The organism is Rhizobium indigoferae (assembly GCF_034554815.1).
GTDB lineage: Bacteria > Pseudomonadota > Alphaproteobacteria > Rhizobiales > Rhizobiaceae > Rhizobium > Rhizobium leguminosarum.
This window is the reverse complement of the sequence record NZ_CP140635.1, coordinates 1,626,583-1,681,733: the sequence shown is the minus strand read 5'-3', so window position 1 is coordinate 1,681,733 and position 55,151 is coordinate 1,626,583. Positions and strand designations below refer to the sequence as shown.

General features: G+C 60.5%; 56 protein-coding genes and 5 tRNA genes (2 of these 61 only partly in view). 27 read left to right on the top strand and 34 right to left on the bottom strand.

All coding sequences use genetic code 11. The annotated features are described in order from the left end of the window. A protein-coding gene (locus U5G49_RS08610) for a cold-shock protein (RefSeq protein WP_193444953.1) crosses the window boundary here: on the bottom strand, window positions 1–370 show its 5' portion. The gene continues 209 nt to the left of window position 1, outside the view; the window shows 370 of its 579 coding nt (coding positions 1–370); the start codon lies at window positions 368–370; its stop codon lies off the left edge, out of view. Window positions 371–565: 195 nt separating this feature from the next. On the opposite strand from U5G49_RS08610, the gene gloA reads away from it, so the two are divergent. The 4 genes from gloA to U5G49_RS08590 all read left to right on the top strand — a co-directional run bounded on the left by gloA (window position 566) and on the right by U5G49_RS08590 (window position 2,661). Next, window positions 566–1,006, top strand: a complete 441-nt coding sequence (gloA, locus tag U5G49_RS08605; RefSeq protein WP_018073425.1) for a lactoylglutathione lyase — start codon at window positions 566–568, stop codon at window positions 1,004–1,006. Between the two features lie 166 nt (window positions 1,007–1,172). After that, window positions 1,173–2,240, top strand: a complete 1,068-nt coding sequence (locus tag U5G49_RS08600; RefSeq protein ID WP_193444952.1) for a YcbK family protein — start codon at window positions 1,173–1,175, stop codon at window positions 2,238–2,240. A gap of 198 nt (window positions 2,241–2,438) precedes the next feature. Then, a tRNA-Glu gene (locus U5G49_RS08595) sits at window positions 2,439–2,513 on the top strand. A 73-nt stretch (window positions 2,514–2,586) separates the two neighbouring features. Further along, window positions 2,587–2,661, top strand: a tRNA-Glu gene (locus U5G49_RS08590). 210 nt (window positions 2,662–2,871) lie between these two features. Here U5G49_RS08590 and U5G49_RS08585 read toward each other — a convergent pair. Beyond that, window positions 2,872–3,627 carry an FkbM family methyltransferase gene (locus U5G49_RS08585; protein WP_246289111.1) on the bottom strand — a complete coding sequence of 252 codons (756 nt, stop codon included), beginning with the start codon at window positions 3,625–3,627 and terminating at the stop codon, window positions 2,872–2,874. Window positions 3,628–3,987: 360 nt separating this feature from the next. On the opposite strand from U5G49_RS08585, the gene U5G49_RS08580 reads away from it, so the two are divergent. Beyond that, window positions 3,988–4,063, top strand: a tRNA-Ile gene (locus tag U5G49_RS08580). A 44-nt stretch (window positions 4,064–4,107) separates the two neighbouring features. Here U5G49_RS08580 and U5G49_RS08575 read toward each other — a convergent pair. Then, complete coding sequence (locus tag U5G49_RS08575) at window positions 4,108–5,295, bottom strand: IS481 family transposase (RefSeq protein WP_322790933.1); 1,188 nt, start codon at window positions 5,293–5,295, stop codon at window positions 4,108–4,110. Window positions 5,296–5,536: 241 nt separating this feature from the next. Between U5G49_RS08575 and U5G49_RS08570 the strand changes: the two genes are divergently transcribed. Continuing rightward, window positions 5,537–5,611 (top strand) — tRNA-Glu (locus U5G49_RS08570). A 362-nt stretch (window positions 5,612–5,973) separates the two neighbouring features. Here U5G49_RS08570 and U5G49_RS08565 read toward each other — a convergent pair. Next, window positions 5,974–7,083: a DegT/DnrJ/EryC1/StrS family aminotransferase gene (locus U5G49_RS08565; RefSeq protein ID WP_130716317.1), complete on the bottom strand. Its 1,110-nt coding sequence runs from the start codon at window positions 7,081–7,083 to the stop codon at window positions 5,974–5,976. Between the two features lie 248 nt (window positions 7,084–7,331). On the opposite strand from U5G49_RS08565, the gene U5G49_RS08560 reads away from it, so the two are divergent. Beyond that, the gene (locus tag U5G49_RS08560) at window positions 7,332–9,311 is read left to right on the top strand and encodes a CgeB family protein (RefSeq protein ID WP_193443347.1); all 1,980 of its coding nucleotides are present in this window, start codon (window positions 7,332–7,334) and stop codon (window positions 9,309–9,311) included. Between the two features lie 24 nt (window positions 9,312–9,335). On the opposite strand, the gene recJ is transcribed toward U5G49_RS08560, so the two are convergent. From recJ to U5G49_RS08535, 5 genes are all read right to left on the bottom strand, one after another. Further along, window positions 9,336–11,138, bottom strand: a complete 1,803-nt coding sequence (gene recJ, locus U5G49_RS08555; protein ID WP_193443345.1) for a single-stranded-DNA-specific exonuclease RecJ — start codon at window positions 11,136–11,138, stop codon at window positions 9,336–9,338. Window positions 11,139–11,322: 184 nt separating this feature from the next. Then, on the bottom strand, window positions 11,323–11,565 hold the full coding sequence (locus U5G49_RS08550; RefSeq protein ID WP_193443343.1) for a hypothetical protein: 243 nt from the start codon (window positions 11,563–11,565) through the stop codon (window positions 11,323–11,325). 160 nt (window positions 11,566–11,725) lie between these two features. Continuing rightward, entirely contained in the window at window positions 11,726–13,051 is a 1,326-nt protein-coding gene (locus U5G49_RS08545) for a homoserine dehydrogenase (protein WP_193443341.1), read from the bottom strand. Between the two features lie 61 nt (window positions 13,052–13,112). Then, window positions 13,113–14,330, bottom strand: coding sequence for an LL-diaminopimelate aminotransferase (locus U5G49_RS08540; protein ID WP_018445590.1), 1,218 nt, complete (start codon window positions 14,328–14,330; stop codon window positions 13,113–13,115). 221 nt (window positions 14,331–14,551) lie between these two features. Continuing rightward, window positions 14,552–14,965, bottom strand: coding sequence for a hypothetical protein (locus U5G49_RS08535; RefSeq protein WP_193443338.1), 414 nt, complete (start codon window positions 14,963–14,965; stop codon window positions 14,552–14,554). Window positions 14,966–15,114: 149 nt separating this feature from the next. Here U5G49_RS08535 and U5G49_RS08530 point away from each other — a divergent pair, with 149 nt between their 5' ends. Both U5G49_RS08530 and U5G49_RS08525 read left to right on the top strand, forming a co-directional pair. Further along, window positions 15,115–16,950 carry a PHA/PHB synthase family protein gene (locus U5G49_RS08530; protein ID WP_246288810.1) on the top strand — a complete coding sequence of 612 codons (1,836 nt, stop codon included), beginning with the start codon at window positions 15,115–15,117 and terminating at the stop codon, window positions 16,948–16,950. Between the two features lie 206 nt (window positions 16,951–17,156). Beyond that, the gene (locus U5G49_RS08525; RefSeq protein ID WP_193443336.1) at window positions 17,157–18,497 is read left to right on the top strand and encodes a DUF2778 domain-containing protein; all 1,341 of its coding nucleotides are present in this window, start codon (window positions 17,157–17,159) and stop codon (window positions 18,495–18,497) included. A gap of 37 nt (window positions 18,498–18,534) precedes the next feature. Here the strand turns inward: U5G49_RS08525 and U5G49_RS08520 are convergent, their stop codons facing one another. Beyond that, window positions 18,535–19,692, bottom strand: coding sequence for a pyridoxal phosphate-dependent aminotransferase (locus tag U5G49_RS08520; protein ID WP_193443333.1), 1,158 nt, complete (start codon window positions 19,690–19,692; stop codon window positions 18,535–18,537). A 207-nt stretch (window positions 19,693–19,899) separates the two neighbouring features. Here U5G49_RS08520 and U5G49_RS08515 point away from each other — a divergent pair, with 207 nt between their 5' ends. The 6 genes from U5G49_RS08515 (at window position 19,900) to U5G49_RS08490 (ending at window position 24,549) form a co-directional block, all read left to right on the top strand. Further along, window positions 19,900–20,658 carry a DsbA family protein gene (locus tag U5G49_RS08515; protein WP_028732029.1) on the top strand — a complete coding sequence of 253 codons (759 nt, stop codon included), beginning with the start codon at window positions 19,900–19,902 and terminating at the stop codon, window positions 20,656–20,658. Between the two features lie 262 nt (window positions 20,659–20,920). Next, complete coding sequence (gene aroQ / locus U5G49_RS08510) at window positions 20,921–21,358, top strand: type II 3-dehydroquinate dehydratase (RefSeq protein WP_018241837.1); 438 nt, start codon at window positions 20,921–20,923, stop codon at window positions 21,356–21,358. 20 nt (window positions 21,359–21,378) lie between these two features. Continuing rightward, on the top strand, window positions 21,379–21,849 hold the full coding sequence (gene accB / locus U5G49_RS08505) for an acetyl-CoA carboxylase biotin carboxyl carrier protein (protein WP_018241836.1): 471 nt from the start codon (window positions 21,379–21,381) through the stop codon (window positions 21,847–21,849). Window positions 21,850–21,853: 4 nt separating this feature from the next. After that, window positions 21,854–23,209, top strand: a complete 1,356-nt coding sequence (gene accC / locus U5G49_RS08500; RefSeq protein ID WP_018241835.1) for an acetyl-CoA carboxylase biotin carboxylase subunit — start codon at window positions 21,854–21,856, stop codon at window positions 23,207–23,209. 7 nt (window positions 23,210–23,216) lie between these two features. Further along, window positions 23,217–23,831 (top strand): leucyl/phenylalanyl-tRNA--protein transferase, encoded by a 615-nt coding sequence (aat, locus tag U5G49_RS08495; protein ID WP_193443331.1) that lies wholly within the window; start codon window positions 23,217–23,219, stop codon window positions 23,829–23,831. A gap of 76 nt (window positions 23,832–23,907) precedes the next feature. After that, window positions 23,908–24,549, top strand: coding sequence for a DUF2167 domain-containing protein (locus U5G49_RS08490; protein ID WP_193443329.1), 642 nt, complete (start codon window positions 23,908–23,910; stop codon window positions 24,547–24,549). Window positions 24,550–24,636: 87 nt separating this feature from the next. Here U5G49_RS08490 and U5G49_RS08485 read toward each other — a convergent pair whose 3' ends face one another. The 5 genes from U5G49_RS08485 to gatB form a co-directional block, all read right to left on the bottom strand. Beyond that, the gene (locus U5G49_RS08485) at window positions 24,637–25,077 is read right to left on the bottom strand and encodes a DUF2155 domain-containing protein (protein ID WP_028732032.1); all 441 of its coding nucleotides are present in this window, start codon (window positions 25,075–25,077) and stop codon (window positions 24,637–24,639) included. 116 nt (window positions 25,078–25,193) lie between these two features. Then, window positions 25,194–25,592 (bottom strand): NADH:ubiquinone oxidoreductase subunit NDUFA12, encoded by a 399-nt coding sequence (locus U5G49_RS08480; protein WP_018241831.1) that lies wholly within the window; start codon window positions 25,590–25,592, stop codon window positions 25,194–25,196. A gap of 103 nt (window positions 25,593–25,695) precedes the next feature. Then, window positions 25,696–26,169: a GNAT family N-acetyltransferase gene (locus U5G49_RS08475; RefSeq protein WP_047622362.1), complete on the bottom strand. Its 474-nt coding sequence runs from the start codon at window positions 26,167–26,169 to the stop codon at window positions 25,696–25,698. Window positions 26,170–26,173: 4 nt separating this feature from the next. Beyond that, a complete protein-coding gene (locus tag U5G49_RS08470) occupies window positions 26,174–26,677 on the bottom strand; it encodes a GNAT family N-acetyltransferase (RefSeq protein ID WP_193443327.1) in 504 nt (167 codons plus the stop codon). Between the two features lie 3 nt (window positions 26,678–26,680). Then, window positions 26,681–28,183: an Asp-tRNA(Asn)/Glu-tRNA(Gln) amidotransferase subunit GatB gene (gene gatB / locus U5G49_RS08465; RefSeq protein ID WP_193443325.1), complete on the bottom strand. Its 1,503-nt coding sequence runs from the start codon at window positions 28,181–28,183 to the stop codon at window positions 26,681–26,683. Between the two features lie 129 nt (window positions 28,184–28,312). On the opposite strand from gatB, the gene U5G49_RS08460 reads away from it, so the two are divergent. Further along, complete coding sequence (locus U5G49_RS08460) at window positions 28,313–28,615, top strand: DUF1294 domain-containing protein (RefSeq protein ID WP_193443322.1); 303 nt, start codon at window positions 28,313–28,315, stop codon at window positions 28,613–28,615. Between the two features lie 13 nt (window positions 28,616–28,628). On the opposite strand, the gene U5G49_RS08455 is transcribed toward U5G49_RS08460, so the two are convergent. Beyond that, the gene (locus U5G49_RS08455; RefSeq protein WP_047622259.1) at window positions 28,629–29,138 is read right to left on the bottom strand and encodes a GNAT family N-acetyltransferase; all 510 of its coding nucleotides are present in this window, start codon (window positions 29,136–29,138) and stop codon (window positions 28,629–28,631) included. A gap of 313 nt (window positions 29,139–29,451) precedes the next feature. Here U5G49_RS08455 and U5G49_RS08450 point away from each other — a divergent pair, with 313 nt between their 5' ends. Beyond that, window positions 29,452–29,709: a YjhX family toxin gene (locus U5G49_RS08450; RefSeq protein ID WP_018241825.1), complete on the top strand. Its 258-nt coding sequence runs from the start codon at window positions 29,452–29,454 to the stop codon at window positions 29,707–29,709. Window positions 29,710–29,758: 49 nt separating this feature from the next. Here the strand turns inward: U5G49_RS08450 and U5G49_RS08445 are convergent, their stop codons facing one another. The 4 genes from U5G49_RS08445 to U5G49_RS08430 all read right to left on the bottom strand — a co-directional run bounded on the left by U5G49_RS08445 (window position 29,759) and on the right by U5G49_RS08430 (window position 32,739). Then, window positions 29,759–30,034, bottom strand: coding sequence for a hypothetical protein (locus U5G49_RS08445; protein ID WP_193443320.1), 276 nt, complete (start codon window positions 30,032–30,034; stop codon window positions 29,759–29,761). 104 nt (window positions 30,035–30,138) lie between these two features. Next, a complete protein-coding gene (gatA, locus tag U5G49_RS08440; RefSeq protein WP_193443318.1) occupies window positions 30,139–31,620 on the bottom strand; it encodes an Asp-tRNA(Asn)/Glu-tRNA(Gln) amidotransferase subunit GatA in 1,482 nt (493 codons plus the stop codon). Window positions 31,621–31,677: 57 nt separating this feature from the next. Next, window positions 31,678–31,965 carry an Asp-tRNA(Asn)/Glu-tRNA(Gln) amidotransferase subunit GatC gene (gene gatC / locus U5G49_RS08435; protein WP_003558942.1) on the bottom strand — a complete coding sequence of 96 codons (288 nt, stop codon included), beginning with the start codon at window positions 31,963–31,965 and terminating at the stop codon, window positions 31,678–31,680. A gap of 69 nt (window positions 31,966–32,034) precedes the next feature. Then, the gene (locus tag U5G49_RS08430) at window positions 32,035–32,739 is read right to left on the bottom strand and encodes a metal-dependent hydrolase (protein ID WP_193443315.1); all 705 of its coding nucleotides are present in this window, start codon (window positions 32,737–32,739) and stop codon (window positions 32,035–32,037) included. Window positions 32,740–32,918: 179 nt separating this feature from the next. Between U5G49_RS08430 and ruvX the strand changes: the two genes are divergently transcribed. Continuing rightward, entirely contained in the window at window positions 32,919–33,413 is a 495-nt protein-coding gene (ruvX, locus tag U5G49_RS08425) for a Holliday junction resolvase RuvX (protein WP_112902808.1), read from the top strand. On the opposite strand, the gene U5G49_RS08420 is transcribed toward ruvX, so the two are convergent. The 3 genes from U5G49_RS08420 to U5G49_RS08410 form a co-directional block, all read right to left on the bottom strand. Continuing rightward, window positions 33,350–33,682: a DUF6105 family protein gene (locus U5G49_RS08420; protein WP_018445606.1), complete on the bottom strand. Its 333-nt coding sequence runs from the start codon at window positions 33,680–33,682 to the stop codon at window positions 33,350–33,352. The two genes, ruvX and U5G49_RS08420, sit on opposite strands and share 64 nt — an antisense overlap. After that, window positions 33,679–33,852: a hypothetical protein gene (locus U5G49_RS08415; RefSeq protein WP_018445607.1), complete on the bottom strand. Its 174-nt coding sequence runs from the start codon at window positions 33,850–33,852 to the stop codon at window positions 33,679–33,681. The genes U5G49_RS08420 and U5G49_RS08415 overlap by 4 nt, the downstream gene beginning before the upstream one ends. Before the next feature lie 128 nt (window positions 33,853–33,980). Then, window positions 33,981–34,640, bottom strand: coding sequence for a TetR/AcrR family transcriptional regulator (locus U5G49_RS08410; protein ID WP_193443313.1), 660 nt, complete (start codon window positions 34,638–34,640; stop codon window positions 33,981–33,983). Between the two features lie 248 nt (window positions 34,641–34,888). Between U5G49_RS08410 and map the strand changes: the two genes are divergently transcribed. The 5 genes from map to U5G49_RS08385 all read left to right on the top strand — a co-directional run bounded on the left by map (window position 34,889) and on the right by U5G49_RS08385 (window position 40,852). Beyond that, complete coding sequence (map, locus tag U5G49_RS08405) at window positions 34,889–35,725, top strand: type I methionyl aminopeptidase (RefSeq protein WP_018241817.1); 837 nt, start codon at window positions 34,889–34,891, stop codon at window positions 35,723–35,725. Window positions 35,726–35,732: 7 nt separating this feature from the next. Continuing rightward, window positions 35,733–36,560 (top strand): RadC family protein, encoded by an 828-nt coding sequence (gene radC, locus U5G49_RS08400; RefSeq protein WP_026230553.1) that lies wholly within the window; start codon window positions 35,733–35,735, stop codon window positions 36,558–36,560. 118 nt (window positions 36,561–36,678) lie between these two features. Then, complete coding sequence (gene sthA, locus U5G49_RS08395; protein WP_026188372.1) at window positions 36,679–38,085, top strand: Si-specific NAD(P)(+) transhydrogenase; 1,407 nt, start codon at window positions 36,679–36,681, stop codon at window positions 38,083–38,085. A 34-nt stretch (window positions 38,086–38,119) separates the two neighbouring features. Beyond that, a complete protein-coding gene (locus U5G49_RS08390; protein WP_018445610.1) occupies window positions 38,120–38,923 on the top strand; it encodes an endonuclease/exonuclease/phosphatase family protein in 804 nt (267 codons plus the stop codon). A gap of 159 nt (window positions 38,924–39,082) precedes the next feature. After that, window positions 39,083–40,852 carry a B12-binding domain-containing radical SAM protein gene (locus U5G49_RS08385; protein ID WP_018241813.1) on the top strand — a complete coding sequence of 590 codons (1,770 nt, stop codon included), beginning with the start codon at window positions 39,083–39,085 and terminating at the stop codon, window positions 40,850–40,852. Window positions 40,853–40,985: 133 nt separating this feature from the next. On the opposite strand, the gene U5G49_RS08380 is transcribed toward U5G49_RS08385, so the two are convergent. The 5 genes from U5G49_RS08380 to U5G49_RS08360 all read right to left on the bottom strand — a co-directional run bounded on the left by U5G49_RS08380 (window position 40,986) and on the right by U5G49_RS08360 (window position 45,294). Beyond that, window positions 40,986–41,408 carry a nuclear transport factor 2 family protein gene (locus tag U5G49_RS08380; protein WP_131647058.1) on the bottom strand — a complete coding sequence of 141 codons (423 nt, stop codon included), beginning with the start codon at window positions 41,406–41,408 and terminating at the stop codon, window positions 40,986–40,988. Between the two features lie 272 nt (window positions 41,409–41,680). Further along, complete coding sequence (tig, locus tag U5G49_RS08375) at window positions 41,681–43,165, bottom strand: trigger factor (protein ID WP_018241811.1); 1,485 nt, start codon at window positions 43,163–43,165, stop codon at window positions 41,681–41,683. A gap of 200 nt (window positions 43,166–43,365) precedes the next feature. Next, window positions 43,366–43,450: transfer RNA gene (locus U5G49_RS08370), tRNA-Leu, on the bottom strand. A gap of 153 nt (window positions 43,451–43,603) precedes the next feature. Beyond that, window positions 43,604–44,194 (bottom strand): GDYXXLXY domain-containing protein, encoded by a 591-nt coding sequence (locus tag U5G49_RS08365; protein WP_131647057.1) that lies wholly within the window; start codon window positions 44,192–44,194, stop codon window positions 43,604–43,606. Further along, window positions 44,191–45,294 carry a DUF2157 domain-containing protein gene (locus U5G49_RS08360; RefSeq protein ID WP_193443311.1) on the bottom strand — a complete coding sequence of 368 codons (1,104 nt, stop codon included), beginning with the start codon at window positions 45,292–45,294 and terminating at the stop codon, window positions 44,191–44,193. The genes U5G49_RS08365 and U5G49_RS08360 overlap by 4 nt, the downstream gene beginning before the upstream one ends. 868 nt (window positions 45,295–46,162) lie before the next feature. Between U5G49_RS08360 and U5G49_RS08355 the strand changes: the two genes are divergently transcribed. The 3 genes from U5G49_RS08355 (at window position 46,163) to trmFO (ending at window position 48,347) form a co-directional block, all read left to right on the top strand. Further along, window positions 46,163–46,309, top strand: coding sequence for a DUF1127 domain-containing protein (locus tag U5G49_RS08355; RefSeq protein WP_010067591.1), 147 nt, complete (start codon window positions 46,163–46,165; stop codon window positions 46,307–46,309). A 294-nt stretch (window positions 46,310–46,603) separates the two neighbouring features. Then, window positions 46,604–46,747 carry a DUF1127 domain-containing protein gene (locus U5G49_RS08350; RefSeq protein ID WP_003573524.1) on the top strand — a complete coding sequence of 48 codons (144 nt, stop codon included), beginning with the start codon at window positions 46,604–46,606 and terminating at the stop codon, window positions 46,745–46,747. 166 nt (window positions 46,748–46,913) lie between these two features. Beyond that, window positions 46,914–48,347 (top strand): methylenetetrahydrofolate--tRNA-(uracil(54)-C(5))-methyltransferase (FADH(2)-oxidizing) TrmFO, encoded by a 1,434-nt coding sequence (gene trmFO / locus U5G49_RS08345; protein ID WP_018445614.1) that lies wholly within the window; start codon window positions 46,914–46,916, stop codon window positions 48,345–48,347. Between the two features lie 103 nt (window positions 48,348–48,450). Here the strand turns inward: trmFO and U5G49_RS08340 are convergent, their stop codons facing one another. The 5 genes from U5G49_RS08340 to yajC form a co-directional block, all read right to left on the bottom strand. Continuing rightward, window positions 48,451–48,918, bottom strand: coding sequence for a hypothetical protein (locus U5G49_RS08340; protein WP_112902768.1), 468 nt, complete (start codon window positions 48,916–48,918; stop codon window positions 48,451–48,453). Window positions 48,919–48,989: 71 nt separating this feature from the next. Further along, window positions 48,990–49,847 carry a phytoene/squalene synthase family protein gene (locus U5G49_RS08335; RefSeq protein WP_193443308.1) on the bottom strand — a complete coding sequence of 286 codons (858 nt, stop codon included), beginning with the start codon at window positions 49,845–49,847 and terminating at the stop codon, window positions 48,990–48,992. A gap of 2 nt (window positions 49,848–49,849) precedes the next feature. Further along, entirely contained in the window at window positions 49,850–50,236 is a 387-nt protein-coding gene (locus U5G49_RS08330) for an Mth938-like domain-containing protein (protein WP_018241804.1), read from the bottom strand. Window positions 50,237–50,239: 3 nt separating this feature from the next. Beyond that, window positions 50,240–52,780, bottom strand: a complete 2,541-nt coding sequence (secDF, locus tag U5G49_RS08325) for a protein translocase subunit SecDF (protein ID WP_193443306.1) — start codon at window positions 52,778–52,780, stop codon at window positions 50,240–50,242. Window positions 52,781–52,825: 45 nt separating this feature from the next. Further along, a complete protein-coding gene (yajC, locus tag U5G49_RS08320; RefSeq protein WP_003558894.1) occupies window positions 52,826–53,173 on the bottom strand; it encodes a preprotein translocase subunit YajC in 348 nt (115 codons plus the stop codon). Between the two features lie 206 nt (window positions 53,174–53,379). On the opposite strand from yajC, the gene U5G49_RS08315 reads away from it, so the two are divergent. After that, a complete protein-coding gene (locus U5G49_RS08315) occupies window positions 53,380–54,252 on the top strand; it encodes an ATP-binding protein (protein WP_193443303.1) in 873 nt (290 codons plus the stop codon). Between the two features lie 148 nt (window positions 54,253–54,400). Here U5G49_RS08315 and U5G49_RS08310 read toward each other — a convergent pair whose 3' ends face one another. After that, window positions 54,401–55,151 carry the final stretch of a M23 family metallopeptidase gene (locus U5G49_RS08310; protein ID WP_193443301.1) on the bottom strand. The gene runs 854 nt beyond the window's last position, so the window shows 751 of its 1,605 coding nt (coding positions 855–1,605); its start codon lies off the right edge, out of view; its stop codon occupies window positions 54,401–54,403.

Genomic DNA, 55,151 nt, shown 5'->3' with positions numbered 1-55,151 from the left:
ACTTGACCAGCGCACGCTCGAGTCCGCTCGTCGCGGTGACCTGCACATGGGTGCGCACCGGCGGCAGCTGCGAGGGATGAATCGCGGTCGACTGGTCCATCGAGAGGATCTTGAAAGCCTGGTAGCCGCGCTCGCGACGCTGGATGAGTGCGACGATGCGCGTTCCCTCGAGGATCGTCTGGTAACCGTCGCGACGCAGGCAGGTGACGTGCAGGAGAACATCCTGCAAGCCGTTGTCGGGCACGATGAAGCCGAAACCCTTGGCGACGTCGAACCACTTGACGACGCCGGTGATTTCAACAAGATCGACTGGCTCTCCCGATAGCTCGTCGACGTCGGAGTATTCGTTCGATGAAATCCTATCAGCCATTGTCGCCAGCCCCTCGAATACGCGTCACACTGTTACGGTTAACTGATTCTTCAAATCAAGATTAACATCTTGGTAACGGATAAGCGCAAGTCCTAGTTTTCGGTTATTCCCAGCTGCACATTTTATAAAGATGACTTGCCCGAAGCTGACCTCGGCTTGCTGAAAAAAGCCAGCCCCAATAAAGGAGTAGATAGAATGCGTTATCTCCACACAATGGTACGCGTCAAAGATCTAGACGCCTCGCTCGCTTTTTACACCACGCTGTTCGGGCTGGAGGAGATTCGCCGCCACGAAAACGAGAAAGGCCGCTTTACCCTGGTTTTTCTGGCCGCTCGCGACGATCTCGACCGTGCGCGCAGCGAAAAAGCTCCCTGCCTCGAACTAACCTACAACTGGGACACGGAAGATTATAGCGGAGGACGCAATTTCGGCCACCTCGCTTATGAGGTCGACGATATTTACGCGACCTGCCAGAATCTGATGGACAACGGCGTTACTATCAACCGGCCGCCGCGCGACGGCAACATGGCCTTTGTGCGCTCGCCCGACGGCATCTCGATCGAAATCCTGCAAAAGGGCAGCCCGCTTCCGGCCGCCGAGCCCTGGGCCTCGATGGGCAATACCGGCGCCTGGTAAGGGTTTTCGCCGCAAGGCTTTTGCGAGGCTTGCGGCTTTTTCGATTTCGGGTCCGGCCGGCGCCTTGGCGCTTGCCGCGATCCAGCCCCGCAGGCAATCTCCTGGCGACTCGAGGCAGAAGAGAAGCGTTTTTCGCCGATTTTCCGCATCAACTGGAGACTTTCGCTTGCCTAACATGCAGATGCGGATGCCCGTAACGGGCGCTTTGCTGATCGCCACCTCGGTGCTGGCGCTGTCCGGCTGCGCGTCGGACAAGAAGGCGCTAGATTCCGTCGCAGCGGCTCCGGTAGCGCCGACCGCAGCACCACAGCTTGCCACGGCAACGGCTGCAAGCCCTGCCCCACGTTCGGTCTATACAGATCCCCGGCTCGTCAACGTCTCCGGCGCCCAGGGCGCGCCTCAGGTCGTGGCACAAGATCAGAATGCCGCCGTCCCGCCCGCCGGTTCGGCAACGGCAGCGCCCGCCAATATTGGCGGGCTGGTCCTGCAGTCGACCCGGATCAACGCGCAGGCGATGAGCATCTTTTCCGATCACCAGCCGGCGCCGCAGAACAACAGCACGTCCACCGTCATTCAGCCGCAGGCCTATGCGCCGGTGGAAGGTGCAGCGCCGGCGCGAAGCAGCGTCTACAGCCAGCCGCCCGCGCCCACACAGCCGGCAGAACCGGTGCTGCCGCAGCAATCCTCGCAGAATAGCGGCACGCAGCTTGCGCCCGTGCAAACGGCGTCACTGACGACGGGCAGCATTCCAGCCTCGACAATGAATGCGCTCTACAGCGCGCCGAAGCAGAACCTGCTCGGCAGTCTCTCCGGCCTGCTGCACAAGGCCGCCCTGCCCGGCATGACGCGTATCGCGCCGAATGGGCTGCATCTGCAAAACGACAAGGTCGAGGTCGGCTGCTTCAAGCCCGACCTCTTGAAAGTGATCAAGACGGTCGAAAGCCATTTCGGCCGACCGGTTATCGTCACCTCCGGCTATCGCGACGAGGAGCACAACCGCCTCGTCGGCGGTGCCGACGAATCGATGCACAAGAGCTGCGAGGCCGCCGACATCCAGATCGACGGTGTGACGAAATGGGATATCGCCGCCTATATCCGCTCGTTGCCGGACCGCGGCGGCGTCGGCACCTATTGCCATACGGATTCGGTCCACCTCGATACCGGCAAAACCCGTGACTGGAACTGGGGCTGCGGCGGCAAACGCGCGCCGCTGACGACCGCAAGAGCGATCTGACGGCCGCGCGCTTTTCGCATCACGTAAGGGCAGCGCCGCCTCGTCCTGTTCAAGAAATAACCGGCAGCCTATTGATTCAGCTTCAATAATCGGCGTCTGCAACGCAGCAGGATTTCTTGTCATTTTTTTGAAAGAAAACCGCATTTCCCGCTTGCGGGATTCAAAATGCCTGACTATAAGGGCGCCACCACGAAGGAAGCGCCCTTCGTCTATCGGTTAGGACACCAGATTTTCATTCTGGGAAGAGGGGTTCGACTCCCCTAGGGCGTGCCACTTTCTCTCCATATAGAAGCCATCGCATCCGCTTGCAGAAGCCGGCGCCCGCGCCTATTTTAGCGAACGGTTTGCGCCCTTCGTCTATCGGTTAGGACGACAGATTCTCATTCTGTAAAGAGGGGTTCGACTCCCCTAGGGCGTACCACTATTCCTCTCGTCTCAATCTAGCCGGACGCAATTTTGCGAAATTTTGACACGAGGTTGCGGAATCTTAGAAAAAGCCCAATCAGGTTTTAAGAGCGGCTCAAGAAGCGTTTAAACCGTTCTCAACGGCCGATAAAATATCCTGGCGCAGATGCTTCTTGCAGCCGCTCGGTCGTCGGGGTGGTGAGCACGGGGGCACACGAAAGGCTCTTTATAGATCCTCGCGGATAGAAAAGACGTAGTTATAAGGCGTTCCGGCAGAGCCCTTCTGGATGTCGTCGATCGACAGGGAGCGAAATTTTCGATCTTTCAGGCAATATACAGAATATCCAAACGGCTTAAGATAGTCGATCACACTGACGACAGCGTTGGGTCGATGTCGGTCTTCCGCTTCGATGAGCAGGTTTGGGCGATACCGGTTCAATATAGCCTCTGCGCCTTCGAGTACTTTTAGTTCGTGCCCTTCAACGTCGATCTTAATGAAGCCTACAGTGCCGAACTGATAGCTGTCCAAACGCCGGGTTGGAACGGAAATTTCTTCGACATTTTGCGTCGAAAGCGTATTCTGCTCCTCAATCGTGGCGCAGCCATCCATGAGCTGATCACTGGGGATCCGCATCGTTGCAACGCCATCGCTGTCGGAAAGTGCGACCTGCTCGACCCGAACCGACGAACCAAGCGCAGCCTTCAGAAAAGCTACCATGTTAGGCTGAGGTTCGAAGGCGACGACATCGCGCGCATACTTGGTCAGGAACCAAGAATAGACACCGTAGTTCGCACCTATATCGATTGCAGTCTGGTTCCGACGGCATAGTCTGTCGAGGATCCGAAGCTCGGGCTCACCACGGCGCCATTCTCGTGAAGCGCGCGTCCATAGCCTGAACCGAGGTGGCGCAATATTAGCGATATGAAGCATGTAGGCTCCCGGTAACTCGAACGCATGCGCTATCCGCTCATCGAGCGGCATGCTCCTTCTTTTCCATCCTCCGTGAATTGGCAACTAGTGGCTAGATCATCGATAGTTGGTGCCTTGCGCGGCCATTTCACCAAGCCTAGTTCTTTAGGTGAAGCCGACATAGCCGTGGATCCCTTCAACCTCGCCAGTTGATGATGGGGCGGTGGGATTGGCTATTTGGCGTCTTGGAGCGGCAGTCCCGGTAATGACCGCCGATCGACGAGGTCTGGCCGAGGCGTCCGGACGACGCGCAGGCTAAAGTGATCGTGGCTCAATCGGATTTGCGTTAGAGCGGAACCCGCGCTGCGGGAACCATTGCCCCGGCATTACGGTGCCGGCCTCCGGCACCAAGGCGCCGGACACTCGACGCGAGGGCCTGTAGCTCAATGGTTAGAGCCGGCGGCTCATAACCGCTTGGTTGGGGGTTCGAGTCCCCTAGGGCGTACCAATCGCTTGCATGTCCATACCGGAGACATAGGTAACAAAACGTACCTAATACATGGGTGACAACCTCGTGCCGAACGGGTTGTCGATGGTTTGCAAAGTTCTCTGCTGCAGGTCGATATATCCCAGATCATAATGCATGAAGCTGACGAGCCAAATGCCGTCGTCGACTTCCTTGAGCCCCAGTTTCTGGCCGGCCAGCACGGTCGAGATGTTGATCTTCTTGCGATAGATGCAGATGCGGCCGCAATTGGTCACCAGCGCATCCCGATCATGGAAGGGGTAGTCGATCTCCGGCAGGCCCTGATAGAGGCGTGACGAAGCGACGTAGAGATCTGCCAGCACCTTCATGTTGAGCGCCTCGTGCGGCCGCTCCTGATTGAATTCGCTGACGAAAGCATCGAAGCGGGCCTGCTGCTGAAGGATGTTTTTGCCGGGTGGTCTGGTCGCCTCTTTTTTCAGCGTCAGGTGCATGCGCTCATGCCGGCCGTTTTGTTGGGGACGGCCCGGCCTGATGCGCTCCAGCGTGATCCCGAGCCTCAGCCACCACACCGACAGCTTCGACAGATTGTAGAGCCCGTTTGGACTGGCGAAAGGCAAGCCGTTGTCGCTGCGGATCGCCGTCGGCAGGCCACATTCGATAAACAGCCGGCGGAACGCGTCGAAGACAGCCCGTTCTCGCGTCGACTCAAAGGCTTCGCAGGCGAGAAGATAACGTGACGCCTGGTCGGTGACCGTCAATGGGTAACAGTATTGACCATTGCCAAGTTTGAACTCGCCCTTGAAGTCGGCGCACCACAGATCGTTCGGCAGTAATGCCGGTGACAAGGCTGTCCCTTCGGCTCGATGTCGCTGCCGCTTGCGGGCATGGGCGACCAGACCATGTCGATCGAGAACGGCATGCACCGTACTCTTCGACGGCACGCGCACATCGCCGGCCAGGCGCTTCACCAAAAGCTCCCTGATCTTCCTGGCACCCCAATGCGGCTTGCTCTTCTTGCACGAGACGATCATCGCCTCGACCGGCTCAGGCAGCTGGTTGGCATACCGCACCGGCCGTCGAGACCGATCCGTCAGCGCCTCCAGGCCGTCGTCCTTATAGCGATTGAAGATTTTGTAGCCGGTCTTGCGCGAGATGCCGAATGCACGGCACACATCGCTCATGCCTTCGCCCTCTAGCAGCCGGGCGACAAATCGTAGACGTTCCTCCATCACCGAAGTCTCTTTCCACGGCATCAACACCTCCCGCCAAAAAACGAAAAGTGTTACCCATGTCTCCGGTACGAAACGTCACCTATCTCTCAGGTCGGGCAGCACGATGCTGCCCAACCCAACCCGCAGGCTCGATCTTTCTCCGCTTCGGCGTATCCGGCGCGGTGGTTATCCACAACAGCAAAAGAATGCCGAAAACGATGATTTTTTCGCGCCTTGGCGCTTGCGGCCTTCTGAGGTGCTGACTATAAGGGCGCCACAGCACGCGCCCTTCGTCTATCGGTTAGGACGACAGATTTTCATTCTGTAAAGAGGGGTTCGACTCCCCTAGGGCGTGCCACTTTCTCCCAGAAATTCATCCATCGATTTGGGCCAGATCAGCGGGCTTATTTGCCGCTTCTGCCCTCCTTCTGCGCAAGCCTCGCGTAACCGCACTCGCCGGCGGGGCTGGAGAGATGCTTCGCATCCGACCTCCGCAACTGGCGCTTTAATCTAGCGTCTATGAGATGAAGAAAGCGGCGTGATCGATGGTCACGCCGCTTTCGTATGAGCAGCCACTTGCAATGCGCCGGCTCGCGATTTCTTATCTGGCAGGCAGAACTCGCGCTTCAAGTCTTTGATGACAAGTGAGGCGGCTAGAACAGGATGATTTTAGGCCCGGTCGGCCTAGCGGTGCGAGATGACTTTCGGAATACCGTGTTTTTAAGCCGACTCGATCAGCGCGCAGACCTTGTCGACGATCTCCATCTCCATGTCCGGATAGATGGGAAGGCAGAGCACCTGTTGTGCGGCCTCGGTTGCGACCGGCAGGTTCGAGGGCTGCGAGGAAGGCAGGCTGCGGTACATCGAGAAGCTTGAAATCAGCGGATAGAAATAGCGGCGCGGATGAATGCTGTTTTCCTTCAGCCGTTCATAGAGCCCATCGCGTGAAATGGGATAGTCAGGGCGTACGAGGATCGGGAAATAAGAGAAGTTGGAGACGGTCTCGCCGGAACGGTCCAGGCATTCTATGCCGGCCACGCCGCGGAGCCGCTCACGGTATGCACCGTCGATCAAACCACGCCTTTCGAGCGCGAGCTTGATGTATTTCAGCTGCAACAGGCCGAGCGCAGCGTTGAACTCGCTCATCTTGCCGTTCGTGCCTGGCGCCACCACGGTCACTTCGTCGACGTAACCGAAGTTCTTCAGCTGGTCGATGCGGGTCTTCGTCTTGACATCCGGGCAGATGATGGCCCCGCCTTCGAATGTGTTGAAAACCTTCGTCGCATGGAAGCTCAGGATGGAAAGGTCGCCGTGATTGAGAATGCTTCCCCGCTCGTCTTCCACGCCGAAGGAATGGGCGGCGTCATAGATGACCTTCAGATTGTAGAGATCGGCGATCTTCTGGATAGCATCGACGTCGCAGGGGTGGCCGTAGCAATGCACCGGCATGATCGCCGTCGTCTGCTGCGTGATCGCCGCCTCGATCTTCGCTGGATCGACATTGAGCGTCACCGGATCGATGTCGACGAAGACGGGCTTTAAGCCGTTCCAGAGAAGTGAATGCGAAGTGGCGACGAAGGAATAAGGCGTGGTGATGACTTCGCCCGTGACGCGGAGCGCCTGAAGCGCCGTCAGCAGCGCGACCGTGGCGTTGGAAAAGAGGCTGATGTGCTTCACGCCGAGATGGTTGCAGAGCTCCTGCTCCAGCTGCTGGTGGAATGGCCCGCCATTGGTCAGGACGCGATTGTTCCAGATCGCTTCCAGCGACGGAATGAATTCTTCGAGCGGCGGCAGGCTGGGCTTCGTTACATAGATCTTTTCGTTTTTCATGACGCCGTCCAGGAGGTTGGGCATTATCGCGCAATGGGCCTGGTACGAACATCACGGCCTAACCTGTTCCCAGGCTGACCAGAACATGATGCCGAAAAGTGTGAGCGGTTTTCGGACGACATCCTGTTCTAGCTAAATTCCTGCCAACAGTGTGGCGCAAGCTTCACGTCCAATAGTCGGCACCCAAACCAGCCCGAATGCCGTTTCGTGAATCATGGAGACGGCGGCCATGCACGAAGGACGATTCCTTGACGATCAATCAGCCCATTGCCGCTCTGCCGTCCGGTCTTCCTGATCTGGCACTTCTCACGGAGAAAGCTGCCAGCACGGGGTCCGTCATTGTCTATCAGCCTTATCTCGATCCTTCCCAGCGCAGCCAGCTGGATGCGGCTGCCGTGCCGCTCGACATTTCGTTCAATACGCAGGCTACGACCCGCGAATATGAGCTCTTCCTCATCCTGCATCAGCATCACGAGGCGATCGGCCTCGGCGACGACGTGTTCTGGGGGCTGCTCTCCAGCAAATTCGAGATGAAGTCGGTGACGAGCTTCCCGTCCTTTGTCACGGAGGCGGAAAAGGCCAGGGCGGAAGGTGCGGACGCCTATCTTTACAATCCGCTGATCGGCCACGCGGCGATCTACAGCAACGTTTGGGAACATTCGCTGCTTGGGGGTCATCCCGGCATGGACCCGATCTTCCTGCATATCCAGGCGCTCGGTCATCCGATCGCGCCGCCGCAGGACAAGACGGCCTTCATGTTCTGCAACTATTTCTGCGGCAACCGGAAATTCTGGTCCGGGTATTTCGCTTTTTGCGAACGCATTCTCGAATCGCTGGAAAGCGAAGCGCTCGCCGGCTCGCCGGCGGGGACCGCCTATGCCGGTGTGGCTCACTATTCACGCGATGCCAACGCGAAGATGCGCCCCTTCGTGATCGAGCGTCTGCTCGGGCTCTATGTCCAGCAGGCTGCCGCCTCCGGAATGAAGATCGCCGCCTTCGTACCGACCGTTGCCGATTTCGAATGGAAGTTCGGTGTCCGCCTCGGCCGTATGCTGCATGGTCTCTTCGCAGCCAAGGAAGCCTTTCTGCAGAGCCGTGACCAGGCTCTCCTGACCTCGTGGCAGGAAGGCCGCCAGCCGCTCATCAAGCAGCCGCATCTGATCTGGGGCGCTGATGATCCGCCCGCCTGGATGCCGCGCGGCCAATTCATCGGCCGCCGCGAATTGATGCGCGCCTATGCTCCGCAGGCTTCAGGCGCCTCTCCCGTGCCGCAGCAGCCGGTACGGACGGAAAGGCCCGCTATACCAGCCGCGCCGAAGATCGAGCAGCCGCGCCGCAACCCGTTGCAGCCCTTTACCGGCGGATGGCAGGCACACAAGGACCGTCATTGCATCTGGATCGTGACGCCCGCCAACTACAATCATAGCCACGCCTTCGACGAAGTCGCGCTCGGCCTCCAGGGCGCCTTCGAGGAACTCGGCGGCTCGGCACCGATCGTCCGCGACATGAACGCGTTCGCCGGTCGTGCGCCGATCATCTACGGCGGCAACCTTCTCCCCGCCGAAATCGTCAGCCATCTGCCGAAGGACAGCGTCGTCATCAATCTTGAGCAGGTGTCCGAAGAAAGCATATGGATCAATTCGCGCTACACCTCGATCCTGAAGTCGCTTCCGGTTCTCGACTACAGCCCGCGCAACCGGGAAAATCTCGCCGCCAAGGGCATTGATCATGCTGGCGTGCTCGAAATCGGCTATAGCCGCTGCCTCAGCCAGATAAAACACGCCCCCGTCAAGGATATCGACGTGCTCTTCTACGGCTCGATGAACGAACGCCGCCACCATATCCTGAAGACGCTGGAGCAAGGCGGGCTTAAGGTCGCGCATCTCTTCAACATCTATGGCGCGGAACGCGACGCGGCGATTGCCCGTTCCAAGATCGTCATCAACATTCATCATTATGCGAGCGGCGTCTTCGAGATCGTGCGCATTTCCTATCTGCTCGCCAATCGCGTCTGCGTGCTGACCGAAGGCGATATCCGCGACCCGGATCTCCAGCCCTTCAGCGGCGGCCTGGCGGTCGAGCCCTATGACAAGATGATCGAGCGCTGCCACAAGTTGATCGCAGATACCGCCGAGCGTGATTCCATCGCCGCGAAGGGCTTTGCGGCCATGGAGAGCCGATCGCAAGCGGCCATGCTGATGAGCGTCATGACCGCCGGTTGTACCTGACGAGACTCTCTTCCGACTGGCAGATTACCGCGCCGGAGCTGCGTCGCAGACGCGCAGTTGGATGCGGCGCGCACCCTGATAATGCTCGGCACTGAGCGAACCCGCGACATGAAGGCTGGCGCCGCGTGAATTGATGAGAAGATTGCCGAGCGCCGTATCGGCGGCGCGGAAGGCGATGCCATCGAGCCGCGATCCGTCCATTGCCTCCAGCGTCACCTTCACGTGTTTCTCGCCGACCAGGCGCGCGTCGCGCACCCGATGCGCCGGCACGGCAAAGAGCGGCTGGGCGTGGCCGGAGCCATAGGGGCCAGCGGCCTCCAAGCGGTCGATGAGTTCGAGCGTGGCGCCGCTTGCACCGATCGCGCCGTCGATCTTCAGTGTCTCGTTGGCGACAAGGCTGGCCACGGTCTTTGTGGCCTTCTCCGTGAAGAAGGTCCTCAGCCTGCCGAGATTGGCGCGCTCGACCGTCAGCCCGGCGGCCATGGCGTGGCCGCCGCCCTTGACGAGGATCCCCTCGTCGACCGCAGCTCGCACCATCCTGCCCATATCGAAGCCGTTGATGGAGCGGCCCGAGCCGGTGCCGCGGCCGGAGGGATCGAAGGCGATTGCGAAGGCGGGCCGTTTGAACTTCTCCTTCAGCCGTGCCGCGATCAGGCCGACGATGCCGGGATGCCATTTCTCATGGGCGGTGACGATGACGGAAGCGCCCTCGCCGTCGCCATATTCGGCGAGCGCCTCGGCCTCCGCCTCCTGCAGCATGACGGCCTCCATCGCCTGGCGTTCGCGGTTGAGCTCGTCGAGGCGCTGCGCGATCACCTCTGCCTCGCCGGCGTCGTCGAGCGTCAGCAGGCGGCTTCCGAGTGCTGCATCGCCGATCCGCCCGCCGGCATTGATGCGCGGGCCGATCAGGAAGCCGAAATGATAGGGTGTCACCGGGCCTGCAAGCCCCGCCTTACGGAAGAGTGCGGCAAGCCCGGCATTGCTCTGGTGCCGGGCGGCGACCAGCCCCTTCACCACATAAGCGCGGTTGAGGCCCTTCAGCGGCACGACATCGCAGACCGTCGCAAGTGCGACGATATCCAGCCATTGCAGCAGGTCGATCGCCAGGATCCGCTTGTTGCCGGCCGCGCGCAGCAGCCTAAGCGTTGCGACCAGGACCATGAAGACAACGCCGGCCGCGCAGAGATGCCCCTGCCCCGAGAGATCGTCCTCACGGTTCGGGTTGACGAGGGCATGACAGGGCGGCAGCTCATGTGTCACCTGGTGGTGATCGATGACGACGACATCGATATTGCGCGCAGCAGCGGCGGCCAGCGCCTCGTGACTGGTGGAGCCGCAATCGACGGTGATGATCATCTGGGCGCCATTGTCGATCAACTGATTGATCGCCGCCGGATTGGGGCCGTATCCTTCGAAGACGCGATCGGGAATATAGATGGTCGCCCTGACGCCGAAATGGCTGAGAAAACGGTACATCAGCGCCGAGGAGGCCGCGCCGTCGACATCGTAGTCGCCGAAGATCGCGACGCTCTCGCCGCGCTCGATGGCACTCACCAGGCGGATCGCCGCCTTTTCGCAATCGGTCAGCTTATGAGGATCGGGCATCAGGCTGCGGATCGTCGGATCGAGGAATTCGATCGCCTCGTCTACCGTCACGCCGCGCCCGGCCAGCACCCGGGCGATCAGATCCGGCAATCCATGGATCTGCGACATGGCCAGTGCGCGGTTCTGCCCTGCCTGGTCGAGCCGCGCCACCCAGCGATTGTCGAGCGCGGATTTCTCCACACCGAGAAACGCGCGCTGTACCGGATCGACGCGATCTGCCATGCCACACTCCGCTGACTTCATCTGCTCTTTCTACAGGAGCAGCGGAGATAACATAGCGATGGATTTGCAGACACGGGTTTTTACCAAAGCATGTCGCGCAAAAGCGTGCAGCGGTTTTGCGATAACGACATGCGTAGAAATTAAGCCCGTAAAGCGCGAGCGAATCTGAAGTTCGCGACACGGTTCAGAATACCGCCCAGACGATCAGGGCGATGCCGGCCAGTTGCACCAGCATGACGGAAAATAGCGTCAGCAGAATGGCCCAGTTGCGGCCTTCCGTGTTTTCTTCGCCATCAGCCTCCTCAGAGACCTCCTGAGGAATTTCACTGTAGGCCGGCTTGGGGATTTCCTCAGGCTTATCAGGATGGTTCGGCGGCACGTCGCTCGGGTAGCCATACCCTTTCCCGGCGTGGCTGTCCTTGCTCATGAAATTCTCCACCCAGACGACTCACCATCTTAGGTTTAGTTATATCAATATTTCGGTATCTGTTAATATAGACTTCCGCTAGGGAAGGTTGAACAAATGACAGAAAAATCGCCCTGCAGAGACAGGGCGGCTTAACGGTCCTCCGGGACGGGAAAAAGGCTCAGCCTTCCTCTTTCGGCCGTTCGATGCGAATGACCTGCGGCTCGCCGAAGAGATAACCTTCCGACTTGATCGAGGCGACCGCCCTGCGCACCGATTCTTCCATCGTTGCGTGGGTGACGAGAATGATCGTCTGGTGGTGCGATGGCGCCAGATGTTGTTTGGAGCGCTGAACGATCGATTCCAGCGAGATGTTGTTTTCCGCCATGCGGGTTGCGACGCTGGCAAAGACGCCGGTGCGGTCGAGCACGGTCAGCCGGATGAAGTAGCCGCCCTCGTGGCTCTGCATCTGCGCCTTGCGGTAGGGCTCAAGCGTCGTTGCCGGATGGCCGAGCACCGGCACGCGCTGGGCACCCGGCTGGCTCTTGGCGATATCGGCGATATCGCCGAGCACCGACGAGGCCGTGGCATTGCCGCCGGCGCCGGGGCCGACCATCAGCAGTTCGCCGAGCACGTCGGATTCGATCGCCACCGCATTGGTGACGCCGTCGACCTGGGCGATGACCGAATCGACCGGCACCATGGTGGGATGGACGCGCTGCTCGATGCCGGTATCGGTGCGCTGGGCAACGCCCAGCAGCTTGATGCGATAACCGAGCTCGGCAGCGGCGTGGATATCCTCGATCGAAATGTTGGTGATGCCTTCGAGATAGATGTCGTCGGCTGCGATCTGATTGCCGAAGGCGAGCGTCGTCAGGATGGAAAGCTTATGGGCCGTATCATTGCCCTCGATATCGAAGGCCGGATCAGCCTCGGCATAACCCAGCCGCTGCGCTTCCTTGAGGCATTCGGCAAAGGAAAGCCCCTCTTTCTCCATCTTGGTCAGGATGTAATTGCAGGTGCCGTTCATGATGCCATAGATGCGCGAGACGGCATTGCCCGTCAGCGACTCGCGCAGCGCCTTGATGACCGGGATGCCGCCGGCCACCGCCGCCTCGAAGTTCAGCAGCGACCCCTTCTCCTCGGCGATCGTCGCAAGCTCGACGCCGTGATAGGCAAGCAGCGCCTTGTTGGCTGTCACCACATGGAGACCACGTTGGAGTGCGGCGCGTACAGAGATGTTGGCAGCTCCTTCGGCGCCGCCCATCAGCTCGACGAAGACGTCGATATCGCCCTTTTCGGCAAGCTCTTCCGGCCGGTCGAACCAGGCAACAGTGGAAAGATCGATGCCGCGGTCCCTTGTCCTGTCACGCGCGGAGACCGCCGTGATGGTGATCGGACGTCCGCAGGTGACGGCAAGCTCGTTGCTTTTCTGCTGAATGATGCGGACAAGCGAGGCGCCAACGGTGCCCAAGCCCGCAATGCCGATTTTGAGGGCATCTGCCATGGATCGATCCTGAAATGTCTGTGTGGCGGCAGCCGCTTGACGCGGCTGCCCAACGGTTGGATTAGCGGTGTGCGTTCAGCGAAATGACGTTGTGCATTGTCTCGTCAGCCGTCGACATGAACTTCTTGATGTTGCGTGCAGCCTGGCGGATGCGGTGTTCGTTCTCGACAAGTGCCAGACGGACGTAGTCGTCGCCCATTTCGCCGAAGCCGATGCCCGGGGCAACGGCGACGTCGGCCTTCTCGACCAGCAGCTTGGAGAATTCCAGCGAACCGAGGTGACGGAACTTTTCCGGGATCTTCGCCCAGGCGAACATGGTGGCGGCCGGCGGCGGCACGTCGAACCCGGCCTTGCCGAAGCTTTCGACCATGACGTCGCGACGGCGCTTATAGACGTTGCGGACTTCCGCAATGTCGGAGCCGTCGCCGTTCAGCGCGTGCGTCGCCGCCACCTGGATCGGCGTGAAGGCGCCGTAGTCGAGATAGGACTTGACGCGGGTAAGCGCCGCGATCAGCCGCTCGTTGCCGACGGCAAAGCCCATGCGCCAGCCGGGCATGGAGAAGGTCTTCGACATTGAGGTGAACTCGACAGTCACGTCCATTGCGCCCGGCACTTCGAGAACCGACGGCGGCGGAGCGCCGTCGAAGTAGATTTCCGAATAGGCAAGGTCGGAGAGCACGATGATGTCATGCTTTTTCGCAAAGGCGATGACGTCCTTGTAGAAATCGAGCGTCGCGACAAAGGCTGTCGGGTTCGAGGGGTAGTTGAGGATCAACGCTAAGGGCTTCGGAATCGAATGCCGGACCGCGCGTTCGAGCGGCTCGAAGAAGCTCGCATCCGGCTCCACCGACATGGAACGGATCACGCCGCCCGCCATCAGGAAGCCGAAGGCGTGGATCGGATAGGTGGGGTTCGGGCAGAGGATCACGTCGCCAGGCGCGGTGATTGCCTGCGCCATGTTGGCGAAGCCTTCCTTGGAGCCCAAGGTGGCGACCACCTGCGTATCCGGGTTGAGCTTCACGCCGAAACGTCGGGCATAATAAGCGGCCTGAGCGCGGCGCAGGCCCGGAATGCCCTTGGAAGAGGAATAACGGTGCGTGCGCGGATCCTGCACGACCTCGCACAGCTTGTCGACGATCGACTGGGGAGTGGGAAGGTCGGGGTTTCCCATGCCGAGATCGATGATATCGGCGCCGCCCGCTCGCGCGCTTGCTTTCAAACGGTTGACCTGTTCGAAAACATAAGGCGGCAAACGCCGGACTTTGTGAAACTCTTCCATCTCATTCCCCATGGAAAGGCGGCATTTCGGGCCGCTGTCGAAGTTCGTTCCGTCTCCCGGCGGCTGCGACACGAACTTCAGAATCGCAACGCCGTATTCATCAGACCCAAGCGACGCGGCAAATCTTTGACGGAAAGGCCGCGTAACGCGCTTTATCGGGAAAATTATATCTTCCGATCCATCCGGAAGGCTTTGCGTCCAAATTGCCTGAAAGGCAAGGTCTATTTGGAGATTTCGGAGAGCGTATCAGTGCCGTGCTCGGCGGCGAGACGCCGCATTTCGGCGACCTTGGCCTGATATTCGGCTTCCGAGATTGTGCCGGCCTTACGCCGAGCGGCAAGTGCAGTCAGCTGATGCTGCAGTTCGGCAGCCTGCTCATCGCTCATCTGGACGTTGGCGGCCGTCAGCGGCGCACCGAAATTCGGATAGCCGTCCGGCGACTTCGCAAGGCCGCCTTCGACCGCCTCGCCCTTGGTGGTCGGCATGACGACGGCGGTCGGCGCCGCTCGCTTGGCAGCGGCAGCGGCCTTTTGTTCCGCCGTCAGATTGCATCCGGCAAGGGCCATCGCCGCCGCGGCGCAGATCAGTGCGGTGCGGTTGAAGGTTGCGATGCGCCGAATGCCGTTCTTCGTCATGCCTCAAAATCCAGTTCTGACTGCTTCGACTGTTAAATTTGTCGCAGCCACAAAGCAATAGCATGAGCCGATGCGGGTGGAACTTGTTTTCTCGTTCAATCACGATGTACAACGAACGGATAAAAAGAGTGGTGCTGCCGCCGGAGGAAATGGTGACCGACAGCAAGCAGGAGAATGGCGGCAAGGCCGGCTTCGACGCGACCGATCTCGATCCCTATCTGTTGAAGGATCCTGAGGCCATGGCGATGAATTTGGCCCGGGCGCTCGAAAATCTCGGACAAGCAGCGTCTGCCTGGCTTGCGCCGCGCGAACGCGGCGAAATCACCGAAAGCACCGTCGATCCGATGACCGACATGGTCAAGACGCTTTCCAAGGTCACCGAATACTGGATTTCCGATCCGCGCCGCACCTTCGAGGCACAGACGCAGCTGATGTCCTCGTTCTTCGGCATCTGGATGCGCTCGATGCAACGAATGCAGGGCGATCCCACGCCTCCCGAGCCGGACACCCGCAAGGACAAGCGCTTCTCGGACGAGGACTGGCAGAAGAATCCATTCTTCGATTTTCTCCGCCAGGTCTATTTCGTCACCACCGACTGGGTGGAAAAGATGGTCTCGGAGACCGATGGCCTCGACGAGCACACCAAGCACAAGGCCGGCTTCTACGTGAAGCAGATCACCGCAGCGCTTTCGCCGACCAACTTCATCGCCACCAATCCGCAGCTCTACCGCGAGACGATCGCGACCAGCGGCGCCAATCTGGTGCGCGGGATGAAGATGCTGGCCGAGGATATCGCTGCCGGACATGGCGACCTTCGTCTTCGCCAGACCGACATGACGAAATTCGCCGTCGGCCGCGACATGGCGCTGACGCCAGGCAAGGTAATCGCCCAGAACGACATCTGCCAAATCATCCAGTACGAGGCTTCGACCGAAACCGTGCTGAAGCGACCGCTGCTGATCTGCCCGCCCTGGATCAACAAGTTCTATATTCTCGACCTCAACCCGCAAAAATCCTTCATCAAATGGTGCGTTGACCAGGGTCAGACGGTTTTCGTCATTTCCTGGGTCAACCCGGATGCGCGCCACGCCGAGAAGGACTGGACGGCCTATGCCCGCGAAGGCATCGATTTCGCGCTCGCAACGATCGAGAAGGCGACCGGCGAGAAGGACGTCAACGCCGTCGGCTACTGCGTCGGCGGCACGCTGCTGGCCGCGACACTGGCGCTGCATGCCAAGGAGAAGAACAAGCGCATCAAGACCGCGACACTCTTCACCACCCAGGTCGATTTCACCCATGCCGGCGACCTTAAGGTCTTTGTCGACGAGGAGCAGCTTGAATCGCTCGAAGAGCATATGCAGGCGGCCGGCTATCTCGACGGCACGAAGATGTCGATGGCCTTCAACATGCTGCGCGCTTCGGAACTGATCTGGCCTTACTTCGTCAACAACTACCTCAAGGGCCAGGATCCCCTGCCCTTCGACCTCTTGTTCTGGAACGCCGATTCGACCCGCATGGCGGCGGCAAACCATGCCTTCTATCTGCGCAATTGCTATCTCAACAATGCGCTGACGCAGAACGAGATGATCCTCGATGGCAAGCCCGTGTCGCTGAAGGACGTGAAGATCCCGATCTATAATCTCGCCACCCGCGAGGATCACATCGCACCTGCCAAGTCCGTCTTCCTCGGCAGCCGGTTCTTCGGCGGCAAGGTGGAATTTGTCGTGACCGGCTCGGGACATATCGCCGGCGTCGTCAACCCGCCCGACAGGAAGAAGTATCAATTCTGGACGGGCGGCCCTGCCAAGGGCGACTACGAGACCTGGCTCGACCAGGCGATGGAGACTCCAGGATCATGGTGGCCGCATTGGCAGGCCTGGATCGAGACGCATGACGGCAGACGCGTGCCTTCCCGCAAACCCGGCGGCGATGCGTTGAACGCGATCGAGGAAGCGCCGGGAAGTTATGTGATGGAGCGCGCCTGAGACGCCCAACGCATCTCTTTTTGAGACGCCGTGAAAAACTGCAACGCCGCGTAAACAAATTAGAAACCATAATTCGTCATCCTTGCGAGACAGTCGGACGTCGTGGGTGGTCTAAATTCGGCCCATTTGCGCCTGTACCGGCCCCGGCGAAGTTTAGTCAGTCAGTGCCGCCGGCCTGCGTAGCGAGTTTGAAAGACGAGTGTAGTATGGCGTGTGCGGTCGGGACGTTCGATGACGTCACCCTTCTTGGCGGATCTGCTTTCCGTTGGCGCAGATCTCGCGGTTTCCTTTACGGTGTTGTCGGCGCCGGATTTCTCACCTCCACATGGCTGATCGCGACCTTCGCGACGATGCACTCGATAGCCGCTCCCTATTCTCCGTCCGATCGCCTGGTACAGGTCGGCACTGCGCCGAAGGTGGCTCCGTCACCGCACCATGAGCGGCTGATCCATGTCGGCAAGGCCGATCGGCTGGCTGCCTTCGATGCGAAGCCGAAGGTACCGCTGACGGCGAGCCTCATTCAATCCCATGCCGAAAAGACCGCCGCCGCTGCAACGGCGCTCGCGGTTCTCGCCAAAAACAATCGGCTCGCCATGGCTGCCGAGCAGCCGGTCGTGGCCGCGATTTCCGACAGCGTCAAATTCCGAAAGGACGATGTGATCGCACCGCCGCCGGTCGAACTCGCCTCGGCAGAGACGGAGGAAGACGACGGCGACCGGATCATCGTTCCCTCGAAGGAGGCCGTCGCCGCAGCCGAACTCCCGGCCCTGCTTGCACTTGCCGATGCCGGATCCCGGCAAATCGCGCCGGCTCCGGTCGAGCCAACCACACCTCCTGTCAGAACGGCCTCCATTCCCGCATCGGAACCTGCACCGGTGGTCGTTGCCGCCGCAGACGACGCGCCACCTTTCGATCTCGTGCTGGCGCCGGACGAAGGTTCCGTGCCGCTGCCGATGGCACGTCCTGATGGCCTCATCGGCAAACCGGCACTGGCTTCCAAGGGTTCGCAGCGCTCTGGCGAGCCTGCGCTTGCCTATGCCCAGCCGAACTCGCCGATCGAAGATGACGAGGACGACGCAGTGCCGCGCTACGACAAGCCGGTCTTCTCGCCGAAGCTGCGCGCAGGCGTGGCGATCTACGATATCGAAAACAGCACCGTCTATCTGCCGAACGGCGAGCGGCTCGAGGCTCATTCCGGGCTCGGCAAGATGCGTGACAACCCGCGTTTCGTGAACAAGAAGATGCGCGGACCGACGCCGCCGCACACCTATGTCCTGACCATGCGCGAGAGCCTTTTCCATGGCGTCGAGGCGCTGCGGCTGACGCCAATCGAGGGTTCGGACGCCATCTATGATCGTGTCGGCCTGCTGGCTCACACCTACATGCTCGGCAGGAACGGTGATTCCAACGGCTGTGTCTCCTTCAAGGATTACCGCCGTTTCCTCGCCGCCTACAAGCGCGGCGACATCAAGCAGCTCGTGGTGGTGCCGCGGCTGAACAACAAACCGTCTTCGACCTTTGCTTCGCTGTTTTCGCGACGCAGCTGAGGACTGAAGAGCGCACTGCCGCTTGCGGGAGCGAGCGCTACTTCAACCAGGCTGCGATTCGCTCCACCGCCTCGGCGATCTCAGCTTGCGAGCCCGCATAGGACAGGCGCAGGGTTCGATTTCCCTCCAGCGGATCGAAATCCAGACCGGGCGTTGCGGCGACGTCGATTTCCGCGAGCATGCGTCTGGCAAAGCCCATGCTGTCATTGGTGAAGCGGGTGACGTCGAGATAGGCGTAGAAGGCACCGTCCATCGGCGACGCGATCGAAAACCCGATCTGCGGCAGTCGCCGCATCAGCAAGTCGCGGTTAGTGGCATAGCTCGCCTTATAACCATCGAGCTCCGCGCCAGCGCCAAGAGCGGCCGTGGCGGCGATCTGGGAGAGCTCGGGCGGGGAGATGTAGAGGCTCTGCGCCACCCGCTCGATCGGCCGCACCAGGCGTTCCGGCAGCACCATCCAGCCGATTCGCCAGCCGGTCATGCAATAATATTTGGAGAAGGAGTTGATGGCGATCGCCTCGTCGGTCAATTCCAGCGCGCTCGCCGCCTCGCCGGCGAAGGTCAGCCCGTGATAGATTTCATCGGAGATGAAGGCGATGGAATGGGCCGCGCAATAATCTGCAAGCGCCTGCAGCCCATCGCGGCCGGTCACGGTGCCGGTCGGGTTGGCGGGGCTTGCGAGCAGCACGCCCTTCAGCGTCATGCCGCTTTCCTTCTGTGCGGCCTCGAGGCTTTGCGGCGTCAGGGTGAACTGGGTCTCGGCCGTTACCGGCACTTCGAGAACCTTCAGGCCCAGCGCGCCGAGAATATTGCGATAGGCGGGATAACCAGGTCTTGCGATCGCCACCGCATCGCCGGCATCGAAGAGTGACAGGAAGGCGAGATTGAAACCTGCCGAGGAGCCGGTGGTGATGGCGATGCGCGTGGGATCGATCTCCAGGCCGTGGCGATCCTTGTAGTGCCAGGCGAGCGCCGATTTCAGCCGCGCCGTTCCCAGTGCATCGGTATAACCGATCCGGCCTTCGGCAAGGGCTGCGCGCGCCGCTTCGAGTGCCGCTTGAGGTGCCGGATGCGAGGGCTGACCGACCGCCATCGAGATCACGGGATGGCCGGCCGCACGCCGCTTCGTCGCCTCGGCCAAGACGTCCATGGCGTGAAAAGGCTCGACTTCGCTGCGTTTGGATATGGAAAACAAGATCGTTTCTCGCTCAGCTTCTTCAATGACGGCCAGACAATTGCCGCATTAATCGGCTCATCACAATCCCGCGAGGGTCGCGCAGGGGTGAAAATTCCTGTTTGAGCAGAACCGAACGCACCGTACCTTGACGCGACGCATTCAAGTCCATAACCCGGCGACGGTCTTCTTGACCAAGACGACCACATTGCCGATGACGAGGATATCATGGCCTTCTTCTCGAAAACCTTCACCGCACTGGCGCTGGCCGCATCGATCGCCCTTCCGCTTCCGGCGGCAGCGCTCGACGACCAGCAGAAGAAGGAGTTCGGCGAATTCATCAAGCAATACCTGATCGAGAATCCCGAGATCATGCTGGAAGTCCAGGATGCGCTGCAGAAGAAGCAGGAAGCCCAGCGCCTGGTGAAGGCCAATATGGCGATCGAAGAGAACACCACCGACATCTTCGAGTCGAAGAACGACGTCACGCTCGGCAATCCCAAGGGCGATGTCACTGTCGTCGAATTCTTCGATTACAATTGCAGCTACTGCCGTCATGCGCTTCCCGACATGCAGGCCATGTTGAAAAAGGACAAGAACGTCCGTTTCGTCCTCAAGGAATTCCCGATCCTCGGGCCTGATTCGGTCGCCGCCCACAAGGTGGCCGACGCCTTCCGCAAGCTGGCACCGGAGAAATATGCCGATTTCCACGTCGCCCTTCTCGGCACCGAAGGCCGCGCCTCCGACGAAACAGCGATCGCTGTCGCTACTTCGCTCGGCGTCAGCGAGGACAAGATCCGCGCGGAGATGGCAAAGAGCCCGAATGACGGAATCGTCCAGGCGACCTACCAGCTCGCCTCCAGTCTCGGCATCAGCGGCACACCGTCCTATGTGATCGGCAATGAACTGGTGCCGGGCGCCGTCGGGCTCGACGATCTCGAAGCCAAGGTCAAGAACATGCGCAGCTGCGGCAAGACCGCCTGCTGAGCAAACCAAAGCGCGTCGCAATCTTTCAGTTTGCGCCCCTCGCGCTTTAGATATTTATGTTTGCGCATGTCGTTGTCGCAAAACCGCTGCCCACTTTTGCGCGACATGCTTGAGTTCCCGGCCGCCCATCAAATCGCCAAAATCGAAGCGTTTCAACCATGTGGACAAATGTGGCGCGATTCCTGCTGGCCAATCCGTAAGGGCTTTCATTCAGCCTTCGCGGAGTCTATAGGTTGCCGTCGTACATTTTACGGAACATTCGATGACGCAAACGATTTTTGTCCTGAACGGCCCCAACCTGAACATGCTGGGTAAACGAGAGCCCGGCATTTATGGCGGCAAGACGCTCAAGGACATCGAGGCAGACTGCAAGGCCGCAGGCCGCGAACTCGGCCTCGATATCGATTTCCGCCAGAGTAACCACGAAGGCACGCTCGTCGACTGGTTCCATGAGGCCGACGAAAAAGCCGTCGGCGTTGCCATCAATGCAGGCGCCTATACGCATACATCGGTCGCGCTGCATGATGCGATCCGCGCTATATCAGTTCCCGTCGTCGAGCTCCACATATCCAACGTGCATGCACGGGAAGAATTCCGCCACAAGTCGATGATCGCGCCGGCATGCAAAGGCGTGATCTGCGGCTTCGGGCCTCACAGCTACATCCTGGCGCTCCACGCGCTGAAGAACATCACGGCATAAGAAGAAGACAGGGCAACACCATGGCTGAAAAGAAATCGGGTATCGACCAGGCGCTGATCCGCGATCTCGCCAATATCCTCAACGAAACGGATCTGACGGAGATCGAGGTCGAGCAGGACGACCTGCGTATCCGGGTTTCGCGCGCCGGCACGCCGCAATATGTTCAGGCGCCGATCGCAGCACCTGGTTATGCCGCGCCTGCAGCCGCTGCTGCGGCAGTCGCTGCCGCCCCGGCGGCAGCTCCCGGCCGCAACCCGGCCAATGTCGTCAATGCACCAATGGTGGGCACCGTCTACATGGCGCCGGCTCCGGGCGCGCGTGCCTTCATCGAAGTCGGCGCGACCGTCAAGGAAGGCCAGACGCTCCTGATCATCGAAGCGATGAAGACGATGAACCAGATCCCCTCGCCGAAGTCAGGCAAGGTGACCGAGATCCTCGTCGATGACGGGCATCCCGTCGAATACGGCCAAGCCCTCGTCGTCATCGAATAGGCCCATGCCCATGATTTCGAAAATCCTCATCGCCAATCGCGGGGAAATCGCCCTTCGCGTGCTCCGGGCCTGCAAGGAGCTCGGCATCGCCTGCGTCGTGGTTCATTCCACCGCCGACGCCGATGCCATGCATGTGCGCCTTGCCGACGAAAGTGTGTGCATCGGCCCGCCCTCCTCGCGCGAGAGCTATCTCAACATCCACCAGATCGTCGCCGCCTGCGAGATCACCGGCGCTGACGCCGTGCATCCGGGCTACGGCTTTCTGTCGGAGAATGCCAAGTTCGCCGATATCCTCGAAGCCCACGGCATCACCTTTATCGGGCCGACGGCGGACCATATCCGCATCATGGGCGATAAGATCACCGCCAAGACGACGGCGCTGGAACTCGGCATTCCCGTCGTTCCGGGCTCGGACGGCGAAGTGAAGACCGAAGAGGATGCGCTGAAGACGGCTGCCGAAATCGGCTACCCCGTGCTGATCAAGGCAACGGCCGGCGGCGGCGGACGCGGCATGAAAGTCGCCAAGAGCGAGGCCGACGTGATCGAGGCCTGGTCGACGGCGCGCACGGAAGCGGCAGCCGCCTTCGGCAATGATGCCGTCTATATGGAAAAATATCTCGGCAAACCGCGCCATATCGAAATCCAGGTGTTCGGCGACGGCGAAGGCAATGCCATCCATCTCGGCGAGCGCGACTGCTCGCTGCAGCGCCGCCATCAAAAGGTCTGGGAAGAGGCGAATTCGCCGGCGCTCAACGTCGAGCAGCGCATGAAGATCGGCCAGATCTGCGCCGACGCCATGAAGAAGCTGAAATATCGCGGTGCCGGCACGATCGAATTCCTCTATGAGAATGGCGAGTTCTACTTCATCGAAATGAACACCCGCCTGCAGGTGGAGCATCCGATAACGGAAGCGATTACCGGCATCGACCTGGTGCATGAGCAGATCCGCGTCGCTTCCGGCGGCGGTCTCTCGGTGACTCAGGACGAAGTGCATTTTTCCGGGCACGCCATCGAGTGCCGCATCAATGCCGAGCACCCGCGTACCTTCGTGCCCTCACCCGGCACGATCACGCATTTCCACGCGCCGGGCGGCCTTGGCGTGCGCATCGATTCCGGTGCCTATCAAGGCTACAAGATCCCCCCTTATTACGACAGCCTCATCGGCAAGCTGATCGTGCACGGCCGTACCCGCGTCGAATGCATGATGCGCCTGCGCCGGGCGCTTGACGAATTTGTCGTCGACGGCATCAATACGACGCTGCCGCTGTTCCAGGATCTCGTCTCCAACCAGGATATCGCCAACGGCGACTACGACATCCACTGGCTGGAACACTACCTCGCCAACAACCCGGCGGCATAGGACAGGAATGGCAGGATCGCGCAGGAAGTCACCAGGCATCACCCCTGACATTCTCCTGCGCGCCTATTCCATCGGCCTCTTCCCGATGGCCGAATCCGCCGGCGACCCGGAGATCTTCTGGGTCGAGCCGGAATTACGCGGCGTGCTGCCGCTCGACCATTTCCACGTGTCGAAAAGCCTTGCCAAGGCGGTGCGCAAGAAACCCTTCGAGATCCGTTTCGATCACGCGTTCGATGAGGTGATCGCTGCCTGTGCGGAGGAGACATCCGGGCGCCCCAGCACCTGGATCAACAAGACGATCAGATCACTTTACTCGACGCTCTTCGACATGGGCCATGCCCATACGGTCGAAGCTTGGGAGGGCGATGAACTGGTCGGCGGCCTCTACGGCGTCTCGCTCGGCTCGGCCTTCTTCGGCGAAAGCATGTTTTCGCGCCGGACGGATGCCTCGAAGATCTGCCTCGTGCATCTCGTCGACCGGCTGCGGGAAAGGGGCTTCACGCTGCTCGACACGCAGTTCACCACCGAGCACCTGAAGACGTTCGGAGCGATCGACGTTCCGAAGGCCGACTATGCCCTGATGCTTTCTGCGGCGATGGAGTCGCCGCACCTTAAGTTTTAAGCGCGATCAATTCGTCCATGCGTTGATTTTTCAGCCGATTTGGCCAGATTCGAAAAATCCAACGGGGGATAGAATTTTGAAACGATATTTTGCAGCCGCGATCCTTTTGACCTTGTTTACGGGTCAAGCCGGCGCACGCCCATACCAGGACATGTTCCCCAGCAGGACCGATTTTTCCGACGCGGAAAAGCCGTTGCTGGAGAAGCTTGATTTCCAGCAGGGCGTGATCAAGCTGCCTGAAGCGAAGGCAACGCTAAACGTGCCCGCCGACTTCTACTATCTCAGCCCTGCCGACACGAAGACGGTGCTCGTCGACATCTGGGGAAATCCTCCGGCGGCCGCGGAGGGAACGATGGGAATGATCTTCCCGGCGAAATACGCACCGACCGATGTCGAGGGTGTATTCCAATTCGACTTTGTCGCCGGCCTCGCTCAATTAAGGGAGATCGGGGGCGTCATTCCGTCCGTCACCAAGCTCGTCCAGTTCGACAAGGGGATGGCCTATACTGACTATGTCGAAGGCGACAAGATCGCAGCCTATGGGATGGCGGGAATGATTGCTGCCGGCGCGGGCGCCAAGATTGCCGCCAAGGTGGGATTGCTGGCATTCGCCCTCGCCTTCTTCAAGAAGGCCGGCGTCCTCGTCTTCATCGTGTTCGCCGCTGCGCTTCGCTTTGCCAAGGGTCTTTTCAGCAGGAACAAGACACCCACTGCATAGGCTCACCAGGCTACTGCGTAATTCAACGCGTTACAGCGTCTGCCCGTCTGAAAAGACGCGCGGCGCTGTAAGGCGTGATGAGAGGTGTTAGCGGGCTGTCGCCTTGGTGCCGTCGGGAGCCGGGACGTCCGAGGTTGTCTTGCAGTCTTTCAGCCAGACGTCGTAGATCGGGTGTTCGACAGCGTTGAGGCCGGGGCTGGCGGCGAACATCCAACCAGTGAAGATGCGGCGGATCTTGCGGTCGAGGGTGATCTCGTCAACCTCGACGAAACCGTCGATCTTCTGCGCTTCCGACTGGTCGCGCGAATAACAGGCCTTCGGCGTCACCTGCAGTGCGCCGAACTGTACCGTCTCATCGACATAGACGTCGAACGTCGTAATGCGGCCGGTGATCTTGTCGAGGCCGGAGAAGACGGCAACCGGATTTTCGATGCGTGCGGCATTTGCCGCAACTGGCGGAAGCAGGGCCGAGAGCGCCAGCAGCGATCCGGCGGCACGCAGGACCTTGTTCCGCGTGAAGAGCTTCATGTGTACCCGTCTCCAGACATTTTCAGTTCACGGCCGCGGTCAAGCGCAGCCAACCTGCGGGTAAAGGTCAATTGTGGCCAAAAGCCGGGTCTTGGGATCGCCCCGGTCGGGCCGTCTCAGTTGCCCGGCGTCCAGGCGTCGTAATCGCCGGTGACGCGTGGACGCTCGCCCGGAACGGCGATGGAGCCCGGTGGACGATAGGCCTGCGGTGAACCGGTATGGTTGGGACGGTGCGGCTTTTGCCATTCCTTGGCGACGTAGCTCTCCTTGGACGGAGGAACATCGGTGCGATGATGCATCCAGCCATGCCAACCCGGCGGAATGGCGGAGGCTTCGGCATAACCCTTGTAGATCACCCAGCGCTTCGGCAGACCGTAGGAAGACATGCCGCCTTCGTAATAGACGTTGCCGAATTCATCCTCGCCGACGCGCTTGCCAAAACGCCAGGTCGCAAAACGCGTGCCCATCGTCTGACCGTTCCACCAGGTAAAGGTCTGAACCAGAAGATTCCACATGTCTTTTCCTTGTGCCCGCCAGATGCGAGCCAAACCAGAATTCGTTTCCTCGCTTATGCCGTCGCCAAGCCGAATTGTCCAGCGATTCCACGACAGCCACGGGTCATTTCAAAGCCATCTTAAAGCCCAGATGCGAGGGCTTGAAGCCCAGCCTTTCATAGAAACGATGGGCATCCCTACGCACCGCATTCGAGGTTAGGGCTACCCGCCTGATACCGCGGCCTTTTGCCTCGGCAATGGCGAACTCGATCATCGCGGCACCGACCCCCTGCCCGCGCATATCGGCACGCGTCTGCACCGCCTCGATGATCATCGCCGAGGAGCCACGGCCAGTGAGCGACGTGGTCACCATCGTCTGGAACGTGCCGACCACCTCGCCGCCGCGCTCTGCGACGTAAAGTGTCTGGTCGGGCGAAGCCTCGATGACGGCAAAGGCCCCGAGATAATCTGGGAAGGCTTCAGCTTCCGTGGTATCGCCATGACCGCCAAGCGCATCGGCGGCAAACATTGCCACAAGCGCCGGCAGATCTTCCCTGCTTGCCTTGCGAATGAGAATGTTGGGCAACTCGACCACCACGGCCTCAATGCCCTTCGAGCGGCTTTTCAAAGATCAGCGCCGGAATGCCGGATTGCCCGGCTCCGCTATTCTCGTTGCGGCCGACTTCGGTGAAGCCGTGCGAGAGATAGAAGGCGATCGCCGCCGCATTCTGCGGTTCGACTTCGAGACGCATGATCTCCGCATCCGGGAAGCAGGTTTCGAGCTCGGCAAAGATATCGCGGCCGATGCCTTGGCGCTGCAGCGCCGGCCTGACGTAGAGGAGACGCAGCATGACCGTCTTCGTCAGTGCCTGCGACATTGCCGCATAACCCATGCCGCCGATATTGCGGCCATCATCGGCAACGAGGAATTCAGCATCCTTTCGCACGAGGCGCGCCTTCAGCGCCGCCGACGAAAAGAGATGGGCGATCAGATCCTCCACCCTGGCTACGCCATGCAGGCCGTCATAGGTGGCGTGAAAGCTCTCCGCCAGGAGGGCGCGCAGCTTCTCCAGGTCGCGCTCACCGGCAGTGCGGACGAAATACACCGCTTATTCCTCGATGCCGAGCTTCGCCTTGACGAGGGCCTGGACAGCCTGCGGATTGGCCTTACCGCCGGTCGCCTTCATCACCTGGCCGACGAACCATGCTGCCATGGTCGGCTTCGCCTTGACCTTTTCGACCTGATCGGGATTGGCGGCGATGATCTCGTCCACGGCCTTTTCGATCGCGCCGGTATCCGTCACCTGCTTCATGCCGCGCGCCTCGACGATCTCGGCGGGATCGCCGCCTTCGGTCAGCACGATCTCGAAGAGATCCTTGGCGATCTTGCCGGATATGGTTCCCGCCTTGATGAGATCGATGATGGCGCCGAGCTGGGCCGGCGAAACTGGCGTCTGCTCGATATCCTTGCCGGTCCGGTTCAGGGCGCCGAGCAGATCGTTGATCACCCAGTTCGCGGCCGTCTTGCCGTCACGGCCTGCGGCGACGGCTTCGAAATAATCGGCAATCGCTTTTTCGGAAACGAGCACCGAGGCGTCGTAGATCGACAGGCCGAGCTCGCGCACGAAGCGCTCCTTCTTGTCATCGGGCAGCTCCGGCAGATCGACTTCGAGCGCCTTGATGAAGGCATCGTCGAATTCGAGCGGCAGCAGATCCGGATCGGGGAAATAACGATAGTCGTGCGCATCTTCCTTTGAGCGCATCGATCGCGTCTCGCCCTTGTTCGGATCGAAGAGGCGGGTCTCCTGATCGATCTTGCCGCCTTCCTCCAGAATGCCGATCTGGCGACGGGCTTCATATTCGATCGCCTGGCCGATGAAGCGGATGGAGTTGACGTTCTTGATCTCGCAGCGCGTGCCGAAACCCTCGCCCGGGCGGCGGACGGAGACGTTGACGTCGGCGCGCATCGAACCTTCGTCCATGTTGCCGTCGCAGGTGCCGAGATAGCGCACGATCGAGCGCAGCTTGGTCATATAGGCCTTGGCCTCGTCGGACGAGCGCATGTCGGGCTTGGAGACGATCTCCATCAGTGCGACGCCGGAACGGTTCAGATCGACATAGGACATGGTCGCGTGCTGGTCATGCATCGACTTGCCGGCGTCCTGCTCCAGATGCAGCCGCTCGATGCCGATCTCGATATCCTCGAACTGGCCCTGACGGTCCGGCCCGAGCGAAATGACGATCTTGCCCTCGCCGACGATCGGATCCTTGAACTGGGAGATCTGATAGCCCTGCGGTAGGTCGGGATAGAAATAGTTCTTGCGATCAAAGAGGGAGCGCTTGTTGATCTGGGCTTTCAGGCCGAGGCCGGTGCGAACAGCCTGCTTGACGCATTCCTCGTTGATGACGGGCAGCATGCCGGGCATGGCGGCGTCGACCAGCGAGACGTTCGAATTCTGCGGCTTGCCGAATTCCGTCGAAGCGCCGGAGAAGAGCTTCGAATTCGACAGCACCTGGGCATGGACTTCCATGCCGACGATGACTTCCCAGTCGCCGGTGGCGCCGGGGATGAAGCGTTTCGGATCAGGCGTGCGGACGTCGACAAGGGTCATCTGATGCTCTTTGCAGGCTGTTCTTTTCCACTGGTGAGGTAAAGGAAATGGTGTGCCGGTGCAAGGCTTTCGCCGTGGTCCGCATCACGGTTTTGCCGTTCGTTAACGGAGCCACGCTAGGGTTTCCCGATGACGATGATCGATATCCTCAAATCGGCCTTGCTGTTTCTGACGCTGAACCTCTTGGTGTTCTCGATCTATTTCATGGACAAGCACGCGGCGCGCCACGGCAGGTGGCGCATCAGCGAGCGCACGCTTCTCATCCTTGCGCTGATCGGCGGCAGCCTTGGCGCGCTGGCTGCACAGCAGTTGCTGCGGCACAAGACGAGAAAGGAGCCCTTCCGGTCAATCCTGGCGGCTATTCTGATCCTGCACGGCGCGCTGATCGCTGTGCTGGCCTTCCTGCCGCAATGGAGCGCTTTGCTTCTTTAGGATTTTTGAAGCATCAGAATTCCAGCCCATAGCCACCTTGACCATCCGAAACGAGCTGTTTCGTCAGTCCAACGGAGGGCACGTCGCGGTCGAGCTTCGGATTGTAGGCAACCGAGAGCCAGTGAATGCTGTAGCCGTGCTTCTGGAAGAAGCCGATCGCCTCGCTATTGCCGGAATGGGTCTGCATCGCCGCCTTCTCGAGGCCCTGATCGGAGATCTCCTTTTCGATGCGGACGAGAAGGGCCGAGCCGAGGCCCTGGCGGGTGAAGGCGGGATCGATCCAGAAATCCGAGATGGTTTCGTCCAATCCCTCGCGCGCCGCCCAGCCTGCGACCTGGCCGTTCTGCTCGACGACGGTGATGGTCAGCCAGTCGTTTTCCACGAAGTTCCGAAAAGCGTTGCGCGCTGCATCGATCATCGCGTCCGATTCGCCGATCGACGCCATCGCATTTTGCCAGGCCCTGAGCCCGATCTCGCTCAATAGCTCCGCTTCACCGTCGCGAGCATTGCGAATGTGGATCAACGACACCTCCGCGTTACCCCTCAACTAGACCATTGAGTCGCGGAATTTACCAGTACCTCCAAAGGGATGATCGGCCGAAAGTAAGGTTTTCGACTGGTTTTGACCTGAGACCATGCTCTTGACCGAATTTTCCGGGCTGAATAGTAAACCCTATCGAGGTGTTTTATGTTGAGCCTGCCTGAGACCCGGTAAAGGCCCTGCCCGCAAGTTCGCTTGCGCGCATGGGCCCGAAAAAACGAAGCCCTGACGTTCGAATGAGCGCCAGATCGTTTTTGTGCGCCGCCCTGCCGGGCGCAATACCGGATCTCAACACATGGACATTTCTCGCACGGAGCAGCGCATCCTGCATCTCATGGCCCAAGGCGGCCGCATTGAAATTACCCGCGACGACGACAGGAAAATCGAAGCGGTCAGTTGCTTCACCCGCGACGGCTGGGTCTATCCCGGCGTCGACCTCGATCTCTTCCGCAGGCTGAAGCGGCTGAGGGCAATCAAGTCCTCAGGCGGCCAGCCCTACCGGATCACCGAAAGAGGGCTTAGGCTGGTCAGGTCGCAGCTGAACAACAGGTAATAGTTGCACTCCTGATCGCGTCTCGAACGGGCGCGGTCAGGGTATCGCCTCAAGCCTTTGCAGAGAGTTCCGTCCGCATCGCCGCCCACTCGTCGGCCATCGAGCCCGTGCCGCGCCTCTTGCCGGCGCGGCGATACCAGTAATCGGCGTTCCAGTCATCGCCCTCGATGCGATGGCAAAGGGCGTGCCCCCAGTCGAACGGCTGTTCGCCTTCGTGGCGCTGGCAGATGTCGTGGAGCGCGTGCCAATCCGGGCCCATGGTGAAACCGCCGGCAGCGAGGCGATCAGCTGCCTCGATCAATCGCACAAGATCCTGTTTCGGCATGAGGCCTCCTCCCGGTTCCGGCTGTCAATTAGCCAACCATGCGGCAAAGCCGATGGCGCCGACCGCTTCGTGGTCGGCAGCCGCTATCGGGATCGTTAGGTCCGTTACCACCACTTGGCCGGCATAAACCGGCCGGCTGCCTGCTCGATGACGTGGGCGGTCTTGAAGAGGGTTTCCTCATCGAAGGGCTTGCCGATCAGCTGCAGGCCGAGCGGCAGGCCCTTGTGATCGAGGCCGGCCGGCACGGCGATGCCGGGAAGGCCCGCCATGTTGACCGTCACCGTGAAGATGTCGTTCAGATACATCTTTACCGGATCGGCGGCGAGGTTCTCATCGGCAACGCCGAAGGCCGACGACGGCGTTGCCGGCGTCAGGATGGCGTCGACGCCGGCGTCGAAGGCGAGTTCGAAATCGCGCTTGATCAGCGTGCGGACCTTCTGGGCGCGGATGTAATAGGCATCGTAATAACCGGCCGACAGCACATAGGTGCCGATCATGATGCGGCGCTTGACTTCTTTGCCGAAGCCCGCGGCACGGGTCTTCTCATACATGTCGACAATATCCTTGCCGTCGACGCGCAGGCCGTAGCGCACGCCGTCGTAACGCGCGAGGTTCGAGGATGCCTCGGCCGGAGCGACGATGTAATAGGCCGGAAGGGCGTATTTGGTGTGCGGCAGCGAGATGTCGACGATCTCGGCGCCGGCATCCTTCAGCCAGGCGATGCCCTGGCGCCAGAGGGTTTCAATCTCGTCGGGCATGCCCTCGACACGGTATTCGTTCGGGATGCCGATCTTCATGCCCTTCAGCGATTGGCCGAGAGCTGCTTCGTAATCCGGCACCGGCTGATCGACCGACGTCGTGTCCTTTGCGTCGACGCTTGCCATCGACTTCAAAAGGATTGCGGCATCGCGCACGTCGCGGGCGATCGGGCCTGCCTGGTCGAGCGAGGAGGCAAAGGCGACGGTGCCCCAGCGCGAGCAGCGGCCATAGGTCGGCTTGATGCCGACGGTGCCGGTGAAGGCTGCCGGCTGGCGGATCGAGCCGCCGGTATCGGTCGCGGTGGCGCCAGCGCAAAGATGCGCAGCGACGGCTGCGGCCGAACCGCCGGAGGAGCCGCCGGGCACGAGTTGCTGGTTGGAGCCTGCGGCGCGCCAGGGATTGATCACCGGGCCGTAATAGGATGTTTCATTCGACGAGCCCATGGCGAATTCGTCCATGTTGAGCTTGCCGAGCATGACGGCGCCGTCATCCCAGAGGTTCTGCGTGACGGTCGATTCATAACGCGGCTCGAAACCATCGAGAATGTGGCTGCAGGCCTGGGTGTGAACGCCGACGGTGGCAAAGAGATCCTTGATGCCGAGCGGAATGCCTTCGAGTTCGCCTGCCTTGCCGGTGGCGATGCGCTCGTCGGAGTTCTTCGCCATGACGCGGGCGAGATCCGGCGTGACCTTTATATAGGCGTTCAGCCGGTCATTAGCCGCATCGATCGCCGAGATATAGGCTTCGGTCAGCTCGATCGCGGTGATTTCCTTGGCGCGCAGCTTCTGGCGGGCTTCGGCAATGGTCAGGCTGGTGAGTTCGCTCATCGTGTTTTCGCTTCAGATCTGGAAATGGCAACAGGGTCGGAAAGAGGCTTCGAAGCCTTATTCGACGACTTTCGGCACCAGGAAAAAATTGTGGTCGGTGACGGGCGCATTGGCGACGATATCGGCTGCCTTGCTGCCGTCGGTCACCTCATCGGTCCGCTTCTTCATCGCCATAGGGGTCACCGAGGTCATCGCCTCAACGCCGTCGACATTAACTTCGGAGAGTTGCTCGACGAAGCCAAGGATGCCGTTCAGCTCACCGACCATGCGATTTGCCTCATCCTCGGAGACGGCAATACGGGCAAGGCGGGCGACGCGCTTCACGGTGGCAAGATCGACGGACATGGCATTCTCCGGATAGGATTTTTCCTACCCGCTATAAAGGCCATGTCCGCCGTGTGCAACGGTGTTTCGTCAGATCGACAGGCTCTCGGAAGGCTTGATCGCCCTCACATCCGTCTGCGATCCCTCCATGCCGGCAATGAATTTTTCGGCCGTCTGATCGATGATCGGGAAGGTGCCGTAATGGCAGGGGATCGCGGTCTTGAAGGTGAAATAGCGCCGGCAGGCGAGTGCAGCCACCGCGCCGCCCATGGTGAAGCGGTCGCCGACCGGCACGAAGCCGATATCGGGCTGGTGCAATTCGTTGATCAGCGCCATGTCGGAGAAGATATCGGTATCGCCCATGGCAAGGATCGAGGCTTCGTCGTCGAAATGCAGCATCAGGCCATTGGCGTTGCCGAGCGCATGCGAGACGCCGTCCTCAGTGATCTGGGCGGAGGAGTGCAGTGCATTGGTGAAGGTCGCCGAGAAACTGCCGAGCGCGATCGTGCCGCCGGTATTGCCCATCTCGATCTTGTCGACGCCCTTGGAGCCGAGCCAAGCGGCGAGATCGGCATTGGCGAGAACGACGGCGCCGGTTTCCTTGGCGAGTGCCACGGTATCGCCGACATGATCGCCATGGCCATGCGTCAACAGGATGTGCGTGATGCCTGCGGAAACATCCTTGATATCCTGGCCGGAAAAGGAGGCGTTGTAGCTGAGGAATGGGTCGAGCAGGATCTTCGCCTTGGATGTCTCGATGCGGAAGGCGGAATGGCCGAGCCAGGTGATCTTCATGAAATGTCTCCTTTATTACGTGATGCAAAGCCGGTTTCGATGCCACATCAAAGAATGAGGACATGATGTCGTCCGAAAACCGCTCACACTTTTCGGCGTCATGCCCTAAGGACATATCTTATGCGGCCGCAAAGAAAAGCGGCGGCGACTTCAATTTGTTTTGACGGGATGAAACGGCGATGACGGTTCTGACAATCGAGGAAATGGCCGAGACGCTTGCCCCGCGACAGGCAATTGCCGGCCTCGATCTCGGCACCAAGACGATCGGGCTTTCGATGTCCGATCTCGGGCGGCGCTTCGCCACGCCGCGCACGGTGATCCGCCGCGTCAAGTTCACCATCGATGCCCAGGCGCTGCTCGACTTCGCGATAGCGGAAAAGGTCGCAGGCTTTATCATCGGCCTGCCGATGAACATGGATGGATCAGCAGGTCCGCGCGTGCAGGCAACGCGCGCCTTCGTGCGCAATATGGAGCAGAAGACGGCGCTGCCTTTTGTCTATTGGGATGAGCGGCTATCGACGGTCGCCGCCGAACGGACGCTGCTCGAAATGGACGTCTCGCGCGCCAAGCGGGCCGACCGGATCGATTCGGCCGCCGCAAGCTTCATCCTTCAGGGCGCGCTCGACAGGCTTTCCTTGCTGGCAAGGTCTGATGGAGATGAATTCAGCGCCTGACGCGCCTTCCACCAGGCGATGATCGACTTTCGCTTCCGCAGGCCAAGGATGGCGAAAACGACGAGGCTGTCCACCGCGATCGCGCGGGCAACGAGCGGCGGGATGGTCTCCGGCGGAATGCCGAGCGCCTTGCCGTAAAGCTCGAAGGTCAGGTCATGAACCTGCCGCGTGAACATGAAGATGCCGAAACTCATGTCGTAATAGGAGAGCCAATACCATCCGCCCAGAAAGACGATGGGGCCGGCCCAGAAGATCAGAAACCACTTCATGCGGCCTCTCCTCCATGCTTGCGCGCCACGGGCAGATCGAGAGAGACCAACCAGGTCGACAATGCCATAATGCAAAGCACCAGCGTCGGAATTGCGATATCCAGCGCCAGGACTGCGAAAAACATCATCGCCGTCACCAGAAACGCGGCTTTAGCGATCTTGGTTGCCATGGGCGTCAACTCGGGGCTCTACTCATACATCTCTGCTCACCGCCACACTGTCGGCTTAACCAGCCCTGCGCAATGTAAACCATTTGTTAGGGTTAACGCAGGCCCGCCCCCCTGTGGATGAGTAGATCTCAGCCGTAGACGCCGCGCACGATGCGCTTCAGCGCCGTCGCCGCCTTCTCCCAGTCCTTTGATGTCTTCAGCGACAGGCCGGCGCACTGCCCGCCGGCTGTGGCGGCCAGCACGAGGTGCTGGATCGCAGCGATGATGACGGCGTTGACCGCTGCTGCATCCACGCCCTTCGGCGGCGCCAGCGAGCCGCGCATGCGCTCGAGCCAGAGGGCGAGCGCCTTCGAACGCGCTTCCGACAGCCGCCTCACCTGTTCGGTGTTTTCAGAAATCTCCCAGGCGAGGATGCGGCGCATCAGCGGATCGTTTCTCAAGGCGTCGAGGAGGAGAAGCGACAGCCGCTCCATCAGGTCGCCATAGGTGAGCAGGAACATGCCGCCGGCGTCTTCCGGGATTCGATCCTTCACCCATGTGCCGAGATCGGCGCCGATCGCCTCGACCAAGCCGTCGAGGCCGCCATAGTAGCGATAGATCAGCTGCTTGTCGCAACCAGCGCGGCGGGCAACCGCATTGATGCCGAAATTCTGGAAGCCTTCCTCGGCCAGCAGGCCCTTGGCTGCGGCAAGGATTGCGCGCTCGGTGGCGCCGCGATCACGCACGCGCCGTTCCGGCTCTCCGTCGACCCCGGGTGAATTTTCAAGATTTACCGCTTCATTCAGCATGACCGACCCTTCCCCGCTGTCACCAATCGGTGAGTAGCGGGGAGGCTTCATGCAATCAATCCTATCCCTTTGGGAAGATTGTGGATATTCCAGCCGGACCGTTGATTGTCCGTCGAACGGATGTGGAAAGCTGCACGCTGGACTGATCGGATCTGTCTAGAAATCTCGTCCTGGCGGTTGATCGTGATGGACGAACCCGGCATAGCTGCATTATGAACAAATCTAACAATCTCCGCTAAGGCCCTGCAATGGTGAACTATATCGAAGCCTCTACCGCGCCCCCGAAGAATACGGGCGCCATCCGGCTTTATGACGCTGAAGCATTCGAGGGTATGCGCAGGGCATGCCAGCTGACCGCGCGCTGCCTCGATGCGCTTGCCGACATCGTCAAGCCCGGCCTGCTGACTGATGAAATCGACCGGTTCGTCTTCGATTTCGGCATGGATCATGGCGCCTATCCGGCGACGCTGAATTATCGCGGTTACACAAAATCGACCTGCACTTCGATCAATCACGTCGTCTGCCACGGTATTCCGAACGACAAACCGCTGCGTGACGGCGATATCGTCAATATCGACGTCACCTTCGTGCTCGACGGCTGGCATGGGGATTCCAGTCGGATGTATCCCGTCGGCGTCGTCAAGCGTGCTGCCGAGCGGCTGCTCGAGGTCACCTATGAATCACTGATGCGCGGCATTGGCGCCGTCAGGCCCGGCGCCCGCACCGGCGCGATCGGCGAGGCGATCCAGACCTATGCGGAAGCCGAACGCTGTTCGGTGGTGCGCGATTTCTGCGGCCATGGCGTTGGCCGGCTGTTCCACGATTCGCCGAATATCCTGCACTACGGCCGCGCCAACGAGGGGCCGGAGCTGCGCGAAGGCATGATCTTCACCATCGAGCCGATGATCAACCTCGGTCGGCCGCATGTGAAGGTGCTCGCCGACGGCTGGACGGCGGTCACCCGCGACCGCTCGCTGTCGGCCCAGTACGAACATACCGTCGGTGTCACCTCCGATGGCTGCGAGATCTTCACGCTGTCGCCGGGTGGGCTCGACCGCCCCGGTCTGCCATCGCACAACGGGTGACGATTCGATGGCGAAAGGCCCCGTTTCGACATCTTCCGACGACGAGCTGCCTTTCGAGACGCAAGAGCCCATTGCCGCCGACGAACGCTCATTCTTTGGCGGACGACCGCAGAAACCGTCCGCACCAAATGCCAGGACCGCCCTGCCCGCTTCGCTTGCCGGCCATGAACATTATCATGGCCATCGCGAGCGGTTGCGTGACCGCTTCCGTGAGCTGGGCGACACCGCGCTTGCCGACTACGAAATCCTCGAGCTGCTGCTTTTTCGCCTGATCCCGCGGCGCGACACCAAGCCGATCGCCAAGGCGCTGATCGAGCGGTTCGGCTCGCTCTCCGGCGTCTTCGGTGCGCCTGCGGCGCTGCTGACCGAGGTAAAGGGCGTCGGCGAGGCCGTGGCGCTCGACCTGAAGCTGATCTCGACTGTCGCCCACCGGACCTTGAAGAGCGAGCTCAGGAGCAAGCAGGTCCTGTCTTCGTGGTCTTCGGTCATCCAATATTGCCATGCCGCCATGGCGCACGAGACACGCGAACAGTTCCGCATCCTCTTCCTCGACAAGCGCAATGTGCTGATCGCCGATGAGGTGCAAGGTCGCGGCACGGTCGACCACACGCCGGTCTATCCGCGCGAGGTGGTGAAACGCGCGCTCGAGCTTTCGGCAACGGCGATGATCCTGGTGCACAACCATCCGTCCGGCGACCCGACACCGTCGCGCGCCGACATCGACATGACGAAGGTGATCATCGATGCGGCCAAGGCTCTCGATATCACCGTCCACGACCACGTCATCATCGGCAGGGATGGCCATGTCAGCCTGAAGGGGCTGAAGCTGATCTGAAAGGCACAGGTCCGGCGGAATCGGCGGCTGTAAAACAATCTGTAACATTGACCGGCTAACGATGGACGGGCGACATTTTGCGTCGCAAAATGATTCCTTTCCAATCCGGGGCTTGATGATGCTTCAGTACGATCTCGTTGTGGTGGGCAGCGGTCCCGCAGGGCGCCGCGGCGCGATCCAAGCGGCAAAACTCGGCAAGAAAGTGCTTGTCATCGAGCAGGGCAAGCGCGTCGGCGGCGTGTCCGTGCACACCGGCACCATCCCCTCGAAGACGCTGCGCGAGACCGCACTTAATCTTTCCGGCTGGCGCGAACGCGGCTTCTACGGCCGGTCTTACCGCGTCAAGGAAGAGATCAGTGCAGATGACCTGCGCCGCCGCCTGCTGATTACGCTCAACCACGAGGTCGAGGTGCTTGAACACCAGTTCGCCCGCAACCGCGTGCAGCATATTCGCGGCAAGGCGAGCTTCATCGATGCGTCGACGCTGCAGGTGATCAAGGATGACGGTGAGACCACGCAGGTCACCGGCGCCAGCGTGCTGCTTGCCGTCGGCACAAAGCCTTTCCGCCCCGATTACATACCCTTCGACGGCAAGACCGTGCTTGACAGCGACGAACTGCTCGACATCCAGGACCTGCCGCGATCGATGGTTGTCATCGGCGCCGGCGTCATCGGCATCGAATATGCGACGATCTTCAGCGCGCTCGACACGGCTGTCACCGTGATCGACCCGAAGGCGACAATGCTCGACTTCATCGACAAGGAAATCATCGAGGATTTTACCTACCAGCTGCGCGACCGCAACATGAAGCTGCTGCTCGGCCAGAAGGCCGACAAGGTGGAGACGCTTGAGAATGGCAAGGTCGAGCTGACGCTCGACAGCGGCCGGCGCCTGACGACCGACATGGTGCTTTTCGCCGCCGGCCGCATGGGGGCGACCGATGCGCTGAACCTTCAGGCCATCGGCCTCGAAGCCGACAGCCGCGGCCGTCTCAAGGTCAATCCGGAAACCTTCCAGACATCGGTTGCCAATGTCTATGCCGCCGGCGACGTCGTCGGCTTTCCGAGCCTTGCCTCGACCTCGATGGAACAGGGCCGCATCGCCGCCCGCGTCGCGATCGGCGCGGTCGCCAAGGAACCGCCGAAATATTTCCCCTACGGCATCTATGCCGTGCCGGAGATTTCGACCTGCGGCCTGACCGAAGAAGAGATGAAGGAGCGCGGCATTCCCTATGAATGCGGCATCGCCCGCTTCCGCGAGACGTCACGCGGTCATATCATGGGCCTCGACACCGGGCTTTTGAAGCTGATCTTCTCGCTGAAGACGCGCCGCCTGCTCGGCGTGCATATCGTCGGCGAAGGCGCCACCGAGCTGGTGCATATCGGCCAGGCGGTGCTCAATCTCAAAGGGACCGTCGAATATTTCGTCGAAAACACCTTCAACTACCCGACGCTCGCCGAAGCCTACAAGATCGCCGGGCTCGATGCCTGGAACCGGATGGGCGACATCAAGTCGGAACTCTAAGTCCGTCGCGTAGACAGCAAATCCGGGAACGACATTGCGCATCATTTCGCTGAACGCATGGGGCGGCAGGCTGCATGAGGCCCTGATTACCTACGTCACCGAGGCCGATCCGGATGTGCTGTGCCTGCAGGAGGTGCTGCGGGCGCCGGGTACGGGCTGCGGCTGGTCGGTCTATCGGGACGGCGATGTCGAGTTGCCGCAGCGCTTCAATCTCTTTACCGAGATCAGCGCCGCCCTGCCCGGCCACGACGGCTTCTTCTGCCCGACCTCGAAAGGCGAGCTTTTCGATGGCGATACCGTCATTGTCGCCGAATTCGGGCTGGCGACCTTCGTGCGCAAAACCCACTCCGTCATCGCCCAGGGGCTGGACTTCGTGCATGGCCGTTTTTCCGCTGATGGCTGGGGCGAACATCCGCGGCCCCGAAACGCCCATTGCATCCGCCTCTTCAGCCATGAGCATGCTTCAACCATAACTATCGCCCACATGCATGGCCTGCGCGATCCCGCAGGCAAGGGCGATACCGCCGCGCGCGACGAGCAGGCCGTAGCGCTGATCAGGCTCATCGAGCGCGTCTGGCCCGGCGACGAAAGGCTCGTCGTCTGCGGCGATTTCAACGTGCTGCCCGACAGCTCGACCTTTACGATTCTTGCCAGACTCGGGCTTTCCGATCTCGTCACCGGATACGGCCTTGTAGACACGCGAACCTCCTACTATCTGAAGCAGGGCCGCTTTGCCGACTACATGCTGGTGACACCGGAGGTGAAGGTTGCCAAATTCGAAGTGGTCGTGGCACCCGAAGTCTCCGACCATCGCGCATTGCTGCTCGATATCGGGTAGTATATTGAGGAATGATACACTTCGCGGAGCGTTTGCGCGCTGTGCCGTTTTTTACGCCTTAGTTTGACCTCCTAAATCGCATTGATGTGTCGTGCCTGCTATATGCCTTCAACGCCATTTTGCCTTCGGGCAAAAGCTTCTAAAGAAAGATAGATACTCTTGTCCCATGTCTTAGAAGCTGCGCGCCGACGTTTTCAGCTGATCCTGATCAAGCCGTCGCATTATGACGATGATGGCTACGTCATCCGCTGGTGGCGGGCGATGATCCCCTCCAATTCGCTTGCGGCTCTTTACGGCATCGCCGCCGAATGTGCCGAGCGCAAGGTGCTCGGCGACGATACGGCGATCGACATCACCGTGATCGACGAAACCAACACCCGGATCGATGTCGCCGGACTGCTGGCGCAGTTCAAGCGCCACGACAATTTCGGCATGATCGCACTCGTCGGCGTCCAGACCAACCAGTATCCGCGCGCCCTCGATATCGCCCGGCCGTTCCGAGATGCCGGCCTGCCGGTTTCGATCGGCGGCTTTCATGTTTCCGGCTGCCTGTCGATGCTGGATGGCAAAGCGGTCGGGCTCGACGCCTGCCGCGACATGGGCATCTCGATGTTTGCCGGCGAGGCCGAGGGCCGGCTCGACATGGTGCTGCGCGACGCGGCCGCCGGCGAACTGAAGCCGCTCTACAATTTCATGAACGACCTTCCCGGCATCGGCGGCACGCCGGTTCCCTTCCTGCCGAAGGACAATATCCAGCGCACGCTCGGGCTCAGTACCAGCTTCGATGCCGGGCGTGGCTGTCCCTATCAGTGCTCGTTCTGCACCATCATCAATGTGCAGGGACGCAAGTCACGCTTCCGTTCGGCCGACGACGTCGAGAAACTGGTGCGGATGAACTGGGCGCAGGGCATCCACAAATTCTTCATCACCGACGACAATTTCGCCCGCAACAAGGATTGGGAAGCGATCTTCGACCGGCTGATCGAGCTCAAGGAGCGGGACGGCATTCCGCTCGGCCTGATGATCCAAGTCGACACGCTCTGCCACAAGATCCCCAACTTCATCGAGAAATCCAGGCGCGCCGGCGTCACCCGCGTCTTCATCGGCCTCGAAAACGTCAATCCGGACAATCTGACCGCCGCCAAGAAGAACCAGAACAAGATCACTGAATACCGCAAGATGCTGCTCGCCTGGAAGGCACAGGGCATCATGACGCTTGCCGGTTATATCTTGGGCTTCCCGGCCGATACGCCGGAATCGATCCGCCGCGACATCACGATCATCCAGGAAGAGCTGCCGCTCGACGTCATCGAATTCTTCATCCTGACGCCGCTGCCCGGTTCCGAGGACCATCAGGTCCTGTGGAAGAAGGGCATCGAGATGGATGCCGATCTCAATATCTATGATGTCGAGCACGTCTGCACCGCGCATCCCAAAATGAGCAAGCAGGAATGGGAAGACATCTACCACGAGGCCTGGTCGCTCTATTATTCGCCTGATCATATGAAGACGCTGCTGCGCCGTGCCGTGGCGACGGGGGTACCGCTGGCAAGGCTCGTCAAGGTTCTCGTCTCCTTCGCGACCACCGTGCCGCTGGAAAACGTGCATCCGCTGCAAAGCGGCCTGCTGCGCCTGAAGACGCCGTCGGAGCGGCGCCCGGACCTGCCGCGCGAGAATCCGCTGGTCTTCTGGCCGCGTTTTGCCTGGGAAACCTTCAGAAAACATGCTTCGCTCGCCGGCACGATCATTGGCTTGACGATTTCGGCATTCCTGATTTCAAGGGATGCGAAGTCGAAGACCTATATGGATCAGGCCCTGACGCCTGTTGCCGACGACGAAGAAGAAACGCTCCACCTCTTCACACAGACCGCCGGCGGCGCCGCAGCCGTCAGCCATGTCAGGAAAGTCGCGCAACTGACAGCGCATTGAGCGGTAATTCTTGAACGCGGATGACGCCCGAAAACATGGCGGCATCAAACTCTAAGCCAATGCATGCCGCTAAAGCGCGTCGCTTGAATCAAGTTTGACAACGTGCTTTGAAGGCTCCGAATTTGGCGGCCGTTTAAGCGACTTGGATCATCTGGGTCGTCTCGGCCACTTGCAGCGTGTCGACGAATTCGACGATCTTGACGGGTTTCCCATCTCGGAAATGGATCTTGTCGACGAATTCCGTATGGAAGCTCACGCCCGATGGGATGTGCCTGACCTCGCCTTCGCGGTGGGCAAAGACCATATGCTCATCCTCGTCCACATAGATGCCGGCTGTCCTGATATTCGATAGATCCCACACTGTGATAAGCTGGGTTATCGCTTGGCGAAAAGCATGCCCGCTTGATTCAGTTGAAAAAGGCGCCAGCCGTGTATTGCCGACCATGCGAAAGGTGCAATCCTCGCCGATCAGCGCCAGTGTAGCTTCGACATCGCCGCGGTCACGCACAGCATAGATTTCTTCCACGAGCTTCTTCATGTCATATTTTGCAGTCATTTTCCGGTCCCTCCACCATCAGCGAAATCTGCATCTAATCATACTTTAATGCAACTCTTTGTTGCTTCGGATGAATAAACACAATGGAGTAGGCGGCGCGAATGAAACTGCCCTGGATAATAGAAAAAGGCCCCGCACGATGGCGAGGCCTTCCAAACTTTACTGCATGATTCCTTAAATCGGAATCCGATTTCAGGATGCAGCAATTCAAAGTGTTACAGCGTCCTTAGCGCGTCTAAAAAGACGCGCGGCGCTGTAGGACTGAAAAGCGATTATTCGGCGCTTTCGTCAGCCGCCTTCTTCTTCGGAGCAGCCTTCTTCTTCGGTGCGGCTTCTTCGCCTTCACCGGCGTCAGCTGCTTCTGCCTTGGCGGCAGCCTTTTTCTTCGGCGCGGCCTTCTTGGTCTCGGCCTTCGCCTCGCCTTCTTCCTCGGCGAGCAGCTCTTCCTTCGTCACCTTCTTGTCGGTGACGTCGATTTCGGTCAGGAGGTGATCGATGACCTTCTCTTCGAAGATCGGTGCGCGGATCGAAGCGGCGGCACCCGGCTGGCTGCGGAAGAATTCGAGGATCTGCTTTTCTTGGCCCGGATACTGGCGCAGCTGATCGTAAATGGCGCGCTGCATCTCGTCTTCGCTGACCTCGACGCCGGCCTTTTCGCCGATTTCGGAGAGAACGAGGCCGAGGCGAACGCGGCGCTCGGCGAGCGTCTTGTATTCCTCGCGAGCCTTCTCCTCAGTCGTGTCTTCGTCCTCGAAGGTCTTGCCGGACTGGGCGAGGTCGTTGTTCACCTGGCTCCAGATGCCGTTATATTCGGCGTCGACGAGCGAGTTCGGAGTCTCAAACTTGTACATCTCGTCGAGCTGGTCGAGGATCTGACGCTTCAGCTTCTGGCGGGTCAGCGAGCCGTACTGCGATTCGATCTGGCCACGGACGATTTCCTTCAGGCGATCGGCCGATTCGATGCCGAGCTTGGAGGCGAGTTCGTCGTTGATCTCGACATCGGCAGGTGCTGCGACTTCCTTGACTGACACGTCGAAGGTCGCTTCCTTGCCGGCGAGGTTTTTGGCCGGGTAGTCGGCCGGGAAGGTCACGGTGATGGTCTTCTCAACGCCGGCCTTGACGCCGACGAGCTGGTCTTCGAAGCCCGGAATGAAGCGGCCGGAGCCGAGCACCAGTTCGGCGCCCTGGTCGGTGCCGCCTTCGAAGGCTTCGCCGTCGACCTTGCCGACATAATCCATGGTGATGCGGTCGCCGTTCGCGGCCTTGCCGGTCTTGGTCTCGTAGGCGCGGGCGCTTTCGGCGACCTTCAGGACCTGCTCGTTGACTTCGTCGTCCGAGATGTCGATGACTTCGCGCGTGACCTTGATGCCCTTGACCGACTTCAGTTCGATCGGCGGCAGAACTTCATAGGAGAGCGTGAATTCGAAATCCTGCTCGGCAGCGAGGATCTTGTCGGCTTCGTCCTTGTCTTCCGTCATGGCGATTTCCGGCTGCGTGGCCGACTTCTCACCGCGGCTGGACAGGATGGCGGCCGGCTGCTCGCGGACGATCTCGTTGACGAGGTCGGCCATGATCGACTTGCCGTAGACCTTCTTCAGGTGAGCAGCGGGTACCTTGCCCGGACGGAAGCCGTTGATGCGAACCTTGTCCTTCACATCGGCAAGACGCTCATTCATCTTGTCTTGCATGTCCTTGGCCGGGATAACGACCTTGATTTCGCGCTTCAGCCCTTCAGCGAGCGTTTCGATAACCTGCATGTCTTCCTACCTTCATTTCGTGGCGGCCGTGCCCAGACGCCGTTCGTTTCGATGAGCACGACGCCGGCGATCCTGCCGCGCGTGGCTTTTCCCAATTCCTGTATCATTCCGCCCAAAGGGGAACGGCACTCGCGGGGTGTTCGGGACAACTCTCGGCTGCCCTAAGCCAACCGATTTCAGTCTCCCGCCTGCAAACAGCTTGGTGCGGGTAGAGAGACTTGAACTCCCACGCCTTGCGGCACCAGAACCTAAATCTGGCGTGTCTACCAATTTCACCATACCCGCGTTCACAAAACCGCATGCCTCTGCCTGCGCATGAGGCCTTCCGGAGCGCGGCGTCTCTATATCACCCGATTTGGTCGAGGCAAAGGAAAAATGAACGGCAAATGACAGGGGACCTGCGGCCCTGCAGCCGCCCTCCTCCGAAGCGCCGTCGGATCAGTAAAGCGGCTCGTCGTAAACCGGCTTGCCGTCAACGAGAAGGCTGCGGATTTGCGCGCTTCCATCAGGCGAGACACGCACCGATATTGCGACATTGCCGTCGTTGCGGGCCTCCTCGATCGGCTTGCCCTTGCCTTCAGGAACGTAGTAGCGCTCGATGCCGTATTCGACACGCATGTTGTCGCCGGCGGCAAGTGCGCCACTATAAAATGGCAGGCTGCGCAGGATCACCGTCTCCGGCTGCGGAGGCAGCTCGTGGAAGGACGATTCGGTGACTGTCCAGAAACCGTCCTCCTGCTTCTTCAACCGAACCCATAACACCCGTTCGCCAACCTCGGCCGGAATCCCGCCGGAAACCGTCTGAACCGGCACTGAGGAAATGTCGTAGTTCAAGACGACATAATCGCCGCGCAAGAAATCGCGCGGATCGACGGGCGCCGTCTTCAACAGCACCTCGGCGCCGTTGCTGAGGATCGACGCCCGGCTCTGGATGATCGTGCCGAGGATAAGGGTCTGCAGACCGGCGACGATGATGGCCGAAAGCAGATAGCCCTTGCCGGATTGCAGCTTTGCCATGAACGAGCTCATGCGCGCTCCCCCTGGGCATTCGCCGAAAAACGCCGTTCGAGACGGATGACCATCCAGGCGACCAGCGCGACCACGAGACCGGAGAAAAGGAAGAGGCTCGACGTGCCGAGGATGGAGCCGACGGTGACGGAGGCGAGATAAAGCATCTCGGCGGCAAAGGTCGCATAGGCGAGATATCGCACCGCGCCGTTATCCCTGCCGTGCAGGGCGATCGCCAGCACGGAAGCGGCAAGCGTCGCCACTCCTAGCACCACCAGCCGCCAGCCATCCTCGATCTCGATATGCAGCAGCAGGAAGCCGATTACAGCGACAAGGAAGCTGTAGAAGGCCGGAGCCGCACCGGCGCTCCTGATCAAGGAGGCGATACGCGGGAGCGGCACCGCCGTCAGGACAAAGGCCGCCATTCCGCCGATCGCGAAGGCTAGCGCCACGGCGATCTCCTCATAAAGAGTATAGAGCCAGGCGAGCCAGCCGATCAGCAGCAGATAGGACAGATGGCGAGCCCGCTCGGCGCCGGTATACCGCACCAGCCCGATGACGATCACCGCCATGAGAGGCGCCATCCAGGGATCGAAGCCTATCCAATGTGTGTCGTTGTTCCCAAGATAGACGGCGAAGGACGCCCAGGAGAGGAAGCCCGCGACGACTGCCACGGCACCCGAACGGAACAGGATCGCCGAGATCGTCGCGATCGCGAACCAGAGATACATCACCGTCTGCTCGTCGCCGGAGAGATGATACATCTGCCCGACCAGCGAGATGGCGCCGCCGAAACTCATCGCGCCGATGACCAGCAAGCCACCTGCGGCCGCTGTCGCGCCGCGGGCAAGCATCCGGGCAGAGGCGATATGCACCAACCAGATCAGGGCAAGGATGCCGCCGACGCGGACAAGGCGCGGGATAGCTTCCCAGTTGGAGGCGACGACCAACAGGATGGCAGCGGCAAGCAGCACCGCCGCCAGCGCCATCAGCACCCTGCCGAGGCTGAAGCTTGCAGGGCGGCTATCATATTCGGCGAGAAGCGCACCTGCCGTTTCCTGCCCGAGCAGGCCCTTGCCCACCCAGAGCGAGAGATCCCGCTCCAATCTGCCGCGATACATGCTCAACCCCTTGATTTCCGGAACGTCGACTGCGGCGCTGCGGCTCACGCCGTTATAGACGCAGCACGGGTGTTCGCAAACGCTGTTGCGACAAATATACAAGTTCCTCATTGGTCTAAATAGTATCGAGTGTTAACCGGCCGCTAACGGCAGAAGCGCTAATATAAGCTTATGGACGGAGAGGCATGCGATCCTTGCATATCCCCCATGAATTTATTGCACTGCACAATACTCATTAGTCATACTATTGATCAGAACATCGAAGCGCGGGGATGGCGCCCCGGCCCGGCTCCAGCCGGATGCCCGCGGATGCTTTGTCCGTGATTCGCAGCTGCGCACTCCTCCTCCCAGCGCGTTGCGATAGACTGGCAACACTCCTCCTCCCAGTTGTCAGTCACCATCACACGCCCGCCGGATCCTCCCCCGGCGGGCGTTTTTGTTGAGCCAAAGCTTTGTTAAAGCATTGATGGTTGAAGGATTTTCGTCGTGTGACGCCGTCAATGCCACATTGTCGTCACACCGCTCCACCAACCCCGTGAACAGATGCGCGACTTCCGATCCGAAGCGGAACGCCTCTTTGTTACAGAAGGACGGGCGGAACTGGCGGAGGGAGCGGCGTTTTCCGCTGCGGCACCCCATTCGCCCCTCCAAATCGACCTGCTCTCCTAAAAGTCATTCTGCCTATTCGTTGACCAAAATACGGTGAGTCTGCGTCAAATACCCTTTGAGCATTGCATCATTTGCATGGGTGATCTGAAAACTTGGCTGTTTTAGTCTTTCGCGCCGCAACATATATTCCGGTCATCAAATAGAGGTCAGCGCCGATCGGTGGCTGCTGGCAGATGAAACCCTCGGAAAGGGGCTTAACATGAACTTCTCTCGCTCTTTCAATAACTGGCGCAAGTATCGTCAGACCGTCACGGAACTCGGCCGCATGACCAACCGCGAATTGCACGATCTCGGCATCGACCGTTCGGACATCCATCGCGTTGCCCGTGAGGCTTCTTCCCGCTGATTCAAGGCGATCGCCGTTCCTCCCAAGCACGATTGCTCTCGATCGAAACGCCCGCTGTACCCACAGCGGGCGTTTTCTTTTGTCTGGACGTGGTGGGCGCGGCGGTTGCATGTTTTTCCGCTTGATTAGCCCGCCCAAAAAATATTCACCGCCTAATTGTCGAGCATCACATTGCACAATTGCATGGCAGACGCCTTTTATTTGCACTGCACAATCGGACTGATATCGCCTATATAAACATCAACCGCAGAGAGACAGGCGATCCCGCCGTCCCGCGGACATAGGAAGAAGAAAATGAACCCGATCCGCATTGCAAAAAGCTGGCTCAGCTACCGTCGTACGCTCAACGAACTCGGCGGCCTTTCCAACCAGACCCTGTCCGATATCGGCGTCAGCCGCTACGACATCCGCAATATTGCATCCCGCTCGTTCCGCTAGTAGCGAGTACGATGCTTCCAAGACGGCGCCACGAAGGCGCCGTTTTTGATTCCGGGGTACTGGGCCACGAAGGCGCCGTTTTTGATTCCGGGATGCTGGGCCACGAAGGCGCCGTTTTTGATTCCCGGGTGTTGGATCGCTCCTGCCGACATGATATCAGCCCAGGATGAACACGATCTCCTCCTATTCCCCCATCCACGTCGTCGGCGGCGGGCTTGCCGGTTCGGAAGCCGCCTGGCAGATCGCCAGTTCCGGCGTTCCGGTCATCCTGCATGAAATGCGCGGGGTGCGCGGCACGGATGCGCACAAGACCGACGGCCTGGCCGAACTTGTCTGTTCCAATTCCTTCCGTTCCGACGATGCGACCAGCAATGCCGTTGGCGTCATCCATGCAGAGATGCGCATGGCGGGCTCGCTGATCATGGCCGCTGCCGATCGGTGCCAGGTACCGGCCGGCGGTGCGCTCGCCGTCGATCGTGACGGCTTCTCCGAGGCGGTGACCAAGGCGGTCCATGACCACCCGCTCATCACCGTCGTGCGTGAAGAGATCACCGGCCTGCCGCCCAGTGACTGGGATCTTGCCATCGTTGCCACCGGACCGCTGACGGCGCCGTCGCTCGCGAGCGCCATCCAGGCAGAAACCGGCGAGGATTCGCTCGCCTTCTTCGACGCCATCGCGCCGATCGTCTACCGCGAGAGCATCGACATGGATATCTGCTGGTATCAGTCGCGCTACGACAAGGTCGGGCCTGGCGGCACCGGCAAGGATTATATCAACTGCCCGATGGACGAGGCGCAGTACAATGCCTTCGTCGACGCGCTGATATCAGGCGACACGGTCGGTTTCAAGGAATGGGAGGGCACGCCTTATTTCGACGGCTGCCTGCCGATCGAGGTGATGGCTGAACGCGGCCGCGAGACACTGCGCCACGGACCAATGAAGCCGATGGGGCTGACGAACGCGCATAACCCGACAGTCAAGGCCTATGCCGTCGTGCAGCTGCGGCAGGACAATGCACTCGGCACGCTCTACAACATGGTCGGCTTCCAGACGAAGCTGAAATATGGCGCGCAGGCGGACATTTTCCGGATGATCCCGGGTCTGGAAAATGCGGAATTTGCCCGTCTCGGCGGCCTGCACCGCAATACCTATATCAACTCCCCCACCCTGCTCGACCGGTCACTGACGCTAAAATCGCGGCCCGGCCTGCGTTTTGCCGGCCAGATCACCGGCTGTGAGGGTTATGTGGAAAGCGCCAGCGTCGGGCTGATGGCCGGGCGTTTCGCCGCCGCCGAACGCAAGGGCGAGGCGATCTCGCTACCGCCGGCGACGACGGCGCTCGGCGCGCTGCTCGGTCATATCACCGGTGGGCACATCGTCACCGACGAGGAGCCGGGCAAACGATCGTTCCAGCCGATGAACATCAATTTCGGGCTATTTCCGGAGCTCCAGCCGGGTTCGATCGTCAAACCTGAAGGCGTCAAGCGCTTCCGCGGCAAGGACAAGACGATCATGAAGCGGCAGCTGATCGCGCGGCGTGCGCTTGCCGACTGCGCGACCTGGCTCGGTCAAGAATCGACGCTTGCCGAAAGCGCCTGACCGGCGTTTTCAAGCGCATCGGACCCGGTTCATGCGACCCGCGTGAAGTCTTTGCTTTTATGCATGTCGCCCAAAACCGCTGCACACTTTTGGGCGACATGCATTACTGCTTGTTCGCCGCCGAAATATTGCCGGGCGGTAGGTCCTTATCCGGCTCGGCGATATAGTTGCCGAGCAGCCAGAGCGAAACCTCCGAGGCTTCCTTGGCGGAAGCGAATTCGAAATCGCCGTTGTGATAGGGTGCATCGAGGAAGTCGATCACCAGTCCCCGGCCCGTTTCCGAGCCCACGACGCGCACCCGACCCGGCTCGATCAGATGGCAGGCGAAATGGCGCGACATGTTGCGCATGAAGCCCGCCTTGTTGTCGTGCAGGCGCACAAAAACGGCCTGGCCGTTTTCCGTCGCCTGCAGCTGACGGATCGCCTCGTTCGGAAAGGCGCGGCCGAACTCGATGATGGCGAGGCCCGTGTCATGCAGGCCGTCTTCCTTGTTCTGCGCGGCCATGCGCGTTGCCACGAAAGCAATGAAAATGACGATGGCGAAAAGGACGCACCAGACGATAATGCCCACGCCGAGTCTCCGTTCAAAGGGTAGCGGTGGAAGCCTTGTAGCGCGCGAGACTTGCGCGAATTTGACCGATATCAGATTTTTCGGCGTGCGGCAGCCAGCCCCATCCGCAGCTGGCGGCGCCACTGCGGCGGCTGCAGCGGCCGGTCAAACAGCAAGGCGCCCCGTTTCTGCGCCCTGATGAGCACCGGTTCGGCAATCGTCGCCGGCAGGAAGGCCGGAAAGACAGCTAGCGCAATCGGTCCCGCCGCCCTCGCCTTTGCCAGATGTTCGCGACCGAGGCCGGCGAAGGCCTCGATGGCGGCAGAGATGCGCGGCCGGTCTTCGCCGGCGAGGAAGGCATCGCGGTCGAGACCAGTGGCGGACAGGATCTGCAGCGGAATATAGATCTGGCCACGGCGGCGATGCAGCGGCATCAGCAGCAACAGCCCGGCGATCGCTTGGGCGACGCCGGCATGGCCGGCGGCGTCGGCCGAGCGTGCGGCCTCCTCCGGCGAAAGCACCAGGCTTGCGAGCTGGATCAGCGCGGATGCCGTTTCGCCGGCATAGCCTTCAAGCGAAAGACGTGTCTCCATCGGATCGTCATAGAGATCGAAGGTGCGGGCCCCGATCATGTCGATCAGCGTCTTGCGCGGCAGGCGGTGCGTTTCAATCGCCATCATAAGCGCCGCGGCGACGGGATTGGCCGCCGTCGAGCCGTGTGCGCTGCCCTCCAGAAGATCGTGCCAATATTGTAGCCGCACCTCCCCGGGCAACGGCTCGTGCACGAGATCGCGGATGCGGGCAAGCTCGGCATTGAAGGCATAGAGAGCCGCAAGCGCGCCGCGCTTTTCCTCTGGCGACAGCAGACAGGCGAGGTAGCGGTCGCGATCGCTCTCACGCAGCATCGCCAGGCAGATCTCCTGGTTCGTCGCAATATGCGCTTCGGTCATCGTCAGACCGCAATCAACGCCGCGGCGACGGCACGTTGCTCGGCGAGCATGATATTGAAGGTGCGCACTGCGGCCCCGGTGCTCATCGGATCGGAGGAGATGCCGCGCGATTTCAGCGCCAGCTTCAATTCCTCGGGCAGGCGGCGAAGCTCGGTTCCAGTACCGACGAGCAGAACCTCGATATCACTAGCCTCATCAAGCACGCGGCGGAAATTTTCAGGCGACAGCGGTTTCGACATATCCATGTCCCAGCCATGAATGCCGGAGGGCAGGCAAAGGATGGAGCCACGATGCGACATGTCGGCAAAGCGAAAGCCGCCATTGCCGTAAGCATCGATCGGAGCGCGGCCGGGGAAATGCGCGGCGCGGATTTCTATGCCTTTTGCCATGTTTCAAACCACCGTGCCGGATTTTACACCGGCATCCGTCTTGTTGCTCTCTTCCCCGTCGGGAGCCTCCGGCCGCAGCCGGAAGACGATCAAGACAGGAGCGGCGATATAGATCGAAGAGAAGGTGCCGAGAGCGACGCCAAAGAGCATCGCAAAGGTGAAGGAGCGGATGACTTCGCCCCCAAAGAGAAACAGCGCCAGCAAGGCGGTCAGCGTCGTCGCCGCGGTCAGAACGGTGCGCGACAGCGTCTGGTTGATCGAGGCATCGATCAGGATCGGCAGCGGCATCTTCTTGTATCGCTTGAGATTTTCGCGCATTCGGTCATAGACCACGACCGTGTCGTTCAGGGAATAACCGACGACGGTGAGCACGGCGGCGATGCTCGTCAGGTTGAACTCGATACCGGTGAGGACGAAGAGACCAAGCATGATGATGACGTCGTGCAGCGTTGCGACGATGGCGCCGACCGCGAACTGCCATTCGAAGCGGATCCAGATGTAGATCAGGATCGCGGCTAGTGCTGCAAGCACGCCGAGCGTCGCCATCATCGTCAATTCGCCCGAGATCGCGGGTCCGACGACGTCAACGCGGCGAAAATCATAGTCCTCCTGGAGCTCGCCGCGCACCAGCGTCGCCGCCGACTGCTCGGCATTTTCGCCGCCGCCCTGGGAAGCGATGCGGATCCGCGCGTTCGACGGTCCACCCGTTCGCTCGACGCGCACGTCGCCGAGATTGAGATCATTGAGGCGCGAGTGGAGATCGGCGATGTCGGCATTGCCCTGCTTCGCCGTCACCTCGATGAGCGAGCCGCCAGTGAAATCGATGCCGAGATGCAGGCCGACGGTGGCAAAGGCGGCCATGGCAATCAGCGAAATGACCGCCGACGCCGTAAAGACATAACGGCGGATTCCCATGAAGCGGATATTGGCGTGTTCAAAAAGATGCGCCAGAACGCTCTTCGGCAGATGTCGAGGATGGCGCGCTCTCAGCCAGACGGCAACGATCGAGCGCGTCAGGGTGAAAGCCGTGAAAACAGTCGTCAGGATGCCGACCGCCAGCGTCACCGCGAAGCCGCGGATGGATTCGCTCCCGAGGAAAAAGAGGATGATGGCGGCGATGAAGATCGTCACATTCGCATCGATGATCGTTGCAAATGCGCGTGAGAAACCGCGGCCGACGGCCTCCGCAAAGGAATGGGTGGTCTTCTCCTCTTCGCGGATACGCTCGTAGATCAGAACGTTCGAGTCGACCGCCATGCCGACAATCAGCACGATGCCGGCAATCCCGGGCAAGGTGAGCGTCGCGCCGGCAAGGCTCAGCACCGCGACGATGAGCATCAGGTTGAAGAAGAGCGACACGACGGCGATGACGCCGAGGATGCGATAGAGCGCGATCATCAGTGCCGCGACCAGCACGACGGCGACGAGACCGGCAACGAGGCCGCTGAAGATGGAATCGGCGCCGAATCTCGGGCTGACGCTGCGTTCCTCAACGCTGGTCAGCGTCGCCGGCAAGGCGCCGGCGCGCAGCATGATCGCAAGGTCGCGGACGCCATCTTCCGAGAAGTTCGCCGAAATCCGGCCCTCACCGCCGGTGATTGCCGCATCGATAACCGGTGACGACATCACCTGGTCGTCGAAGACGATGGCAAGGTGCTTGCCGATATTCTGCCCCGTCGCCTGCGCCAGCCGCTGCGTACCTTCCGCATCGAGACGGTAGGCAATCGCGGTATCCTGCGTCTGCTGATCGACGACAGGCTCGATATCGACCATGTTGCTGCCGGTGACGAAAGCCGTGCGGTCGACCAGATAAGGTACCGGCGGGTCGTCAAGCGAATAGAGCACCTGCGATGTCGCCGGCCAACGGCCGTTCAGCGCCTCCTGCCCCGACATGCTTTCGTCGATCAGATGAAAGGAAAGTTTGGCCGGCTGGTTCAGGATGTTCTTCAGCCGCTCAGCATCGACCGATCCCAGCACCTGCACGACGATCCGGTCGGCGCCATCCGGGCGAACAAGGAAATTATCATAGCCGAATCCGGCGATACGGCGGCCAACGATATCGAGCGACCGGGTCCGCGCGGAAGCAACGTCAGCGGTAATGCCGGCGTCGGAAATCTGCAGCGAGAGCTGCCCCTCCGCGCCCTGCTGCAGCGCGACCCCAGGTCCCGAATGTCCGCCAATCGTCGTCAAAGGCTTCAGGAGATCGACCGCCGCCTGTGTCTGCGCCGAATCGGTGATGCGGACGGTGACGGTCTGGTCATTGCCGGTCAGCCCGGTATAGCGGATGCCAGCGCCGCGCAGCGCGTTGCGCACATTGGCGACCGCCTCTTCCAGGCGGTCCTTGACGATATCGGAACGCTCGACCTTCAGAACGATATGCGAGCCGCCCTGCAGGTCGAGACCAAGCACTACGCGGTCGTGCCGCAACCAATCCGGCAGGGAGGATCGCTGCTCCTCAGTCAGCAGATTGGGCGCAGCGATGGCGATGGCCGCAAACGCGACCAGCCAAATCAGAAGTGTTTTCAAGCGGGAAAAATGCAACATTCTCTCGACGATCTTCCGATCCGGCGGTCCTGCCGTTATCGCTTGTTACGCCGCGTCGGCCTTGACCGGTTCACCCTTGACGCGAATTTCGGAGATGCCGCTGCGGACGATGCGCACGCGCACGCCATCAGCGATCTCGACTTCGACTTCCTTTTCGTCGACGACCTTGGTGACCTTGCCGACGAGACCGCCGCCGGTGACGACCTGGTCGCCGCGACGAATTGCCTTCAGGGTCTCCTCACGCTTTTTTGCCTGTGCGCGCTGCGGACGGATCAGCAGGAAGTACCAGACGACCATCAGCGGCACGAACAGGATGATCATTTCGAAACCGGAACCGCCGAAACCCGTTGCGGTATCGGTCGCGCTCTGGGCGAATGCCGGGGTGATGAACATGCTAAACTCCTCAGGCTGGGGCGGCGGAACTCCGCCTCTCTTTTCAGGTTGCCGGACTATAGTTACCGCTTCGATGAATGCAACAGAAACAGCCGGAAACAGTACCGATTCCGCTGCCTCATAACCTTTCCGCCGTCAAAACGCCATGCTACCCGGCATCGAAAGATTAAAGCGGATTGCCGCAGTGAGAAATCAGGAGGCCACCGATGACCGAGGAAATCAACACAGCCCTGCTCGCCGAACTTAGACGGCTCGCAGACGCCGTCGAGCGTCTTGCCGGACCGGCACCCGCCCTCAACGACTGGGATGCTGCCGACTGCTTCGTCTGGGCGCCTTTGCGCCAGCATCTGCAGCCGGTCAAGAGACCGAACCGGGTGGCGTTGACGCTCATCCGCGGCGTCGATCACGTGCGCGACATCCTGCATGAGAATACGGTGCGTTTCGCCGAGGGTTATGCCGCCAACAATGTGCTGCTCTGGGGCGCGCGCGGCATGGGCAAATCCTCGCTGGTCAAGGCCGTGCACGAGGATGTCAGGCGCGAAAGCAGCGTCTTGCTGAAGCTGGTCGAAGTCCATCGCGAGGATATCGCCACCCTCCCCCATCTGCTCGATCTCCTGAAGGACACGCAGTACCGTGTGATCGTCTTCTGCGACGATCTCTCCTTCGATCACGATGACACAGCCTACAAGTCGCTGAAGGCAGCACTCGACGGCGGCGTCGAAGGGCGGCCAGACAATGTGCTCTTTTACGCCACCTCCAACCGGCGTCATCTCCTGCCGCGCCACATGATGGAAAACGAGCAGTCGACGGCGATCAATCCGTCGGAGGCGGTCGAGGAAAAGGTTTCGCTTTCCGACCGCTTCGGCCTCTGGCTCGGCTTCCACAAATGCAGCCAGGACGATTATCTCGGCATGATCGACGGCTATGCCGATCACTTCAAGCTCGAGCTCGAACGCGACAAGATGCATGCCGAGGCGCTGGAATGGGCAACGACGCGCGGCGCACGCTCCGGCCGCGTCGCCTGGCAGTATATCCAGGACCTGGCCGGGCGCATGCGCGTTCACATCGATCGGGGCTAGAGCGCGTCGCGCGTCAATCCGAATTCACGCGACGCGTTTTGGGTCTTTGTCGTTTATCCCAAAACCGCTGCGCACTTTTGCGCGACATGCATTAAATGACAAAAGCCCGGCTGGTGGCCGGGCTTTTGCGTTTCCTGGTACGCAGTACCTATTCCAGGAAAGTCATCGGGTTGACCGGGGACGCGTCCTTGCGCACCTCGAAATGGACCTGCGGCTGCTTGACGTCGCCGCTCATGCCGGAGACGGCAACCGTCTGGCCGCGCTGGATCTTCTGGCCGCGGGTGACGCTCAGCGTGTCGGCGTTGCCGTAGACGGTGACGGTGCCGTCGTCGTGACGGACGAGAACCGTGTTGCCGAGTTCCTTCAGGCCGTTGCCGGCATAAATGACGACGCCGTTTTCAGCGGCCTTAATTGGTGTGCCCTGCGGTACCGAGATGTCGATGCCGTCATTGCGGTTGCCGTTGACGTTGGCGCCGTATGAAGCAATAACCTGGCCGCGCACCGGCCAACGGTATTTGCCGATACCGGTCGATTCCGGTGCGGCGGAGCTGACGTCCGACTTCTTCTCGGCATCGTCGACGGTCTGGGTGGCGGCCGGCGCCTTATAGGGCGCAGGCTGCACGGAAGCCGTCTGCAGGGTAGCCGCCGGCTGGGTCGGCTTCGGATCGACCTTCTCGGCCGGGATCGAGGCGGTCTTGATATTGTCGGCGGTGCCGTTCGGGATCTTCAGAGCCTGACCGATGCGGAGCGAGTTGGCCGAAAGATTGTTGGCGGCCTTGAGATCGTCGACATTGCTGCCGGTCGCCTTGGCGATCTTTGCCAGGGAATCGCCTTGCTTGACGACATAGGTGCCGGCAGGTGCCTTCGGATCCTTGCCGGCGCCGGCGGGAAGCTTGCCG

Excerpts from the sequence above, each read along its gene's own strand:
- U5G49_RS08585 (WP_246289111.1), bottom strand. The coding sequence starts at position 3,627 with ATGCCGCTCGATGAGCGGATAGCGCATGCGTTCGAGTTACCGGGAGCC.
- U5G49_RS08450 (WP_018241825.1), top strand. The coding sequence starts at position 29,452 with ATGGACATTTCTCGCACGGAGCAGCGCATCCTGCATCTCATGGCCCAA.
- U5G49_RS08460 (WP_193443322.1), top strand. The coding sequence starts at position 28,313 with ATGACGATGATCGATATCCTCAAATCGGCCTTGCTGTTTCTGACGCTG.
- U5G49_RS08550 (WP_193443343.1), bottom strand. The coding sequence starts at position 11,565 with ATGAGCAAGGACAGCCACGCCGGGAAAGGGTATGGCTACCCGAGCGAC.
- gatA (WP_193443318.1), bottom strand. The coding sequence starts at position 31,620 with ATGAGCGAACTCACCAGCCTGACCATTGCCGAAGCCCGCCAGAAGCTG.
- U5G49_RS08380 (WP_131647058.1), bottom strand. The coding sequence starts at position 41,408 with ATGACTGCAAAATATGACATGAAGAAGCTCGTGGAAGAAATCTATGCT.
- gatB (WP_193443325.1), bottom strand. The coding sequence starts at position 28,183 with ATGACCCTTGTCGACGTCCGCACGCCTGATCCGAAACGCTTCATCCCC.
- accC (WP_018241835.1), top strand. The coding sequence starts at position 21,854 with ATGCCCATGATTTCGAAAATCCTCATCGCCAATCGCGGGGAAATCGCC.
- U5G49_RS08575 (WP_322790933.1), bottom strand. The coding sequence starts at position 5,295 with ATGCCGTGGAAAGAGACTTCGGTGATGGAGGAACGTCTACGATTTGTC.
- map (WP_018241817.1), top strand. The coding sequence starts at position 34,889 with ATGGTGAACTATATCGAAGCCTCTACCGCGCCCCCGAAGAATACGGGC.
- U5G49_RS08350 (WP_003573524.1), top strand. The coding sequence starts at position 46,604 with ATGAACCCGATCCGCATTGCAAAAAGCTGGCTCAGCTACCGTCGTACG.
- recJ (WP_193443345.1), bottom strand. The coding sequence starts at position 11,138 with ATGGCAGATCGCGTCGATCCGGTACAGCGCGCGTTTCTCGGTGTGGAG.
- aat (WP_193443331.1), top strand. The coding sequence starts at position 23,217 with ATGGCAGGATCGCGCAGGAAGTCACCAGGCATCACCCCTGACATTCTC.
- U5G49_RS08415 (WP_018445607.1), bottom strand. The coding sequence starts at position 33,852 with ATGGCAACCAAGATCGCTAAAGCCGCGTTTCTGGTGACGGCGATGATG.
- U5G49_RS08315 (WP_193443303.1), top strand. The coding sequence starts at position 53,380 with ATGACCGAGGAAATCAACACAGCCCTGCTCGCCGAACTTAGACGGCTC.
- U5G49_RS08365 (WP_131647057.1), bottom strand. The coding sequence starts at position 44,194 with ATGAGCTCGTTCATGGCAAAGCTGCAATCCGGCAAGGGCTATCTGCTT.
- U5G49_RS08565 (WP_130716317.1), bottom strand. The coding sequence starts at position 7,083 with ATGAAAAACGAAAAGATCTATGTAACGAAGCCCAGCCTGCCGCCGCTC.
- U5G49_RS08530 (WP_246288810.1), top strand. The coding sequence starts at position 15,115 with ATGGTGACCGACAGCAAGCAGGAGAATGGCGGCAAGGCCGGCTTCGAC.
- gloA (WP_018073425.1), top strand. The coding sequence starts at position 566 with ATGCGTTATCTCCACACAATGGTACGCGTCAAAGATCTAGACGCCTCG.
- U5G49_RS08330 (WP_018241804.1), bottom strand. The coding sequence starts at position 50,236 with ATGGCAAAAGGCATAGAAATCCGCGCCGCGCATTTCCCCGGCCGCGCT.
- U5G49_RS08480 (WP_018241831.1), bottom strand. The coding sequence starts at position 25,592 with ATGTGGAATCTTCTGGTTCAGACCTTTACCTGGTGGAACGGTCAGACG.
- U5G49_RS08420 (WP_018445606.1), bottom strand. The coding sequence starts at position 33,682 with ATGAAGTGGTTTCTGATCTTCTGGGCCGGCCCCATCGTCTTTCTGGGC.
- U5G49_RS08360 (WP_193443311.1), bottom strand. The coding sequence starts at position 45,294 with ATGTATCGCGGCAGATTGGAGCGGGATCTCTCGCTCTGGGTGGGCAAG.
- accB (WP_018241836.1), top strand. The coding sequence starts at position 21,379 with ATGGCTGAAAAGAAATCGGGTATCGACCAGGCGCTGATCCGCGATCTC.
- U5G49_RS08485 (WP_028732032.1), bottom strand. The coding sequence starts at position 25,077 with ATGAAGCTCTTCACGCGGAACAAGGTCCTGCGTGCCGCCGGATCGCTG.
- radC (WP_026230553.1), top strand. The coding sequence starts at position 35,733 with ATGGCGAAAGGCCCCGTTTCGACATCTTCCGACGACGAGCTGCCTTTC.
- sthA (WP_026188372.1), top strand. The coding sequence starts at position 36,679 with ATGCTTCAGTACGATCTCGTTGTGGTGGGCAGCGGTCCCGCAGGGCGC.
- trmFO (WP_018445614.1), top strand. The coding sequence starts at position 46,914 with ATGAACACGATCTCCTCCTATTCCCCCATCCACGTCGTCGGCGGCGGG.
- U5G49_RS08445 (WP_193443320.1), bottom strand. The coding sequence starts at position 30,034 with ATGCCGAAACAGGATCTTGTGCGATTGATCGAGGCAGCTGATCGCCTC.
- U5G49_RS08335 (WP_193443308.1), bottom strand. The coding sequence starts at position 49,847 with ATGACCGAAGCGCATATTGCGACGAACCAGGAGATCTGCCTGGCGATG.
- secDF (WP_193443306.1), bottom strand. The coding sequence starts at position 52,780 with ATGTTGCATTTTTCCCGCTTGAAAACACTTCTGATTTGGCTGGTCGCG.
- yajC (WP_003558894.1), bottom strand. The coding sequence starts at position 53,173 with ATGTTCATCACCCCGGCATTCGCCCAGAGCGCGACCGATACCGCAACG.
- U5G49_RS08540 (WP_018445590.1), bottom strand. The coding sequence starts at position 14,330 with ATGGAAGAGTTTCACAAAGTCCGGCGTTTGCCGCCTTATGTTTTCGAA.
- tig (WP_018241811.1), bottom strand. The coding sequence starts at position 43,165 with ATGCAGGTTATCGAAACGCTCGCTGAAGGGCTGAAGCGCGAAATCAAG.
- U5G49_RS08525 (WP_193443336.1), top strand. The coding sequence starts at position 17,157 with ATGGCGTGTGCGGTCGGGACGTTCGATGACGTCACCCTTCTTGGCGGA.
- U5G49_RS08535 (WP_193443338.1), bottom strand. The coding sequence starts at position 14,965 with ATGACGAAGAACGGCATTCGGCGCATCGCAACCTTCAACCGCACCGCA.
- aroQ (WP_018241837.1), top strand. The coding sequence starts at position 20,921 with ATGACGCAAACGATTTTTGTCCTGAACGGCCCCAACCTGAACATGCTG.
- ruvX (WP_112902808.1), top strand. The coding sequence starts at position 32,919 with ATGACGGTTCTGACAATCGAGGAAATGGCCGAGACGCTTGCCCCGCGA.
- gatC (WP_003558942.1), bottom strand. The coding sequence starts at position 31,965 with ATGTCCGTCGATCTTGCCACCGTGAAGCGCGTCGCCCGCCTTGCCCGT.
- U5G49_RS08545 (WP_193443341.1), bottom strand. The coding sequence starts at position 13,051 with ATGGCAGATGCCCTCAAAATCGGCATTGCGGGCTTGGGCACCGTTGGC.
- U5G49_RS08430 (WP_193443315.1), bottom strand. The coding sequence starts at position 32,739 with ATGAAGATCACCTGGCTCGGCCATTCCGCCTTCCGCATCGAGACATCC.
- U5G49_RS08355 (WP_010067591.1), top strand. The coding sequence starts at position 46,163 with ATGAACTTCTCTCGCTCTTTCAATAACTGGCGCAAGTATCGTCAGACC.
- U5G49_RS08410 (WP_193443313.1), bottom strand. The coding sequence starts at position 34,640 with ATGCTGAATGAAGCGGTAAATCTTGAAAATTCACCCGGGGTCGACGGA.
- U5G49_RS08515 (WP_028732029.1), top strand. The coding sequence starts at position 19,900 with ATGGCCTTCTTCTCGAAAACCTTCACCGCACTGGCGCTGGCCGCATCG.